This is a genomic window from Streptomyces sp. NPDC111516, from assembly GCF_055635345.1.
In genome coordinates this window covers 1-47,603 of record NZ_JBVKBV010000035.1, presented here as the reverse complement: position 1 = coordinate 47,603, position 47,603 = coordinate 1, and the positions used below count along the sequence as shown (strand labels likewise).

The 47,603-nt window shown below is 69.9% G+C and carries 45 protein-coding genes and 3 pseudogenes; 24 read left to right on the top strand and 24 right to left on the bottom strand.

The genetic code is table 11. The features are described from left to right. The first annotated feature begins 263 nt into the window (after window positions 1-263). Window positions 264-1,562 (top strand): DUF6986 family protein, encoded by a 1,299-nt coding sequence (locus ACZ7L9_RS35500; protein WP_471421655.1) that lies wholly within the window; start codon window positions 264-266, stop codon window positions 1,560-1,562. A gap of 11 nt (window positions 1,563-1,573) precedes the next feature. Here ACZ7L9_RS35500 and ACZ7L9_RS35495 read toward each other — a convergent pair whose 3' ends face one another. Beyond that, entirely contained in the window at window positions 1,574-2,602 is a 1,029-nt protein-coding gene (locus ACZ7L9_RS35495; protein WP_471421654.1) for a LacI family DNA-binding transcriptional regulator, read from the bottom strand. Between the two features lie 181 nt (window positions 2,603-2,783). Between ACZ7L9_RS35495 and ACZ7L9_RS35490 the strand changes: the two genes are divergently transcribed. Further along, complete coding sequence (locus ACZ7L9_RS35490) at window positions 2,784-3,740, top strand: ROK family protein (protein WP_471421653.1); 957 nt, start codon at window positions 2,784-2,786, stop codon at window positions 3,738-3,740. Between the two features lie 126 nt (window positions 3,741-3,866). On the opposite strand, the gene ACZ7L9_RS35485 is transcribed toward ACZ7L9_RS35490, so the two are convergent. Further along, window positions 3,867-5,903 carry an NPCBM/NEW2 domain-containing protein gene (locus tag ACZ7L9_RS35485; RefSeq protein ID WP_471421652.1) on the bottom strand — a complete coding sequence of 679 codons (2,037 nt, stop codon included), beginning with the start codon at window positions 5,901-5,903 and terminating at the stop codon, window positions 3,867-3,869. A gap of 267 nt (window positions 5,904-6,170) precedes the next feature. Between ACZ7L9_RS35485 and ACZ7L9_RS35480 the strand changes: the two genes are divergently transcribed. From ACZ7L9_RS35480 to ACZ7L9_RS35465, 4 genes are all read left to right on the top strand, one after another. After that, window positions 6,171-7,460: an ABC transporter substrate-binding protein gene (locus ACZ7L9_RS35480; RefSeq protein WP_471421660.1), complete on the top strand. Its 1,290-nt coding sequence runs from the start codon at window positions 6,171-6,173 to the stop codon at window positions 7,458-7,460. A 46-nt stretch (window positions 7,461-7,506) separates the two neighbouring features. Further along, the gene (locus ACZ7L9_RS35475; RefSeq protein WP_471421651.1) at window positions 7,507-8,421 is read left to right on the top strand and encodes a carbohydrate ABC transporter permease; all 915 of its coding nucleotides are present in this window, start codon (window positions 7,507-7,509) and stop codon (window positions 8,419-8,421) included. Window positions 8,422-8,495: 74 nt separating this feature from the next. After that, entirely contained in the window at window positions 8,496-9,347 is an 852-nt protein-coding gene (locus tag ACZ7L9_RS35470) for a carbohydrate ABC transporter permease (RefSeq protein WP_471421659.1), read from the top strand. A 423-nt stretch (window positions 9,348-9,770) separates the two neighbouring features. Further along, window positions 9,771-10,373, top strand: coding sequence for a fasciclin domain-containing protein (locus ACZ7L9_RS35465; RefSeq protein WP_471421650.1), 603 nt, complete (start codon window positions 9,771-9,773; stop codon window positions 10,371-10,373). 56 nt (window positions 10,374-10,429) lie between these two features. Here ACZ7L9_RS35465 and ACZ7L9_RS35460 read toward each other — a convergent pair whose 3' ends face one another. Continuing rightward, window positions 10,430-10,501, bottom strand: coding sequence for an excalibur calcium-binding domain-containing protein (locus tag ACZ7L9_RS35460; RefSeq protein WP_471421658.1), 72 nt, complete (start codon window positions 10,499-10,501; stop codon window positions 10,430-10,432). Between the two features lie 354 nt (window positions 10,502-10,855). On the opposite strand from ACZ7L9_RS35460, the gene ACZ7L9_RS35455 reads away from it, so the two are divergent. Continuing rightward, entirely contained in the window at window positions 10,856-11,893 is a 1,038-nt protein-coding gene (locus ACZ7L9_RS35455) for an NUDIX hydrolase (RefSeq protein WP_471421649.1), read from the top strand. Here the strand turns inward: ACZ7L9_RS35455 and ACZ7L9_RS35450 are convergent. Next, on the bottom strand, window positions 11,852-12,562 hold the full coding sequence (locus tag ACZ7L9_RS35450) for an MBL fold metallo-hydrolase (protein WP_471421648.1): 711 nt from the start codon (window positions 12,560-12,562) through the stop codon (window positions 11,852-11,854). The genes ACZ7L9_RS35455 and ACZ7L9_RS35450 overlap by 42 nt on opposite strands. Before the next feature lie 209 nt (window positions 12,563-12,771). Further along, the gene (locus tag ACZ7L9_RS35445; protein WP_471421647.1) at window positions 12,772-14,130 is read right to left on the bottom strand and encodes a M20/M25/M40 family metallo-hydrolase; all 1,359 of its coding nucleotides are present in this window, start codon (window positions 14,128-14,130) and stop codon (window positions 12,772-12,774) included. Between the two features lie 147 nt (window positions 14,131-14,277). On the opposite strand from ACZ7L9_RS35445, the gene ACZ7L9_RS35440 reads away from it, so the two are divergent. Next, window positions 14,278-15,528, top strand: a complete 1,251-nt coding sequence (locus tag ACZ7L9_RS35440) for a geranylgeranyl reductase family protein (protein WP_471421657.1) — start codon at window positions 14,278-14,280, stop codon at window positions 15,526-15,528. A 59-nt stretch (window positions 15,529-15,587) separates the two neighbouring features. On the opposite strand, the gene ACZ7L9_RS35435 is transcribed toward ACZ7L9_RS35440, so the two are convergent. Then, entirely contained in the window at window positions 15,588-16,040 is a 453-nt protein-coding gene (locus ACZ7L9_RS35435; protein ID WP_471421646.1) for a nitroreductase family deazaflavin-dependent oxidoreductase, read from the bottom strand. Between the two features lie 128 nt (window positions 16,041-16,168). Here ACZ7L9_RS35435 and ACZ7L9_RS35430 point away from each other — a divergent pair, with 128 nt between their 5' ends. The 3 genes from ACZ7L9_RS35430 to ACZ7L9_RS35420 all read left to right on the top strand — a co-directional run bounded on the left by ACZ7L9_RS35430 (window position 16,169) and on the right by ACZ7L9_RS35420 (window position 18,972). Further along, entirely contained in the window at window positions 16,169-16,876 is a 708-nt protein-coding gene (locus tag ACZ7L9_RS35430; RefSeq protein ID WP_471421645.1) for a TetR/AcrR family transcriptional regulator, read from the top strand. Window positions 16,877-17,068: 192 nt separating this feature from the next. Then, a complete protein-coding gene (locus tag ACZ7L9_RS35425; protein ID WP_471421644.1) occupies window positions 17,069-18,310 on the top strand; it encodes a sensor histidine kinase in 1,242 nt (413 codons plus the stop codon). Continuing rightward, the gene (locus ACZ7L9_RS35420) at window positions 18,307-18,972 is read left to right on the top strand and encodes a response regulator (RefSeq protein ID WP_471421643.1); all 666 of its coding nucleotides are present in this window, start codon (window positions 18,307-18,309) and stop codon (window positions 18,970-18,972) included. Before ACZ7L9_RS35425 ends, ACZ7L9_RS35420 begins: the two co-directional genes overlap by 4 nt. Before the next feature lie 159 nt (window positions 18,973-19,131). Here ACZ7L9_RS35420 and ACZ7L9_RS35415 read toward each other — a convergent pair whose 3' ends face one another. Next, window positions 19,132-20,346, bottom strand: a complete 1,215-nt coding sequence (locus ACZ7L9_RS35415) for an MFS transporter (protein ID WP_471421642.1) — start codon at window positions 20,344-20,346, stop codon at window positions 19,132-19,134. 121 nt (window positions 20,347-20,467) lie between these two features. On the opposite strand from ACZ7L9_RS35415, the gene ACZ7L9_RS35410 reads away from it, so the two are divergent. Continuing rightward, a complete protein-coding gene (locus tag ACZ7L9_RS35410) occupies window positions 20,468-21,682 on the top strand; it encodes an ROK family protein (RefSeq protein ID WP_471421641.1) in 1,215 nt (404 codons plus the stop codon). Window positions 21,683-21,884: 202 nt separating this feature from the next. Here the strand turns inward: ACZ7L9_RS35410 and ACZ7L9_RS35405 are convergent, their stop codons facing one another. Beyond that, window positions 21,885-22,337 (bottom strand): TetR/AcrR family transcriptional regulator, encoded by a 453-nt coding sequence (locus ACZ7L9_RS35405; protein ID WP_471421640.1) that lies wholly within the window; start codon window positions 22,335-22,337, stop codon window positions 21,885-21,887. A gap of 201 nt (window positions 22,338-22,538) precedes the next feature. Between ACZ7L9_RS35405 and ACZ7L9_RS35400 the strand changes: the two genes are divergently transcribed. From ACZ7L9_RS35400 to ACZ7L9_RS35390, 3 genes are read left to right on the top strand one after another with little or no spacing between them, the layout of a single operon-like run. Then, window positions 22,539-22,829, top strand: coding sequence for an SHOCT domain-containing protein (locus ACZ7L9_RS35400; RefSeq protein WP_471421639.1), 291 nt, complete (start codon window positions 22,539-22,541; stop codon window positions 22,827-22,829). Beyond that, window positions 22,826-23,614 (top strand): ABC transporter ATP-binding protein, encoded by a 789-nt coding sequence (locus ACZ7L9_RS35395; protein ID WP_471421638.1) that lies wholly within the window; start codon window positions 22,826-22,828, stop codon window positions 23,612-23,614. Before ACZ7L9_RS35400 ends, ACZ7L9_RS35395 begins: the two co-directional genes overlap by 4 nt. Before the next feature lie 4 nt (window positions 23,615-23,618). Then, window positions 23,619-26,183: an ABC transporter permease gene (locus ACZ7L9_RS35390; RefSeq protein WP_471421637.1), complete on the top strand. Its 2,565-nt coding sequence runs from the start codon at window positions 23,619-23,621 to the stop codon at window positions 26,181-26,183. A gap of 54 nt (window positions 26,184-26,237) precedes the next feature. Here ACZ7L9_RS35390 and ACZ7L9_RS35385 read toward each other — a convergent pair whose 3' ends face one another. Next, the gene (locus tag ACZ7L9_RS35385) at window positions 26,238-26,762 is read right to left on the bottom strand and encodes an ATP-binding protein (protein ID WP_471421636.1); all 525 of its coding nucleotides are present in this window, start codon (window positions 26,760-26,762) and stop codon (window positions 26,238-26,240) included. A gap of 189 nt (window positions 26,763-26,951) precedes the next feature. Continuing rightward, window positions 26,952-27,269 (bottom strand): hypothetical protein, encoded by a 318-nt coding sequence (locus ACZ7L9_RS35380; RefSeq protein WP_471421635.1) that lies wholly within the window; start codon window positions 27,267-27,269, stop codon window positions 26,952-26,954. 204 nt (window positions 27,270-27,473) lie between these two features. Between ACZ7L9_RS35380 and ACZ7L9_RS35375 the strand changes: the two genes are divergently transcribed. Beyond that, the gene (locus tag ACZ7L9_RS35375) at window positions 27,474-28,610 is read left to right on the top strand and encodes a PLP-dependent cysteine synthase family protein (RefSeq protein WP_471421634.1); all 1,137 of its coding nucleotides are present in this window, start codon (window positions 27,474-27,476) and stop codon (window positions 28,608-28,610) included. A 38-nt stretch (window positions 28,611-28,648) separates the two neighbouring features. Here ACZ7L9_RS35375 and ACZ7L9_RS35370 read toward each other — a convergent pair whose 3' ends face one another. The 3 genes from ACZ7L9_RS35370 to ACZ7L9_RS35360 form a co-directional block, all read right to left on the bottom strand. Next, window positions 28,649-29,125: an SRPBCC family protein gene (locus ACZ7L9_RS35370; protein WP_471421633.1), complete on the bottom strand. Its 477-nt coding sequence runs from the start codon at window positions 29,123-29,125 to the stop codon at window positions 28,649-28,651. Between the two features lie 230 nt (window positions 29,126-29,355). Continuing rightward, complete coding sequence (locus ACZ7L9_RS35365) at window positions 29,356-29,808, bottom strand: SRPBCC family protein (RefSeq protein ID WP_471421632.1); 453 nt, start codon at window positions 29,806-29,808, stop codon at window positions 29,356-29,358. 66 nt (window positions 29,809-29,874) lie between these two features. Next, window positions 29,875-30,711: a DeoR/GlpR family DNA-binding transcription regulator gene (locus tag ACZ7L9_RS35360; protein ID WP_471421631.1), complete on the bottom strand. Its 837-nt coding sequence runs from the start codon at window positions 30,709-30,711 to the stop codon at window positions 29,875-29,877. 187 nt (window positions 30,712-30,898) lie between these two features. Between ACZ7L9_RS35360 and ACZ7L9_RS35355 the strand changes: the two genes are divergently transcribed. Then, entirely contained in the window at window positions 30,899-33,295 is a 2,397-nt protein-coding gene (locus tag ACZ7L9_RS35355; RefSeq protein WP_471421630.1) for a hypothetical protein, read from the top strand. Here ACZ7L9_RS35355 and ACZ7L9_RS35350 read toward each other — a convergent pair. The 3 genes from ACZ7L9_RS35350 to ACZ7L9_RS35340 all read right to left on the bottom strand — a co-directional run bounded on the left by ACZ7L9_RS35350 (window position 33,265) and on the right by ACZ7L9_RS35340 (window position 37,242). Beyond that, window positions 33,265-35,700, bottom strand: a complete 2,436-nt coding sequence (locus tag ACZ7L9_RS35350; RefSeq protein ID WP_471421629.1) for a right-handed parallel beta-helix repeat-containing protein — start codon at window positions 35,698-35,700, stop codon at window positions 33,265-33,267. The genes ACZ7L9_RS35355 and ACZ7L9_RS35350 overlap by 31 nt on opposite strands. A gap of 153 nt (window positions 35,701-35,853) precedes the next feature. Further along, window positions 35,854-36,462 carry an Rv1733c family protein gene (locus ACZ7L9_RS35345; RefSeq protein WP_471421628.1) on the bottom strand — a complete coding sequence of 203 codons (609 nt, stop codon included), beginning with the start codon at window positions 36,460-36,462 and terminating at the stop codon, window positions 35,854-35,856. Between the two features lie 303 nt (window positions 36,463-36,765). Next, window positions 36,766-37,242 (bottom strand): DUF6643 family protein, encoded by a 477-nt coding sequence (locus ACZ7L9_RS35340; protein ID WP_471421627.1) that lies wholly within the window; start codon window positions 37,240-37,242, stop codon window positions 36,766-36,768. Between the two features lie 95 nt (window positions 37,243-37,337). On the opposite strand from ACZ7L9_RS35340, the pseudogene ACZ7L9_RS35335 reads away from it, so the two are divergent. The 3 genes and pseudogenes from ACZ7L9_RS35335 to ACZ7L9_RS35325 all read left to right on the top strand — a co-directional run. Continuing rightward, window positions 37,338-37,478 (top strand): annotated as a pseudogene (locus tag ACZ7L9_RS35335) (ISAzo13-like element transposase-related protein); the annotation flags it as partial. A gap of 126 nt (window positions 37,479-37,604) precedes the next feature. Next, window positions 37,605-38,243 (top strand): LysE family translocator, encoded by a 639-nt coding sequence (locus tag ACZ7L9_RS35330; protein ID WP_471421626.1) that lies wholly within the window; start codon window positions 37,605-37,607, stop codon window positions 38,241-38,243. Window positions 38,244-38,330: 87 nt separating this feature from the next. Beyond that, a pseudogene (locus ACZ7L9_RS35325) lies at window positions 38,331-38,503 on the top strand (IS630 family transposase); the annotation flags it as partial. Between the two features lie 214 nt (window positions 38,504-38,717). On the opposite strand, the gene ACZ7L9_RS35320 reads toward ACZ7L9_RS35325, so the two are convergent. Continuing rightward, complete coding sequence (locus ACZ7L9_RS35320) at window positions 38,718-39,431, bottom strand: ArsR/SmtB family transcription factor (protein WP_471421625.1); 714 nt, start codon at window positions 39,429-39,431, stop codon at window positions 38,718-38,720. Window positions 39,432-39,598: 167 nt separating this feature from the next. Beyond that, complete coding sequence (locus ACZ7L9_RS35315) at window positions 39,599-40,354, bottom strand: TetR/AcrR family transcriptional regulator (RefSeq protein WP_471421624.1); 756 nt, start codon at window positions 40,352-40,354, stop codon at window positions 39,599-39,601. 102 nt (window positions 40,355-40,456) lie between these two features. Between ACZ7L9_RS35315 and ACZ7L9_RS35310 the strand changes: the two genes are divergently transcribed. The 3 genes from ACZ7L9_RS35310 (at window position 40,457) to ACZ7L9_RS35300 (ending at window position 43,357) form a co-directional block, all read left to right on the top strand. After that, window positions 40,457-41,926: an MFS transporter gene (locus ACZ7L9_RS35310; protein WP_471421623.1), complete on the top strand. Its 1,470-nt coding sequence runs from the start codon at window positions 40,457-40,459 to the stop codon at window positions 41,924-41,926. A gap of 163 nt (window positions 41,927-42,089) precedes the next feature. Next, window positions 42,090-42,467 carry a DUF6204 family protein gene (locus ACZ7L9_RS35305; protein ID WP_471421622.1) on the top strand — a complete coding sequence of 126 codons (378 nt, stop codon included), beginning with the start codon at window positions 42,090-42,092 and terminating at the stop codon, window positions 42,465-42,467. Between the two features lie 2 nt (window positions 42,468-42,469). Continuing rightward, window positions 42,470-43,357: an alpha/beta fold hydrolase gene (locus ACZ7L9_RS35300; RefSeq protein ID WP_471421621.1), complete on the top strand. Its 888-nt coding sequence runs from the start codon at window positions 42,470-42,472 to the stop codon at window positions 43,355-43,357. A gap of 61 nt (window positions 43,358-43,418) precedes the next feature. Here the strand turns inward: ACZ7L9_RS35300 and ACZ7L9_RS35295 are convergent, their stop codons facing one another. The 4 genes from ACZ7L9_RS35295 to ACZ7L9_RS35280 form a co-directional block, all read right to left on the bottom strand. Beyond that, entirely contained in the window at window positions 43,419-43,601 is a 183-nt protein-coding gene (locus tag ACZ7L9_RS35295) for a hypothetical protein (protein ID WP_471421620.1), read from the bottom strand. A gap of 106 nt (window positions 43,602-43,707) precedes the next feature. Beyond that, window positions 43,708-44,070: a DUF4190 domain-containing protein gene (locus tag ACZ7L9_RS35290; protein ID WP_471421619.1), complete on the bottom strand. Its 363-nt coding sequence runs from the start codon at window positions 44,068-44,070 to the stop codon at window positions 43,708-43,710. 266 nt (window positions 44,071-44,336) lie between these two features. After that, window positions 44,337-45,596, bottom strand: coding sequence for an arginine deiminase (locus ACZ7L9_RS35285; protein ID WP_471421618.1), 1,260 nt, complete (start codon window positions 45,594-45,596; stop codon window positions 44,337-44,339). 54 nt (window positions 45,597-45,650) lie between these two features. Further along, window positions 45,651-46,196 (bottom strand): amino acid permease, encoded by a 546-nt coding sequence (locus ACZ7L9_RS35280; RefSeq protein WP_471421617.1) that lies wholly within the window; start codon window positions 46,194-46,196, stop codon window positions 45,651-45,653. 132 nt (window positions 46,197-46,328) lie between these two features. Between ACZ7L9_RS35280 and ACZ7L9_RS35275 the strand changes: the two are divergent. Further along, window positions 46,329-46,763 (top strand): annotated as a pseudogene (locus tag ACZ7L9_RS35275) (helix-turn-helix domain-containing protein); the annotation flags it as partial. On the opposite strand, the gene ACZ7L9_RS35270 reads toward ACZ7L9_RS35275, so the two are convergent. Together ACZ7L9_RS35270 and ACZ7L9_RS35265 are read right to left on the bottom strand one after the other, a co-directional pair. Further along, entirely contained in the window at window positions 46,740-46,922 is a 183-nt protein-coding gene (locus ACZ7L9_RS35270; RefSeq protein WP_471421656.1) for an IS110 family transposase, read from the bottom strand. The pseudogene ACZ7L9_RS35275 and the gene ACZ7L9_RS35270 overlap by 24 nt on opposite strands. 127 nt (window positions 46,923-47,049) lie before the next feature. Then, window positions 47,050-47,427, bottom strand: coding sequence for a nuclear transport factor 2 family protein (locus ACZ7L9_RS35265; RefSeq protein WP_471421616.1), 378 nt, complete (start codon window positions 47,425-47,427; stop codon window positions 47,050-47,052). Window positions 47,428-47,603: the final 176 nt, after the last annotated feature.

Here is a 47,603-nt window from a genome sequence, read left to right as displayed (position 1 = left end):
CGACCTCGCCGACTACGGCGTCGTCGGCGACCTCTTCCAGGTGGTGCCCCAGCTCACCGAAGAGGTCAAGACCCGCAAGGGCTGACCCGCCCCCCTTGAAACAGTGTCCCGACGGTCCGGGGCCGCGCGGTGCGCACTCACTCACCGCACGGCCCCGGACCGTTTTGGATCACCATTGACGCAGGTCCGACGGCCTTATAACTTCACTATACGGATTGTTGCTTCCGGGAAGCGGAAACAGTGTGACTGTGGAGGGTGTGGAAATGGGACAGCAGGAGAAGGTGGCAACGAGTCTCGCCGGTGCGGTCAGCGAGGAGATCAGTGCTTCCCTCACCGCGGTCGACGCCGAGCTCGCCCGCCGCTACCCGGGAGACCCGGGCACGCGCCAGCCGGTCCACACGGTCTACGTACCCGGCGACACGTTCACCTCCGGCACCATCCGGTCCTGGGGCGACCGGGCGCTGAAGGCCCTCGACGAACACGCCCCCGACGCGACCGCGTTCGCCACCGCACTCGGTATCCCGGACGAGCTCGCCGCCCCCATCCATGAGCGAGTACGCGCCAAGCTGGAGCGCGAGCCCGTCGAAGACCTGCGTATCGATTTCGAGGATGGTTACGGTCCCCGCCCCGACGCCGAGGAGGACGAGGCCGCGGCCCGCGCCGCGCGGCTCGTCTCGGAGGCGTACGAGAACGGAACGGCCGCCCCGTACATGGGCATCCGGATGAAATGCATGGAGGCCGCCGTGCGCGACCGCGGCATCCGTACCACGGACATCTTCCTCACCGGCCTGATGCAGGCGGGCGGCCTCCCCGACGGACTGGTCCTCACCCTCCCCAAGGTGACGTATCCCGAGCAGGTCACCGCCTTCGTCCGGCTCCTCGAAGCGTTCGAGCAGGCGCACGGGCTGCCGGCCGGCCGGCTCGGCTTCGAGATCCAGATCGAGACCAGCCAGTCCATCCTCGCCGCCGACGGCACCGCCGCCGTCGCCCGCATGATCGACGCCGCGCAGGGCCGCGCCACCGGTCTGCACTACGGAACCTTCGACTACAGCGCCTGCGTCGGCGTCAGCCCCGCCTACCAGGCCAGCGACCACCCGGCCGCCGACCACGCCAAGGCCGTCATGCAGGTCGCCGCCGCGGGCACCGGCGTACGGGTCTCCGACGGCTCCACCAATGTCCTTCCGGTCGGCCCCACCCACCAGGTCCACGATGCCTGGCGACTCCACTACGGCCTCACGCGCCGCGCGCTGGCCCGTGCCTACTACCAGGGCTGGGACATGCACCCGGGCCACCTGCCGACCCGTTACGCGGCCGTGTACACCTTCTACCGCGAGGGCCTGGAGCAGGCCGCTGGGCGGCTCGCCGCGTACGTCGCGAAGGCGGGCGGCGACGTCATGGACGAACCCGCCACCGCCAAGGCGCTCAGCGGATATCTCCTGCGCGGCATCGACTGCGGCGCCCTGGACACCGCCGAGGTCGCCCTGCTGACCGGGCTGACGCGCGCGGACCTGGACGCCTTCGCGTCGCCGCGGCGGGGCGGGCTCACGGTGACCGCGCCGTAATCGACAGGCTCTCAGGCGGGCGGCAGCTCGCCCGAGCCACGCGGGATGAGCGTCGTGGGGAGCTCTACGCGGGCCGGGGGGTGGTCCGCGCCGTCCAGGCGGCGGAAGAGGTGCTCCGCGGCGGTGCGGCCGACGGCTGAGGCGTCCTGGGAGATGACGGTGATGCCGAGCAGGTCGGCCAGTTCGATGTCGTCGAAGCCGACCAGGGCGACTCGCCGTTCCTGCTCCGCGAGGACACGTACCGCCGTCACCGTCACCCGGTTGTTGCCCGCGAACAGTGCGGTGACGGGCTCGGGGCCGGACAGCATCTCCTCGGCTGCGGCCCGGACCCGGTCCGGGGCGGTCGAGCCGAGGGAGACCCAGGAGTCCTTCACCGCCGTCCCGGCGTCCGCCATGGCCGCGTGGTAGCCGCGCAGCCGCTCGGTGGCGGTGTGGATGCGCGGCTGGTCGCCGATGAAGCCGATCCGGCGGTGGCCGTGCGCGATCAGATGCGCGACGCCCTCGCGGGCGCCGCCGAAGCTGTCGGAGAGAACCATGTCGGCGTCGATACGTCCTGCCGGGCGGTCCACGAAGACGGTGGCGACGCCCGCCTTTATCTCCGGTTCCAGATAGCGGTGGTCGTCGCCGGCCGGGATCACGATGAGACCGTCCACCCGGCGCGCGCACAGGGCCAGGACCAGCTCCTGCTCGCGCTCCGGGTCCTCGGCGCTCGACCCGTTGATGAGCAGGGCGCCGTGCGCCCGGGCGACCTCCTCCACCGCGCGGCTCAGGGGCCCGTAGAACGGGTCGGCGAGATCCTCCAGGACGAGCCCGATGGAGGCGGTGCGGCCCTTGCGCAGGACGCGGGCGCTGTCGTTGCGGCGGAAGCCGAGCGCCTCGATGGCCTCCTGGACCCGACGTTCGGTGTCCGGCGTGACTCCCGGCTCACTGTTGACCACACGGGAGACCGTCTTGAGGCCCACTCCGGCACGAGCGGCCACATCCTTCATGGTCGGCCGGTTGCCGTAGCGGGTCTCGGAGTGACGGGCGGTCTCGGCCACGGTGCGCTGTCCTGTCGTCGGGTGCGGGTGGTCCGGCGGGCCCGGAGACGGTGCTGCGGAGAGGCCGGAGGCTGTGCGGTCGAGCATAGGCCCTGGACAACGTTGTCAGCTGAATGGAGACTGGGCAGACTGATTACCGAAGCCGCAGGTCCCGCACCCGACTCATCACGGAGCCACACCGATGCATACCGACCTCGTCGCCGCGCTGGACGTCGGCGGAACCAAGATCGCTGCCGCGCTGGTGGACGGCAGCGGCGCGCTTCTCGTACGGGCGCAGCGGCCGACGCCCGCCCGGGAGAGCGCCGAGACGGTGATGGGGGCCGTGACGGAGGTCCTGGCCGAGCTGTCCGGCTCACCGCTGTGGGGACGGGCGACCGCCGTCGGTATCGGCAGCGCGGGCCCGGTGGATGCCTCGGCCGGCACGGTGAGTCCCGTCAACGTCCCTGCCTGGCGCGACTTCCCGCTGGTGGAGCGCGTCGGCAAGGCGGTCGGCGGACTGCCCGTCGAACTGGTCGGCGACGGGGTCGCGATGACCGCGGCCGAACACTGGCTGGGCGCGGCCCGCGGCTACGACAACGCGCTGTGCATGGTCGTGTCGACCGGTGTGGGCGGCGGACTCGTCCTCGGCGGAAAGCTGCACCCCGGCCCCACGGGCAACGCCGGCCACATCGGCCATGTCAGCGTGGATCTGGACGGCGACCCGTGTCCGTGCGGTTCGCGCGGCTGTGTCGAGCGCATCGCCAGCGGACCGAACATCGCCCGCCGGGCGCTGGAGACCGGCTGGCAGCCCGGACCGGACGGCGATGCCTCGGCGGTCGCCGTGGCCGCCGCCGCGCGGGCCGGGGATCCCATCGCCATTGCCTCGTTCGAGCGTGCCGCGCAGGCGCTGGCCGCCGGGATCGCCGCCACCGCCACGCTCGTCGAGATCGACATCGCGGTGATCGGCGGGGGAGTCGCCGGTGCGGGCGACATCCTCTTCGCTCCGCTGCGCCGTGCCCTGCGCCGGTACGCCACGCTCTCCTTCGTCCAGCAGCTCACGGTGGCCCCGGCGGTGATGGGTACCGACGCGGGGCTCGTGGGCGCGGCGGCCGCGGCGGCGCGGGTGGGTTCGCGCGGGACGGTGGCCGTTCAGGCCTGACTGCCGACGGCGCGGTGAGAAGCGCCGGACGGGCCCCGGGACCGATGTCCGGGGCCCGTCCGGCGTCCGAAGGCGCGATGTGGCCGCGACCGCGATTCCGTGGGGGCTGTCCCGCTGCCGCTTCCGTCAGCAGGTGATCCTCAGGTCCCCCCAGTCCGCGTGGTCGGAATCGACGCCGTCCCCGCCGTCGGTGACCACCAGACGTACCACCTGCGCGCCGCTCACATCCGCCGAGAGCGGCTGCGCGGGCATCGCATTGGTCAGTACGCCGGTCGCCGCCGCCTTCGTACCGTCGGCCCAGACCTCGAAGACGACCGTGCCCTTGGTCCCCTTCTCGTCGTCGACCCCGACCTGGGCCGTCACGGCGCTGCATGCCCCGCCGGTGTAGAACTCGACGGCGCTGTCGGCATGCACACCGAGCCCCTTGGCGAAGACCGTGCCGCCGATGGTGAGCGGATTGCCGTCTCCCGCCTTGCTCTCACCATTGCTGGTGTCCTGTTCGACCGGGCCCCAGCCGTTGGTGGCGGAGAGCCGGGGCAGATCGCTCAGGTAGCTGGTGCCCGCCGGTGGCGCGACCACCACATGGGCCCGGAACGGGACCGTGGACCTCACCTGTGTACCGCTCGGTGAGCGGTACCGGGCGGTGAGGGTCAGGTCGTACGTGCCGGTGGCCGTGCCCGCAGGGGCCGTCACCTGCCAGCGGGTGGTCAGGGCCCGGCCGGTCGGCAGGGCCGGTGATCCGGTCGGCGATGCCGCCTTCACCTGCCAGCCCGAAGGGCCGGTGAGAGCCGCGGACACCGTTGTGGCGGCGGTACGGCCGAGATCGGTCACCGCCGTCGTCAGCGTCGCGGTGCGACCCGCCTCGACCAACGGGCTTCCCTCCAGCCCGAGTTCCACGGCGGGCGGGTGCGCGGCCCACTTGCCGCCGGCGGCGATGCGCAACAGTACGGTCCCGTGTGCCGGGACGGTCGCCGAGACGCTGCCCGCCGTGTTGTACGTCGTGTGCTCCCACAGGTCACGCATCGTGTACGCGGTGGCCTTCGGCAGCCCCGCCGCCTCGGCCGTCGTCGAGATGCGCTGTGCGCTGCCCGTCTCGTTGAAGAGGGCCACGACGCGGCTGCCGTCCTGCATCTCCTTGGTGACGACCCAGCGGCCGTCGGCGGAGGAGAGCACGGTGCCCTGCTTGCCCAGCGGATCCTGATCGACCGCGATGACCTCGTGGTTGGAGAGGATCTCGAAGGTTTCCGGGCTCGCCCGGCGCAGATCGGAACCGATGAGCAGCGGCGCCGCCATCACGGACCACATGGAGAAGTGGGTGCGGTACTCCGTGTCCGTCATGCCGCCGTTGCCGACCTCCAGCATGTCGGGGTCGTTCCAGTGCCCGGGGCCCGCGGCGGCCGCGAGGGGAAGATTCTGCTTCATGATCGACAGCATGCTTCCCCAGCTGTCGTTGATGTCGCCCGTCGTGCGCCAGAGGTTGCCGAGCTCGCCGGCCCATTCCCAGGGCTTGTTCTGGCCCCATTCGCAGATGCTGTAGACGATGGGGCGGCCGGTCGCCGCGAGCGCGTCCCGCATCGTCGTATAGCGCTGTTTCGCGTCGACGCCCTGGTTGTTGCAGTTGTCGTACTTGAGGTAGTCGATTCCCCAGTCGGCGAACTGCCGCGCATCGCTGTACTCATGGCCGAGCGCGCCCGGCAGTCCCACGCTGTCGCAGGTCTTGGTGCCGGCGCTGGTGTAGATGCCGATTTTCAGACCCTTGGAGTGGACGTAGTCAGCGACGGCCTTGATGCCGTTCGGGAAGCGTTGTGGATCGGCCTCCAGCTTTCCGTCCGCATTGCGCTGCGGCTTTGCCCAGCAGTCGTCGAGATTGACGTACTGATAGCCGGCGTCCTTGAGGCCCTTCTCGACGAAGATGTCGGCGATTCCCTTGACCATCGACTCGTTGAACTCGGCACGGCAGTGGGTCGAGTTCCAATTGTTGAACCCCATCGGAGGGGTGAGCGCAAGGCCGCTACCGGCCCGTGGCGCCGGAGCCGGGGCCGGAGCGCGTGAATCCGCCACGGCGGGAGTGGTGGACCCCGCGGCGCAGAGCAGTCCGGTCAGCAGCGCTCCGATGAGTCTGCGATGGCCGGTTCGGGTTGTACGGGTTGGAAGACGACGCATCGTTACGTTCCTCCACACTCGTCCATGATCGGATGACGGCATGTGCACGCCAAGGCGTGCGATTACGTTAGACCGTGTTGAAGTCTGTTGGAAGACGCAGGCTGTGGTTTCTCTGATATCTCGTCAAAAGTATTGACCGCACCACTCCTTGGGGGTGAGATCCAAGCGTACGTTCGGTTGTGTTGGGTTGCATCTCCGGAGGAGTTGGGCATGACGCAGTCTGATTGCGGCAGGTCAGGTGTGCCGGGCAGCGTCGCGGGACATCGGATGTCCCGGCGAAGTCTCTTGCGTGGTGCGGCAGTTGGCGCGGGAGCCGTGACCCTGCCGTCGTTGCTCACCGCCTGTGGGGGCGGCCCCGGTGGCGACGGAAAAACGATCACCATGGGCTCGAATTCGTCCGACCCCATTCCGAAGAAGGCATTCGCGGAAGCTTTCGCGGCGTACGAGGCGCAGTCGGGCGGGCGGAAGGTGAAGGTCAACACCGTCGACCACAACACCTTTCAGGAGAACATCAACCGGTATCTGCAGGGCAAGCCGGACGACGTCTTCATGTGGTTCGCGGGCAACCGCATGCAGTTCTTCGCCAATAAGGGCCTGTTGTACGACATCAGCGACAACTGGCAGGATTACAAGGGCTTCTCAGCCGCCCTGAAAGCCCAGTCGACCGGAGCGGACGGCAAACAGTACCTCACGCCTTACTACTACTATCCATGGGCCGTCTTCCACCGGAAGAGCCTGTTCGCCGACCGTGGCTATCAGGCTCCGAAAACCCTCGACGAGTACGTGGCTCTCGCCAAGCAGATGAAGAAGGACAAGCTCGACCCCATCGCCTTCTGCGACAAGGACGGCTGGCCCGCAATGGGCACCTTCGACTACATCGACATGCGGACCAATGGCTACGAGTTCCACAAGAGCCTGATGGCGGGGGAAGTCGCCTGGACCGACAAGCGGGTCAGGGAAGTCTTCGACACCTGGCGCCGGCTGCTCCCGTACTGCCAGCAGGGCGCCAACGGCCGTACCTGGCAGGAGGCCGCGAACAGCCTCCAGAAGAGGGAGGCCGGCATGGCCGTGTTCGGCCTGCCGCACCCCGGAGCCCAGTTCCCCAAGGGCGAGCAGAGCGACATCGACTTCTTCTCTTTCCCCGTCATCAACCCGGAGCACGGACAGGACGCGGTCGAGGCACCCATCGACGGATTCCTGCTGGCGAAGAAGTCGAAGAACCTCAAGAACAAGAAGACCCTGGAGAGCGCCAAGGACCTGCTCAAGTGGCTGGCCACCGGGAAGGCCGAGGACATCTACCTGAAGAGCGACCCGAACAACATCGCGGTCAGCGACCAGGCGGACATCTCCGCGTACTCGCCGCTCCAGAAGAAGGCCGTGGACCTGGTCTCCGGGGCGAAGCAGATCTCCCAGTTCCTGGACCGCGACACCCGGCCGGACTTCTCCTCCACGGTCATGATCCCGGCAATCCAGAAGTTCATCAGCAACCCGAACGACGTGGACGGACTGGTCAACGACATCGAACGGCAGAAGAAGACCGTCTTCGCCGCCGACTGACCCCGGACGCCCCAGACGCAATCCGACTGAACCTGGAGTACCGACCGTGTCGTTCATCTCGGCGCGGCGCACCGGACGGCGGGTCTCGCGGCGGTTCACCCACCGCGACCTCGCCGTACTGGGTGTGCTGCTCGGCATACCCGTCCTGCTCGACATCGCCATCGTATGGGGACCGACCCTCGCCTCCGTCGTGCTCTCCTTCACCAGCTGGGACGGCATCGGTGACATCAAATGGGTCGGTACGCAGAACTACGCGAACCTCTTCACCAACTACCCGCAGTTCTGGCCCGCCGCCCGGCACAACCTGCTCTGGCTCGCCTTCCTCGGCCTCGTCGCCGCGCCGTTCGGGCTGCTGCTCGCCGTACTCATCGACAGGGGCGTGCGATTCAGCCGCTTCTACCAGTCGACGCTCTACATGCCCGTCGTGCTGTCGCTCGCCGTGGTCGGCTTCATCGCCCAGCTGATCTTCTCCCGCGATCAGGGAGCCCTCAACGCGGTCATCGGGGACACGAGTTCGCCGACCGACTGGCTCGGCGATCCGGACCTCAACATCTGGATGGTCCTGCTGGCCGCGGCCTGGCGGCACACCGGCTATGTGATGATCCTCTACCTCGCCGGGCTCAAGGCCGTCGACCCCTCGCTCAAGGAGGCCGCGGCGATCGACGGGGCGGGCGAGGCGCAGACCTTCTTCCGCATCGTCTTCCCCACGCTCCGGCCGGTCAACGTCATCGTCGGCGTCATCACCGTCATCGAGTCCCTGCGCGCCTTCGACATCGTGTACGCCGTCAACCACGGCCGCAACGGACTCGAACTGCTCTCGGTGCTCGTCACCGACAACATCATCGGTGAGGCCAGCCGCATCGGCTTCGGCTCCGCCATCGCCGTCGTCCTGCTGGCCGTCTCCCTGGGATTCGTCGTGACGTACCTCGTCCAGGAGCTCCGAGGGGAGAAGAACTGTTGACCGTCCATGCCGCCCCCGCCTCCGCCCGCCCCAACGCACCACAAGCGCATCCGGCCCCGGCCGCCCGACGCGGGATGCGCCCCGGCAGGATCGGTGTCCACGCCTTCCTGATGGCGGTCTCCCTCGCCTTCCTCGCCCCGTTGCTGCTCGCGGTGTACGCCTCGCTGCGACCGTACGACGAGACCTCCGCACACGGCTACTTCTCGCTGCCGCGCCACCTCTCCCTGGACTATTATCGCCAGGCGTTTTCCGACTCCGGCATGACGAAGTACTTCGTCAACACCATGATCATCGCGGTTCCGGGGGTGATCATCACCCTCTTCCTCGCCTCGTTCGTGGCCTTCGCGCTGGCCCGGCTGAAGATACGCGGCGGGCTCGTCCTGCTGATGTTCTTCACCGCCGGGAACCTGCTGCCGCAACAGGTGATCGTCACGCCGCTGTACGTCGTGTTCAACCGCATCCCGCTGCCCTACTGGATGTCCGACTCGATGACGATGTTCGACTCGTACTGGGCCGTCATCGTCGTCCAGATCGGCTTCCAGCTCGGCTTCTGCGTCTTCGTCCTGGCCAATTTCATGCGCACCCTGCCGCAGGAGATCCTGGAAGCCGCCATCGTCGACGGCGCGGGCGTCTGGACCCAGTACCGGCGGATCACCCTGCCGCTCTGCCGCCCCGCCCTGGCCGCACTCGGCACGCTCCAGTTCACCTGGATGTACAACGACTTCCTCTGGGCACTGGTCTTCATCTCCGACGGCGACAAGCTCCCGGTCACCTCGGCGCTGAACAACCTCAGGGGACAGTTCTTCACGGACTACAACCTGCTCGCCGCAGGCTCCGTGATCGTCGCGCTGCCGACGCTCGTGGTCTTCCTGCTGCTCCAGCGTCACTTCATCGCGGGCCTCACCCTGGGCTCCGGCAAGGGGTAGGGGATGACCGGCGAAAACCCGCAATAGCGGAGGATCGCCGGAAAACGGGTGGTTTCGTATGTGGTGGGCAAGTGGCGCAACCAGGTCCTGTCCTGTCGATCTTCGTGGATCAGCCCGGGGCGTCTGGTGCGGTGCATCGCTAGGTGGAGGATCGTCCTCGTACTGGACGTACTTGGGCGACTCCGACAACGCGGCGAGGTGCCGTGCCAGGCGTTCCGGGCCCGCGAAGATCGACAGGACAGGGCCTAGCGGAATGCCCTCGGGGTGCGGTTCTCGCCGGGTGATGCCTAGGCTTGACCCAGTGGTTCATGAGGCATGTCGGAGCGGTGGATACGGCACCCCGGCGGTCGGACACACTCTTCGTCATATGAGGGTCGTCATCGACGCCTCACGGACCTCCTCCCAGAGGGAAGAGGAATCGACATGAGTTCACATCGCATCCGCACGAGCGCCGCAGCGGTCACTGCTGCGGTGGCCCTCCCGCTCTCGCTCGGCGCGTTCACCCCGCAGGCGTTCGCTGGTACCGCGGCGTCCAGCCCCTCCAGCACACCGAGCCCGTTCGGCCCGGAATGCTCCGCGCTGCCGCACAAGGGCAAGGGCAGTGCCGCCGGCATGGCCAAGGAACGTGTGGCCACCGCAGTGGCCAACAACCCCAAACTGACCAAGCTGGCATCCGCGTTGAAGGACGCCGGGCTCACCACCAAGCTCAATGACGCGAAGCACATCACGCTCTTCGCCCCCACGAACGCGGCCTTCGACAAGATTTCCAAGATGAAGCTTGCCGGCCTGCTCAAGGACAAGGCAGAGCTGAAGAAGGTCCTGACCTACCACGTCGTGGACAAGACCATCACCCCCAGTGAGCTTCCCAACGGCAGCTTCAAGACGCTGGAGGGCTCGATGCTCAAGACCACCGGGTCGGGCACGTCGTTCAAGGTCAACGACACCGCGAAGATCGTCTGTGGGGACATCAAGACGGCCAACGCCACCGTCTACCTCGTCGATAAGGTCCTCATGCCTCCGTCCTAGTGTCCCGCACCGGGACGACGATCGGTCATTGCCGTGAAGAGGGCATCGGCAGGTGTCTATTCACAGCCGAGGCCGTCGCCGTCCCGGTCGAGGTGCCGCCCGTAGCCGGGCTCGACGACGGCTTCTATGCCTCGCGGCTTTTATGCCTCACGGCGCGAAGAGGTGCGGGCCGTCGTCGGGCCTCGAACAGGGACTGCTGGTTCACCGAATGGGGAGCCAACCGCATTGGTCAGCGGGCACGGCGAACACCGCGCACAAGCGTGAAGACGTCGACGGGCATCGTGCTCGGCCGACGTGATCGTCCCCGGATTCCTCACGAACTCCGGCCGCTCCGTCAGGTCCGCATGGACGGCGGACTGGTGCATCGGGGCGTCGCACGCGGGCATCCGGCGGTTCCTTTCGGGTAACAGCATCGCCACAGGCGGGTTTTCGCGGCAGGGTGTTGCGGGCAAGCCACAGGGGGCTACGGAAGAGGGGGAACCGTGATCGTCTGGATCAACGGTGCGTTCGGCGCGGGGAAGACGAGCGCCGCGCGCGAGCTGGTCGATCTGATCCCGAACAGCACGTTCTACGACCCCGAGTTGATCGGCGCGGGGCTGCGGTATCTGCTGCCCCAGAAGAGACTTGCCGAGGTGACGGACTTCCAGCACCTGCCGATCTGGCGGCGCCTGGTGGTGGACACCGCCGCGGCTCTGCTCACCGAGGTTTCCGGGGTGCTGGTGGTGCCGATGACGCTGCTGCGACAGGAGTATCGCGACGAGATCTTCGGAGGGCTCGCCTCCCGGCGCATTCCGGTGCGCCACGTCCTGCTCTCAGCTGAGGAAACGATCCTGCGTAAACGGATCGCCGACCGGGTCGAGTTCGCCGACGACCCGGAGCACAGCGCACGGATCCGGCAATGGGCCTACGAGCACATCGAGCCCTACCGGGCGGCGCTCGGCTGGCTGACCCGGGACGCCCACACCATCGACACCAGCGCGCTCACCCCGTACGAGACGGCCGAGCGCATGGCCGAGGCGGTCCGCACCGGAGTGGCCACCGCGTGCGAGATCGTGCAGACGCCCGAGCCGACCGCGGAGACCGTCGCGGCCGGCGTACTGCTCTTCGACGAACACGGCCGGGTGCTGCTCGTCGACCCGACGTACAAGCCCGGCTGGGAGTTTCCCGGCGGAGTGGTCGAGGCCGGCGAGGCACCGGCCCGGGCCGGAATCCGTGAAGTGGCCGAGGAGATAGGCATCCACCTCGACCGGGTGCCGAGACTCCTCGTCGTCGACTGGGAGGCGCCCGAACCACCCGGCTACGGAGGCCTGCGGATGCTCTTCGACGGCGGTCTGCTGCCCCGCGCGGACGCCGAACGGCTGCTGCTGCCCGGCTCGGAACTGCGTGGCTGGCGGTTCGTCACCGAGGAGGAGGCGGCCACCATGCTGCCCCCCACCCGGTACGAACGGCTGCGCTGGGCACTGCGCGCCCGGGAGCGGTCAACCGTGCTCAACCTGGAGGCCGGAGTCCCGGTCGGCTGAGGCGCGCAGCACCGCCGCGGCGTCGACGGTGAGCGGATCGCCGTGCCCGAAGCAGACCGTGGCCGGATCCAGCGCGGCCAGCCGCCGGAACGAGGCAGCGGCGCGCCTCCGGTCGATGTTGAAGACCCCCGACATCACCTGGCCGACCCCGGCCACGCAGTCGCCGGTGAACAGCACGCCGTGGCGCGGCAGATGAACAGCGATGGAGCCGGGGGTGTGACCGGGGGAGTGGATCACCTCGGCCCCCGAGCCGAACCCGATCTCGTCGCCGTCGGCCAGCTCGCGGTCGACGCGGGTCGGCGGGGCCGGGGGAACGGTCAGCGCATGCTCGTACAACGGCCGTTCCCAGTCCAGCAGGACGGGGTCCGCGACCTCCTCCTCGCCACGGATCACCGGGGCGTCCAGCCGGTGGGCCAGGATCTCGGCGCCATGCCGGTCGGCGAGTTCCTGGGCGCTGCCGTAGTGGTCGCGATGCCCGTGGGTGACGACGATCCGGCCGATGCGGTCCGGGTCCCGGCCGAGGCCGCGCACCGCGTCCTCGATCGCGGGCGCCGCGTCGATGTCGCCCGCGTCGATCAAGGTCAGGTCCGCGCTGTCGCACCACAGGTATGCCTGTCCGACGCGGAAGCGGAACATGTACAGCCGGGGAAGCACTTCGACGAGATCCATGCGGCGAACGTACGCGGACCAGTCCGCCCGCCACCCGGATCTACGCTCTCGGCGAGCTTCACTCAGCGCGTAGCCCGTCCACCGGGCCGCGCGCTTCGGTGGCCGGCGAGTCCGGTGCGGCGTCTTAGCGACGGGGCCTCCGGTCCGCCGCGGGCAGGGCGACGGACCGGATCGGCAGGAACGCGCGGATCGGTGACGCTATGTCAGATCTACTTGGATTCCGCGTAGTTGCGCAGGAACAGTGCCTCGGCGAGCGACAGACGCTCCAGTTCCTCCGGCGACACGCTCTCGTTCACCGCGTGGATCTGTGCCTCCGGCTCGCTCAGGCCGATCAAGAGGATCTCGGCCTCCGGGTAGAGAGCGGCGAGGGTGTTGCAGAGCGGGATCGAGCCGCCCATGCCGGACGTCTGCATCTTCTCGCCGGGGTAAGCGGCCTCCATGGCCTGCGCCATGGACGTGTACGCCGGGCTGGAGGTGTTCGCGCGGAACGGCTGGCCCTGGCCGACCTGTTCCACCGACACTCTGGACCCCCAGGGGGCGTGCGCCTTGAGGTGGGCGGTCAGGAGCTCGGTCGCCGCGGCGGCGTCCTGGCCCGGCGGAACGCGCAGGCTGATCTGCGCCCGTGCGCTCGCCTGGAGCGAGGGGGTCGCGCCGACCACCGGCGGGCAGTCGATGCCGATGACGGTGACGGCGGGCCGGGCCCAGATCCGGTCGGCGACCGTGCCCGTGCCGATCAGTCCGACGCCGTCGAGGACCTTCGCATCCTTGCGGAACTCGGCCTCCGGGTACTGCAGTCCGTCCCATTCGGTATCCGTGGCGAGACCGTCGACGGTCGTGGTGCCGTCCTCGGCGCGCAGCGACGCCAGCAGCTGGATCATCGCGGCCAGCGCGTCCGGGGCGGCGCCACCGAACTGTCCGGAGTGCAGGTTCCCTTCGAGGGTGTCGAGCGTGACGCGCAGCATCGTCATGCCGCGCAGCGTCGCCGTGACCGTCGGCAGACCGACCCGGAAGTTGCCGGTGTCGCCGATGACGATGGTGTCGGCGGTCAGCAGCTCGGGGTGCGCCTCCGCGTAGCGTTCCAGACCGCCGGTGCCCTGCTCCTCGGACCCCTCGGCGATCACCTTGACGGAGACCGGAACGCCGCCGTTCGCCTTGAGGGCGCGCAGGGCGAGGAGGTGCATGATGAAGCCGCCCTTGCAGTCCGCCGAGCCGCGGCCGAACCAGCGGCCGTCCCGCTCCGTCAGCTCGAACGGCGGGGAGAGCCAGGCGGACTCGTCGAGCGGCGGCTGCACGTCGTAGTGCGCGTAGAGCAGTACGGTCGGGGCGCCGGCCGGGCCGGGCAGGAAGCCGTACACCGATTGGGTGCCGTCGGGGGTGTCGAGCAGGGCGACATCCTGGAAGTCCTCTGCGCGCAGCGCGTCGGCGACCCAGTTCGCGGCCGCCTCGCACTCGCTCTTCGGGAACTGCGCGGGATCCGCCACCGACTGGAAGGCCACCAGCTCGGCCAGCTCCGTCTTGGCGCGGGGCATCAGCGAGGCAATGGTCTCGGAGATCGGACGGGCGGTCATGGGCACGCTCCTCGTGGGTGCGACGTTATGTGTACGAATCCGGCTACATGCGCACCGAGTGTGCGGCGTCGCATGAAGGACGAACGTACGGTCGATCCTCCCACAGCGGGGGCCGGGCCGGGCGCGCCGTAGGATGCCGTGAGCAGCATGGGCCACTGGTGGGATCGGGAGCAGAAGCACATCGTGAGCAGCGAGAACGCAGACGCCGGGCATGAGCACGAAGAGTCGTCCGTGTGGGACGTCGTCGTAGTCGGTGGCGGACCGGCCGGAGCCTCCGCGGCATACGCGGCGGCGGTCGCGGGCCGACGGGTACTGCTCCTCGAAAAGGCGGAGCTGCCCCGCTACAAGACGTGTGGCGGCGGCATCATCGGGTATTCGCGTGATTCGCTGCCCCCCGGATTCGAACTGCCGCTGCGGGACCGGATCCACGCGGTCACGTTCTCGCTCAACGGCAGGCTGGCGCGCACCCGTCGCTCCAAGCGGATGCTGTTCGGTCTCATCAACCGCCCCGAGTTCGATGCGGGATTGGTCGAGGAGGCACAGAAGGCGGGCGCCGAACTCCGTACCGGGGCGACGGTGACAAGGGTCGAGCAGCACGGCGCCGCGGTGCCGGACCGGCGCACGGTCGCCTTGGTGCTGTCCGGCGGTGAGACGGTGCTTGCCCGCGCGGTCGTCGGCGCGGACGGCAGCGCGGGGCGGATAGGTGCTCATGTCGGGGTGAAGCTCGACCAGGTGGACCTCGGCCTGGAGGCGGAGATCCCGGTTCCGGAGACGGTCGCGGAGGACTGGGCGGGGCGGGTGCTCATCGACTGGGGCCCCATGCCCGGCAGTTACGGCTGGGTGTTCCCCAAGGGTGATGTGCTCACCGTCGGCGTGATCTCGGCGCGGGGCGACGGCGCGGGCACCAAGCGGTACCTGGAGGACTTCATCGCCCGGCTCGGTCTCGCCGGCTTCGAGCCGAAGATCTCCTCCGGGCATCTGACGCGCTGCCGCAGCGACGATTCGCCGCTGTCACGCGGGCGGGTGCTGGTGTGCGGCGACGCGGCGGGACTGCTGGAGCCGTGGACGCGCGAGGGCATCTCCTTCGCCCTCCGGTCGGGGCGGCTCGCCGGTGAGTGGGCGGTGCGCATCGCGGAGTCGCACGATGCGGTGGACGCCCGGCGCCAGGCGCTGAATTACGCCTTCGCCATCAAGGCCGGACTCGGTGTCGAGATGGGCGTCGGACGGCGCATGCTGAAGCTCTTCGAGCGCCGCCCCGGGGTGTTGCACGCAGTGCTGACGGGTTTCCGCCCGGCCTGGAACGCGTTCGCCGGGGTCACCCGGGGAACGACCTCGCTGGCCGAGCTGGTCCGTACGCATCCGCTGGCGCAGCGGGCGTTGTCGGCAATGGACCGTTAGGGCTTGACACCCGGGGCGCTCGGCGTGCCGGGTGCGCGGGATGGCCTGGCCGCTACGGGTCAGCCCGCCACGGTGATCCGGAAGACGGGGTGGTCCGGGCATGCTGCCAGGAGTTCGGCGTCCGTGGACTTCGCGGTGACGCCCTGGAAGTACTGGTTGACCTGCCATCCCCACCGCTCCAGGTAGGCGCGGACGATGAGCGCCTTCTGCTCGTCGTCCGCGATCTCCACGGCTGTGAAGGTGCGGACCTTCCGGCCCACCCGCAGTTCGCCGCCGCCGGCCACCCGCATGTTGCGCACCCACTGGGAGTGGCCCCGGGCGGAGACCAGGTACTGCGCGCCCTTGTGGGTGTGGGGGTTCACAGGGATGCGCTGCAACTGCCCGCTCTTGCGGCCACGTACCGACAGTTCGGCCGAGCCCTGAAGGCTGACGCCGTGTCGGGCCAGCCAGCCGATGACGCCGTTCATCCGGACATTGAAGGCGTTGCCCTGAAGGTAGTACGGCTGAGACATGGTGACTCCTTCACGTTTTGAGAGCGGTGCTCTCGCTTGAGATCAGTGTGCACGGGGATGGTGCTCAAAATCAAGAGCACCGCTCTCGTTGTTGGTCGGTGCTCTCTGTCCGTGGCAGACTGAAGCCCATGAGCACTGTCCGAGGAGCCAGGGAACGGGCCCGTATCGAGGTCACCGCCGCCATCAAGAGCGAGGCGAAGAAGCAGCTGGCGGCCGAGGGCGCCGCGAAACTCTCACTGCGCGCCGTCGCACGGGAGCTCGGTATGGCGTCCTCCGCGCTCTACCGTTACTTCCCCAGCCGGGACGAGTTGCTCACGGCCCTGATCGTCGACGCGTACGACGCCGTGGGTGAGACCGCCGAGGCCGCTCACCGCGCCGCCGTCACCGACGCCGCCCCGCACCTCGCACGCTGGACCGCGGTCGCCCGCGCCGTACGCGACTGGGCCCTGGCCCACCCTCATGAGTACGCCCTGATCTACGGCTCGCCCGTGCCCGGCTACACCGCACCGCAGGCCACGATCGGACCCGCCTCCCGCGTCGGCCGCGTCCTGATCACCGTCGTCGGCGACGCCTACCGCACGGACGGTCTCGCCGTGCCGCCACTCGCCGCCGAGCTGCGCGCCGAGGCCGGGCGGATGGTCGCCGAATTCGCGCCCGGCCTCCCTCCGGGCGTCGCAGCGCCGCTGATCGCCGCCTGGTCACAGCTGTTCGGGCTGATCTCCTTCGAGATCTTCGGCCAGTTCAACCGGGTCGTGGAGGCCCGGGAGGTCTTCTTCCGGGAGGCCGTCACCGAACTGGCCCGCACGGTCGGGCTGCTCGGCCCTCGCGGCAGCTAAGGGCTGTCCCGTTCGGATCGGGCCGGATCGCGGCGGTGCCGGGGCGCGCGAAACGGGCCTGATCGCCGAACGGCAGACCCGGGATCGGGCGTCGTCCTCCACCGGTCCGTACGTCGTACTCCACAGGGAGTACGGGTGATCACCACGCCCGGCTGACGCCTGTGCCGCGGTTCGCCGTCTAGCGTGGCCGCCATGGAAGAGCAACGCTCACACCGGGGCCACGGCGGGCCGCCGCGGTGGCTGACGGGGGAACCGGGATCCTCTGCCTCCCGGCTGCCCTGGCCGTCGACGATCCTGCTCGGTGCCGTCGTCATGATCGGTTCGACCATCGCGGCCCGGGGGCAGATGGACGAGCGGGCGCCGCTGGACCTCTTCGCGCGGCTGCTGCTCTTCGTGGCCGTCGCCGTGCTTCTGCTGCGCCACCGTCACCCGGTGGTGGCCGTCTTCGGGACGTCGGCCGCGGCGATGGTCTATCTGGCCGCCGGATATCCGTACGGGCCGGTCTTCCTGGCCGTCGCCGTGGGCTGCTTCAGCGCCGTTGTCGCCGGGCACCGGCGGGCCGCCTGGTCGGCTGTCGGCATGGTGTGGCTGGGGCACGTCCTGGTGGCCCACTGGCTCTACCGCTGGCTGCCGCCCTCCGGCGGCCACGCCGCTCCCTGGGGGCAGGAACTGGGTATCGCCGCTTGGGTGGTGGCCATCGTCGCCGCAGCCGAGTTCGTACGCGTACGCCGTGAGCAGTGGGCGGACCAGCGCGCGGAACGGGAGGCCGCCCAGCAGCGCCGGGCCGACGAGGAGCGGCTGCGGATGGCGCGGGAGCTCCACGACGTCCTGGCCCACAGCATCTCCGTCATCAACGTCCAGTCGAGCGTCGGGCTCGCGTTGCTGGACTCCGACCCCGAGCAGGCCCGTACCGCTCTCACCACCATCAAGGCCGCCAGCAAGGAGGCGCTGGGCGAGGTCCGTCAGGTCCTTGACACGCTGCGCACCCCCGGAGACGCGCCCAGGGCCCCGGCTCCCGGACTCGACCGGCTCCCCGAGCTCGTCGAACAGGCGGCGAGCACCGGACTGACCGTCACCGTCGAGACCGACGGGGTACGGCGCGCCGTACCGCCCGGCGCGGATCTCGCCGCCTTCCGGATCGTTCAGGAGGCGCTCACGAACGTGGTCCGGCACTCCGGATCGCGCACCGCGCAGGTCCGGATCGGCTACGAGCTCGGCCGCATCCGGCTCCGTATCGACGACGAGGGACCCGCCACCGGCAACGACGCGGGCGGCAGCGGCAACGGGCTGGCGGGCATGCGGGAGCGCGCCGCCGCACTGGGTGGCACGATCGAGGCGGGTCCCCGGTCCGGCGGCGGCTTCCGGGTGCGGGCCGACCTTCCGCTGCTGTCCGACTCGTCCGGCGCGGCAGCGCCCAAGGAGGAGACACCATGATCCGCGTACTGCTCGCCGACGACCAGTTGCTGGTCCGGGCCGGTTTCCGGGCCTTGCTGGACGCGCAGCCCGACATCGAGGTGGCGGGCGAGGCCGCCGACGGTGAGGAGGCCGTACACATGGTGCGCGAACTGCGGCCGGACACCGTGCTGATGGACATCCGGATGCCGCGTCTCGACGGCCTCGCCGCCACCCGCGCCATCACCGGGGACCCCGGACTGGGCGACGTGAAGGTGGTCATGCTCACCACCTTCGAGCTCGACGAGTACGTCTTCGAGGCGATCCGCTCCGGCGCCTCCGGCTTTCTCGTCAAGGACACCGAACCGGAGGAACTGCTGCGGGCGGTACGCGCGGTGGTGGTCGGCGACGCCCTGCTCTCGCCGGGGGTCACCCGCCGGCTGATCGCCGAGTTCGCGGCCCGGTCCAAGGAACCCGCGGCGGTCACCGGGCTGAGCGAACTCACCGAACGGGAAAGGGAGGTGATGGCTCTCGTCGGCATAGGGCTCTCCAACGAGGAGATCGCCCGACGGCTGGTCGTCAGCCCGCTCACCGCCAAGACCCATGTCAGCCGCACCATGGTGAAGCTCGGCGCCCGCGACCGGGCCCAACTCGTCGTGTTCGCCTACGAGTCGGGGCTCGTACGACCGGGCTGGCTCGGCTGACCCGGCGCACCCCGGGATGCTCGGCCGACCCGGCCACGGCCTCGCGGCCACGATTCCGTCCACCGCGTGGGCGGCCGTCACCGGTGACAGCCGCACACTTCGCGCCGACTCCGCTGTGTCAGTGGCCCGACGGGGCGTCTGCGCGGCACGGCCGGCCTCTCAGGCGTGCGCCGCGTTCCGTGCCCCGTACCCCAGGGCCGCGGCCGCGGCGGCCAGCAGCGCCACCGTTGTGAGGGCCAGAGGGAGGGAGAACCAGTCGGCCAGGAAGCCGATCACGGGCGGTCCGAGCAGCATCCCGCCGTAGCCGAGCGTCGACGCGGCGGCCACTCCACCGGGTCCGGCCAGCTCACCGGCCCGGCCGACCGCGACGGGGAAGATATTGGCCAGGCCGAGACCGGTGACAGCGAAACCGAGGAGCGCCGGCCAGGTGGTCGGGGCGAGCGAGCCGAGCAGCATCCCGGCGGCGGCCGTCGCACCGCCCGCGATGAGGGTCCGGGTCTGGCCGAGCCGTTCGAGCAGTGCCGTACCGCTGAGCCGACCGGCTGTCATGGTCAGTGCGAACAGGGAGTATCCGGACGCGGCGACGCCCGGGTGGGCGTGCAGATCCTGTTCCAGATGGAGGGCGCCCCAGTCGGCCAGCGCGCCTTCGCCGTACGCAGTGCAGAGCGCGATCACGCCGAACAGGAGCACCACGCGGCGGGCCTGCCCGCCCGGTCGCCGCGTCTTCTCGGCGTCGTCGGCCGTGGATGCGGGCTTCGGCGCCGGTTGGCGCAGCAGCACCGGTCCGGCCGCCGCGGTGACCAGGAGTCCGATCCCGGTGAGGACGAATAGGTGTGTGGCGGGGGAGAGGCCGCCCGCGACCAGGCCGCCGAGCCCGGCGCCGACCATTCCGCCGAGGCTGAACGCCGCGTGGAAGCTGGGCATCACGGGGCGCCGCAGGGCGGCGACCAGGTCGACGGCCGCACTGTTCATCGCCACGTTCATCCCGCCGTACGCGGCGCCGAAGACCAGCAGTACCAGGCCGAGCGCGAGCGCCGAATGCGTCCGCGCGGGCAGGGCGATGCTCAGGGACAGGAGAACGCCGCAGACCACGGTCACCGGATGACTGCCGAAGCGCCGACACGGCCGGCCCGTGAGCATCATGGTCACCACGGCCCCGGCGGATACGCCGAGCAGAGCGAGGCCCAGGGTGGAGGCCGAGGCGCCGGTCTGGTGCTTGATGGCCGGGATGCGGACCACCCAGCCGGCGAAGAGGAAGCCGTCGAGGGCGAAGAACACGGTCAGCGCGGTACGGAGACGGGCCGACGAAGGTGGAGCGGTGTTTCCGCCCGGTCCCCCCGGCAGGGCCGTCCGCAATTTGTTTAGTTGCGGCACAAACTCAGCATAGGGGCGTGCGGACAACGGGCGCAAGACGGCCGCCCGCCGCGGACGGCCGAGGCGAACGTGCGCCACCGGGGCGTCGGCAGCACTCGCGGATCATGGGAGACTCGCCCCCATGAACGGCAAGGTGACCACCACCCGGACAAAGTTGGAGAGGGGCCGCAGCGCGCTCGGACCCGCGCTGGAACTGGTCCACACAGGACGCGCGCCCACCCGCGCCGTCCTCACCTCCGAGCTCGGCGTCACCCGGGCGACAGCCGGTGCGGTCGCTGCGGAACTGGAGGCGCTCGGCCTGATCCGGGTCGACTCCCGGCCGGGCTCCGCCGCCGGCTCGCAGGGCCGCCCCTCGCACCGGCTGGCCATCCGGGAGTCAGGCCCGGTCGCCATCGCCGCCCAGGTGCACGCAGACGGGTTCCGGGCCGCGCTCGTCGGGCTCGGCGGACGGCTCGTCGCCACCAGCCCGAGCTGTGCCACCGTCACCGCGGACCCCGCCCAGGTCATCGGCGACGTCGTCGACGACTGCGCCCGCCTGTTGCGGGAGAGCGGACTGCGCTGCGTCGGCGCGGGCCTCGCGGTGCCGTCCGCGGTCGCCGAACCGGAGGGCACCGCACTGAACCCGTTGCACATCGCCTGGCCCGCAGGTGCCCCGGTGCGCGAGATCTTCGCCGACCGCGTACGGGAAGCGGGCATCCCCGGACCCGCGTTCACCGGGAACGACGTCAACCTCGCCGCACTCGCCGAGCACCGGCACGGTGCGGGGCGCGGCGCCCAGCATCTGCTGTGTGTGGCCACCGGTCACCGCGGCGTGGGCGGTGCGCTGGTCCTCGACGGCCGTTTGCACACCGGGAGTTCGGGACTCGCGCTGGAGGTCGGCCATCTCACGGTGAACCCCGAGGGGCGCCCGTGCTACTGCGGCGGTCGCGGCTGCCTGGACGTCGAGACCGACCCGCTGGCCTTCCTGATCGCCGCCCGTCGTGAACCCGGCCCGGAGGAGTCGCTGCTCAAGCAGGCCGGCGATCTGCTCCGTACGGAGTACGAGGACGCGGCGGTGCGGGGCGCGGCCGAGGCGCTGATCGACCGGCTCGGCCTCGGGCTCGCCGGGCTGGTCAACCTCCTCAACCCCGACCGCATCATCCTCGGCGGACTGCACCGCGCCCTGCTCGACGCGGATCCGGAGCGGCTGCGCGCGGTGGTGGCCGACCGCAGCCTGTGGGGGCGCAGCGGCAGCGTGCCGATCCTGCCGTGCACGCTCGATCACAACAGCCTGGTGGGCGCGGCGGAACTGGCCTGGCAGCCGGTGCTGGACGATCCGCTGGCCGCGCTCGCGTGACGGCCCCCGGGACGGCCGCTCGGTGCTCGGCCGTCGGACAGGCTCGACGATCACAGCCACGCGAACGCCCGTGCCGGGTCGCCCCGGTTGGGTCGCGTCCAACGCCTCCTTCGCAGGGCCTGTTCGAGGCGCGGACGCAACCGTTGCGGCAATACGGCCTGTCCGGGGACCCGGGGACCCGGGGACGGTCGTGTCGCCCGGTTCACCGGCGAGTCCCCACCCTGCCGGCGGATGATCCCCATGTCGTATTCGGCGGGGAGAGGCGATGAGGAGGCACTACGTCATGGGCCCGGCTCGCCGTCGGCAGCGGGAGGCGCGGGCTTGGTGCCGACGCCGCCCCTGTGACCGGCGGACCCGGTTCGCGAGGTCGTGGACCGGGCGGACCGCCACCGTATTCCGCGTGATGTGCATACGCCGAGATCCGCTCCGACGCCGTCCCCGGGCCGTCGGGCGGCCGCCCCGCCGTCTCACGCATCTGCGCGGCCGTACGGCGGATGGCCGCGAGCGCCAGATCGAGTTTGCCCGCGAAGTGGTGGTACGTGCTGCCCCGGCCCGCGCCCGCATGCTGCTGGATGGCCTTGGGGACGGTGCCGACGCAGCCGCGCTCCCACAGGAGCTCCCGGGCGGCTTCGATCAGGCGGTCCGGAGTGCTCATTACTCGGCTGTACGTAACAGTGGGTACGGAATCCGGTGATGTCGGCCCGACAACGGGAGCAGCGGCGGATCCGCCGCGTACTCCCGAGGGGGTACGCGTACGGCCGCTGGCCGTACGACGACTCGGGACCCCTCCCGGGGCCAGGCTCGGAGTCGTCAGGAAAACCTGACCGCGAACCCTGAACCGAGGGAGCTGACCGAGATGAACACCCTGGCGCACAGCGGTGGACCCGGACCCTGGATCCTCCTCTTCCCGCTCTTCTGGGCGGCCGTCGTCATCGGCGGCGTCACTCTCCTGCGCCGCACGGTCCGGCGTGGCCGACGAGGCCCCTGGCAGGCCCGTGCCACTCAGGAGAGCCTCGCCGAACCGTCACCGATCACGCTGCTCGGCCGCCGCTTCGCGGCCGGGGAGATCGAGGAGGACGAGTACTGGCGCCGGATCTCCGTCCTCGACGAACAGTTCGGCCGCGGCAGCAAGGGGGGAGTGGCATGACGACCACCGTTCCCACCTCCGAGCCCACCCCCACGTCCGCCACCGCCGTCGCAGCCCGGGTCGTCGACGCCGTGAAGCTCTACGGCACGGGAGACACCCGGGTCAGGGCCCTGGACCGGGTGAGCGTCGACTTCCCGGCCGGCCGCTTCACCGCGATCATGGGGCCCTCCGGCTCCGGCAAATCCACCCTCATGCACTGCGCGGCCGGACTCGACACCCTCACCTCCGGATCCGCCTTCATCGGCGACACCGACCTGAGCGCCCTCGACGACCGCAGGCTCACCCTGCTGCGCCGGCAGCGCATCGGCTTCGTCTTCCAGTCCTTCAACCTCCTGCCGACGCTCACTGTCGCGGAGAACATCACCCTTCCCCTGGATCTCGCGGGCGAGCGCCCCGATCCGGAGTGGCTCGACGCGCTGATCGACACTGTCGGACTGCGGGACCGGCTGCACCACCGGCCCGGCGAACTGTCCGGCGGACAGCAGCAGCGGGTGGCGGTGGCGCGGGCCTTCGCGGGCAGCCCCGGTGTCGTATTCGCCGACGAACCGACCGGCAACCTCGACTCCCGCTCCGGCCAGGAGGTGCTCCGGCTGCTCGGACGCACCGTCCGGCAGACCGCCCGTACGGTCGTCATGGTCACCCACGACCCGGTCGCCGCCGCCCACGCCGACGAGGTCGTCTTCCTCGCCGACGGTCGGCTCGTCGACCGGATGTTCGACCCCACGGCGGAGCGCGTACTCGACCGCTTCAAGTCCTTCGCTCCCGACCCCGCACGAAGGCGGTGACGCCATGACCAGCCCCCGGGTCTCCGTGCGTCTGGGCGTCTCCTCGCTCCGTGCCCACAAGCGCCGCTTCGTCGGCACCTTCGTCGCCGTCCTGCTCGGCGTCGCGTTCCTCACCGGGACGCTCGTCATGGGCGACACGCTGCGTGCGAGCTTCGACACCATGTTCGGCAACGCCACCGCCGGTACGGACGCGGTCGTGCGCAACTCCAATGTGGTCACGGTCGCCGGTGAGTCCCGGGGCACCCGGCAGCCGGTGAGCACCGCACTCGTGAAGAGGATCGAGCTGACCCCCGGGGTCGCCGCTGCGGCCCCCGACATCCAGGGCGCCGGCCAGCTCGTCGGCTCCGACGGCAAACCCATCGGCGGCCAGGGGCCACCCACCCTCGCCGGCAACTGGATCGACGACCCGAAGCTCAACCCGTACCGGCTCGCCGCCGGACGCGCCCCCGCCGCACCCGGTGAGGTCGTCATCAACCGCGGCACCGCAGACCGGGGCGGGCTCGGGATCGGCGACACCACGGTGCTGCGCACCCCCGACCCCCTACGCGTCACGATCGTGGGACTGGCCACCTTCGGCGGCCAGGACGGCATGGGGCAGGTCACCTACACCGCGATGACGCAGGCCGACGCCGAGAAGCACCTCACGCCGAAGCCCGGCGAGGCCTCGACCATCCAGGTGCGCGCGGACCCCGGCACCAGCCAGCAGGAACTCGTCGACGCACTGCGCCCGGTACTGCCCAAGGGTGTCGAGGCCATCACCGGACAGGCCTCGGCCGCCGAGAACCGGGACACGATCTCCGGCGCCTTCCTCAACCTGTTCACCACGCTGCTGCTGGTGTTCTCCGGGATCGTGTTGCTCGTCGCGACCTTCTCCATCCACAACACCTTCGCGATCGTCGTCGCCCAGCGGACCCGTGAGAACGCCCTGCTGCGCGCGCTCGGTGCCTCCCGCGGTCAGGTCGTCGGAGCGAGCCTCGTCGAGGCGAGCGCGGTCGGTGTGATCGCCTCCGCCGCCGGACTGGCCGGTGGCGTCGGGATCGCCGCCGGACTGCGGGCGCTCTTCTCCGCCGTCGGATTCCCGTTCCCCGAGGGCCCGCTGGTGATCGGCGCCGGGTCCCTGCTGCTGCCGCTCGCCGTCGGTGTCCTCGTCTGCCTCGGCTCCGCCCTCCTGCCCGCCGTCCGGGCCGGCCGCACCGCTCCGCTCGCCGCCCTGCGCGAGAGCGCCGTGGACGACTCCGCGGCATCCCGGACGCGTACCCTGGCCGGGTTCGTGCTGCTGGCCGCCTCCGTCGGCACCATCCTGACCGGCGTGTCGGCCGGCCCGTCCGGCCTGCTGTCGGCCGTGGGTGCGGTACTCGCACTCGCCGCGTTCGTGGTGCTCGGACCGGTCGCCTCCTCGTACGCCGTACAGTTCCTCGGCGCTCCGCTCGACCGGCTGCACGGCGTCACGGGCCGACTGGCCCGGCGCAACGCCCTGCGCAGCCCCCGACGGACCGCGTCCACCGCGACCGCGCTGATGATCGGTGTTGCCGTGGTCTCCCTGTTCACCGTCTTCGGGGCCTCGCTGAAGGCCACCATGAACCAGACGGTGGACCGCTCCTTCGCGGGCGACGTCGCCATCAGCGCCCCCGCCTTCGGGGCGGGCGGCAGCGGCCTCAGCCCCCGGCTCGCCCCGGCCGTCGACCGGCTGCCGGAGGTCGCGACCGCCGTCGGCCTGGGCAAAGGGGTCGCCGAGGTCGACGGCGCCGGACGCGCCCTGACCGTCACCGACCCAGCCGCGCTCGGCAGGGTCTTCGACCTCGGCCGGGTCGACGGATCACTGAACGGGCTGGGCGCGAACGGGATCGCGGTGTCCGGCACCGAGGCCGGCAAACGCGGGCTGCACACCGGCTCCACCGCACGGCTCACCTTCTCCGACGGCACCCGGCAGAACTTCACGGTCCGCGCCGTCTACGACCGGCCGGAACTGGCGGGCGACTACGTCATCACCCGCCAGGCCTGGGCCCCGCACCGCGCCCAGGACTCGGACTCGCTGATCGCCGTCTCCTTCAAGCCCGGCGTGTCCACCGCCGACGGCAGGGCGGCGGTCGCGAAGACCGCGGCGGCGTACGGCAACCCGGACGTACAGACCCGCAGCGAGTACGCGCAGTCCTCGGCCGGCGGCATCGACATGATGCTGACCCTGGTCTACGCCCTGCTGGCACTCGCCGTACTGATCGCCCTGCTGGGCATCGCCAACACGCTCACGCTGGCCGTCCACGAACGCACGAGGGAACTGGGCCTGTTGCGGGCCGTCGGGCAGACCAGGAGCCAGCTGCGGTCCATGGTCCGCTGGGAATCCGTCCTGGTCGCCGCGTTCGGCACGGTGGGTGGTCTGGTGCTCGGCGGCTTCCTCGGCTGGGTGCTGGTCAAGGCATCAGCGGGCGGCACCGCCTTCTCCTTCGCGCTGCCGCCGCTGCGGCTCCTGGTGATCGCTCTCGTGGGGATCACCGCCGGGGCGCTGGCGGGCCGGCGGCCGGCTCGCCGAGCGGCACGGTTGGACGTGCTCCGCGCGATCGCCGCCGAATAGCGCACGGAGCAGGAGGAGCGGGGCGCCGGACGGCGCCCCGCTCCTCCTGCTCCGCTACCCGACCACCGCCGACCGGGCGACGGAGGGCGTACGGCTCTCCAGATACGTGACGGCGTCCGGCTCGAACGGCCCGTCCGTGGTCGCCCCGTACACCGAGTGCGGTGGCCGCCCGGTGAACAGGGGAGGAGGTGCCGGAAGGGTGAACCAGACGACCTTCCCGGCCCCGCCGCTCGGGCGGACGCCCCAGCTCTCGCTCACCGCGGCGATCAGTGCGAGCCCGCGCCCCGACGTGCTGGAGGTACTGGGGTCGCACACGGTCGGCAGCCGTGGGTCGTGGTCGTGGACGGACACCGTCAGCCGTTCGAGCAGCAACTCGATCTCGACGGTGCATGACTTGTCCGGCTGGGCATGCCGGTGGACATTGGTCAGCAGTTCGGTGACGCCGAGCGCCGCATGGTCGATCAACGGATCGAGATGCCAGTAGCGCAGCTGCGCCGAAACGATTCTGCGGACCTGACCGATCCGCGACGGCAGGGCCTGGAGCTCCACCGTGCAGTGCCTGCTTGGCTCGCTGATCACGGCTGCGACTCCCCGAAATAGGTCCGGAAGAAGACGAGAGGGGCGGATCCAGCAGATGACGGACTGCTGAATCCGGACCGGCGGTGACGGATCTCAGTGTCACCGCTGGTAAACCATGAGTGACGCGTGACCAATGTCGCTCAGGGGCCACGGCTCCGCAACTCGCGCTGTTCCGGCGCGGTTGCTCCGTCAGATCATCCGGCCGCCCGCGCTCCGCAGCGTCTCGAGGAAACGGTGGGCCGGTCCGGCCTTGTCCGGACCGTGGTTGCGCTGCCCCATGGTCAGCCGGTACCGCGTCCCGTTGAGGCGTGCCACGGCCGCCCCGGCTCCGGCGAACCACGGCCTGCCCGCGCTCACGGCCGCCACCGGAGCGCTGTCGATCTCCCGTCCGTAACTGGTCAGCAGGGCCAGCCTGCCGTCCTTGACGATCACCTGCCCGGCCCTCGTGAGCGAGCGGGCCCACCGCTCGATCCGTACCCCCGTCGCGCTGAACTCCGTTTCCGGCATGACCGCTTCGCCCCCTTCGTAACGCCTCTGTCGGGCAGTTTGCACGCATCCGGGACCGGCGCGCCAGGCCGCGTCCCGGAGCAATGCGGCAACCGTCCCGTCCGGCCGGGCCAAGGCAGGGCTATGGAGCATCAAAGTGAACGTTTCTGCAGGTAGGGGGAATATCGTTGAGGGCGAGAGTCCGGTGACACGAGGAGGAACGCGTTGAAGGGCACCGCAAACCACACAGACGACGGCCGGGTCGCCGCGACCAACGACATCGACCGCTCCGACCCCGAGTACCGGGCCTGGCTCAAGGAGGCCGTCCGCAAGGTCCAGGCCGACGCCAACCGTTCCGCCGACACCCATCTGCTGCGCTTCCCGCTGCCCGAGACCTGGGGCATCGACCTCTACCTCAAGGACGAATCCACGCACCCAACCGGCAGTCTCAAGCACCGGTTGGCCCGCTCGCTCTTCCTCTACGGGCTCTGCAACGGCTGGATCCGGCCGGGCAGGCCGGTGATCGAGGCGTCCAGCGGTTCGACGGCCGTCTCGGAGGCGTACTTCGCCAAGCTGATCGGTGTGCCGTTCATCGCCGTGATGCCCCGCACCACCAGTCCCGAGAAGTGCCGGCTGATCGAATTCCACGGCGGTCGCTGCCACTTCGTCGACGATTCGCGGAAACTGTACGAGGAGTCCGCCATGCTCGCCGCCGACACCGGCGGTCATTACATGGACCAGTTCACCTACGCCGAACGGGCCACCGACTGGCGCGGCAACAACAACATCGCCGAGTCGATCTACCAGCAGCTGAGGCTGGAGCGTTACCCGGAGCCGACGTGGATCGTCGCCACGGCCGGAACCGGTGGCACCTCGGCGACCATCGCCCGCTATGTGCACTACATGCAGTTCGACACCCGGATCTGCGTGCCCGACCCGGAGAACTCGTGTTTCTTCGACGGCTGGACCCACCACGACCTCCTGGCCACCAGCGACTGCGGCTCCCGGATCGAGGGCATCGGCAGGCCCCGGATGGAGCCGAGCTTCGTGCCCGGGGCCATCGACCGGATGATGAAGGTGCCGGACGCGGCCAGTGTCGCGGCCGTGCGCGCCCTGGAGAGTGCCATCGGCCGGAAGGCGGGCGGCTCCACCGGTACCGGGCTGTGGAGCGCGTTCAAACTGGTCGCGGAGATGGTCGAACAGGGCAGCACCGGCAGCATCGTCACCCTGTTCTGCGACCCGGGCGACCGCTACCTCGACAAGTACTACTCCGACAGCTGGCTCGCCGAACAGGGCCTGGACATCGCCCCGTACACGCGGACCATCGACTCCTTCCTGAGTAGCGGCAACTGGCCCGGATAGCACGGACGGGGCGCGGTGCGCCCGGTCCGCGGCCGCACTCAGGGGAGCCCGGCCAGCCGCCTGTCGAGATTGCGTACGGCGTCCCGGAACGCCCGGCCCATCCCGGGCCGGGCCACCCGCAGGGCGAACCGGACGGGCGCGGAACCGTCGGCGGCGAACGTCCACCGCACCCGCGTCCCGGTCCCGGCCGGGGTGAGCCGCCACTCCTCCACCAGGGCTTTCGGACCAGGGGCGTTGGACGCATCGACCCGGTAGGCGTACCGCTCGCCGGGCTCCGCCGCGAGGATCGACTCGCGCAGTACCGCACCGCCCCGGAGCCGGACCTCGCGGCCCGCACCCTCCTCGGTGGGCCGGGCCGCCGTCACCGAGGTGAACCAGCTCGGCCAGCCCGCCACATCGTCGGCGAGTGCACGGTACACCGCCTCGGGAGGCGCGGACACCTCGGCGGCGAAGACCAGTCGCAGGGCAGCGGACTCGACGAAATCGAGGCCCACGGAACGGAGTCGGCGTGGCATGGATCGCACCTCCCGTGCGGTCGATCGGCAGCGTACGGGTCGTACGGGGCGCGCACACCATAGCTGTCATACCGTCAGATGTCCCTGCTCCTAAGGACGTTATGCGGAGAAGCGCTGCGGGGTCACTCGTGCGGCCGCTGCGCGTCACGCCGCCCGCGCCTGCTCACCGAAGGTCCGGGCCGGTCACCCGGGCTCCCCGCACCGCCACCGCCCCGCCGGACCGCGCCGCCCTACGGACACGGACCGACCGGACGGTCCAGCATGCCGTCGAGCACCCGACCGAAGACCCGGCGGCCCGCCGCGGCGATCAACGGATCGACCCACCGCGGCAGCCGCCGGACACTCAGCTCCTCCACCCACACCACATGGGATCCGGAATCCGTCGGATACACATCGAGCGACGCCCGGCCCAGCACCAGCGAACCGCGCTTCTCCAGCCGGCACCGCCCCGCGCGCCCGGCGGCGGGCGGGGTCCAGCGCACCACTTCCATCGGATCGTCGAAACCCAGCGGCCCGACGCCCGTACGCGCCACGAAGACGGTCCCCATCCCGGTCGGCAGCCCCGTGAGGACGTTGATCGTCGTCAGCGGTACCGTCGCCGCGTGCCGTTCCCAGTCCGTCACCCGGCACCAGGACTCGGCTGTGGACAGATGGGTGAAACGCTCGATCCGGAAGACGGCCACAGCACGATCCTAGGCCGTGCACCGCCCGGTCCGAGCTGAGCGGAAGCGACACAGCGCCCGGTCCGCTCAGGAATCGTCGTCCGCGATCCGGCCCGCCACCAGCAGGCCCGGCAGATGCTCCTCGATCTCCTCACGGGCGCCGGCCGACAGACCCGCGTCCGTCACGAACGTGTCCACCTGCTCCAGGGGCGCGAACGAACTCAGTCCCACCGTTCCCCACTTGGTGTGGTCGGCTACCACCACGACACGCCGCGCCGACTGGATGAAACGGCGGTTCGTCTCGGCCTCCGCCAGATTCGGCGTCGAGAGGCCGGCCTCCACCGAGATCCCGTGCACCCCGAGGAACAGCACATCGAAGTGGAGCGAGGCGATCGCCTGATCCGCGACCGGGCCGACCAGGGAGTCCGACGGAGTCCGTACCCCACCGGTGAGCACCACCGTGGCGGCCCCGGCACGCGCCCCGCCCGCGGACCCCGACCGCTGCGCGCAGTGGAACACATCGGCGACCCGCACCGAATTGGTCACCACCGTCAGATCCGGTACGTCCAGCAACTGCTGGGCGAGTGCGTACGTCGTCGTACCACCGGAGAGCGCGATGGCGGTGCCGGGCACCGCCATGGCCGCGGCCGCCCGCGCGATGTCCTCCTTGGCGGTCAGCTCCAGCGCCGACTTGGCCTCGAAACCGGGCTCGTGCGTACTGGCCTCGACCACCGGAACGGCCCCGCCGTGCACCTTCTCGATCACACCCTGGCGGGCCAGCGCGTCCAGATCCCGGCGGACGGTCATGTCCGAGACGTTCAGCCTGCGGGTCAGCTCATTGACCCGGACCCCACCACGCCTGCGCACCTCGTCGAGGATCAGGGCGCGCCGCTGCTCCGCGAGCAGGTTCTGATTCTCGCTCAACGCCGGTCCGGTCCTTCCCTCAGGCCGTGCAGCAGTCTCTTCGGACGGGGTCATCCTGCCACGCGGTGTCGTCGGCCGTCGCACTGGGGAGATTCCGTGAGAGCGGTGCGTACACCGGCCCTCGTCCGTGATCCTGGTGACCGCGCATCAGCGCCTTCCCCCACGACCGAGAGAGCGAGTCACTCCAGTGCCACCTGCCACCCAGGCCCCGCAGAGTCCGGGGCCCGCGCTGGAACTGCTGGTCCACGGCGTGGGCGGAGCCACCCCGCAGGAGATGCTCGACGATCCGCGGCCGGTCCGGGTCACCGGCGACGCGACCGCCGCCATGTATCGGCGGGCCGGGGACATGGACGCCGAACAGCACCCCGAGCGGTACCGCGACCGGCCCATCGCCGAGGCCTACTGCTGGTCCAACCTCACCTCCGGCAACGGCTCCCGCGCTCTGTGGCTGCTGCTGCTCCCGTTCATGGTGGTCAACCTCGCCCACTGGATGCGCCCCACCGCCCGGAGCCGCACCCGCGCGGTGCGCCTGTACGGGGTCCTCGTCCGGCTCGTCGCACTGAGCCTCACGGTCCTGCTGACCGCGGCGGCCTGCGAGGTCGCGCTCGATCTGACGGCCTGGCAGTGCGCGGGTGTGCCGCACTGTTCGGACCAGCGGTCCTGGCTCGGCTTCCTGTCGACGGCACACGGCGGCTGGTGGTCCCAGCCGGGCCGACGGCTCGCCCTCGCCGCGCTCGTGCCGACCGCGCTGGTCGGGCTGCTCTGGTTCCTGTCCAACCGGACCTGGAGCGCGTACGAATCGCAACGCCCGCTCACCGCCTCCGGACCGGACGACGCCGACCCGGAGACCGCACCCGATCCGAACACCTCCGGCACCCCGGCCGGTGGCCGTCCGGCCCTCGCCCGGCCCGGGTTCTGGTACGGCCGCCGACTGGTCGCCCGGCTGCGTGCCGCCCACACCGCCGCCGGATTCCTCACCGTCGCCGCGTCGGTCGCGGGCGCCGCGGCCCGCCACGACCGCGCCGTCACCGGCCCCGTGCCCGGCGTTCTCGGATCGCTGATCGAAGCGGCGCTGGTCCTGGGCGCGCTCGTCGTGCTGTGGGTCGTCTGCCGCCGCGGCCGCAGCGAACGGAGTCTCGACAACCGGCTCGACCGTGCCCTCATCACCTGGCTGCCCGGCACCGCCCTGGCCCTGCTCGTCCTGGCCGCGGTGTACGCGGTCTGGTCGCGTCCAGCCTGGGTCTCGGCGGGCGCCCTGCCCGGCGACGTCACCTTCAGCATCGTCACACTCGGCCAGGGAGCGCTCGTCGTCGTCCTCGCTGTGGTGTCACTCGGTCTGTACCGCAAGACCCCCGAACCCCGCACCGTCATGTACGGACTCGGTGGACCGGTGGTCGCCATGCTCGCCTGCGCTCTCGGCGGCGTCATGACCGGCGGGGTCGCCCAGCGCGTCGCCGACTGGCTCGACGGCTCCGGCACCCCGGGCATGGGCCGCAGCGCCCTCATCGTGGGGCCCCCGGTGCTGCTCAGCTGGCAGGCCTCGGTCATCCCTGTGCTCCTGGTGCTGCTGGCGGTCCCCGGCGCCGTGCTGCTCGTACGCACCTGGCTCACCGCCCGCGCCCTGGAGCCCGAGATCGACCGGGAGTACGGGCAGGAGCGGCCGGACCCCGCCCGGACCCGGCAGATCGCCCGGATCCGGGCCACAGCGGCCCTCACCGACTCCGCGCCCTGGATCCTCGGCCCGATCTCCGGCGCCACGCTGCTGCTCGGTGTGGCGGCGGTCTGCGGAGCCTGGGCGAGCGGTGAGGTGCCCGGCCTGGCGATGAAGGGCAGCGGGCCGTTCATCGAGTCCGTCGCCGAAGCGGCCCAGTCGACGGGCTCCTGGATGATCGGGCTCGGCTTCATACTCTTCGTCACCTGGGGACGGCGCGCCTACCGCGACGCCTCCGCCCGGCGCACCATCGGCATTCTCTGGGACGTCGGTACGTTCTGGCCGCGCGCCGCCCACCCCTTCGCACCACCCTGCTACGCCGAGCGTGCCGTCCCCGACCTGGCGTCACGGATGTCCGGCTGGACCCGGCTCACCCACGGCAGACTCGTCATCTCGGGCCACTCGCAGGGCAGCGTCCTCGCGGCGTCCGCGGTCTGGCAGCTGCCTCCGGAGACCCGGAGCCGGGTCGCCCTGCTCACCTACGGATCGCCGATCGAACGGCTGTACGCGCGTTGGTTCCCGGCCTACTTCGGCCCCGGACCGCTGCACGGGCTGCACCGGTCCGTGCACTGCTGGCGCAACCTCTGGCGGCCCACCGACCCGATCGGCGGCCGGGTCCGGCTCGACGAGGGACCGGGGCCCGAGGTGGACCGGGGGCCGCTGAAGGACCCCCTGGTCTACGGACGGACCCCCGAACATCCGCTGCCCGAACCGGTTCTGGGGCACTCGGACTACCAGGCCGACCCGGTCTTCGCCCAGGAACGGGCCGCGCTGCTGGACCGGCTCGAACCGGTCCTGCCACGCCAGGGGGACGGGGAGCAAGCCCGGAAAGCGCTGCGGGATCAGGGGAGTTCGGGCAGATCCTCGGGGTAGAGCAGGCTGAGGTCGTCCGTGCTCGCATCGGCGAGCTGGGCGACCCGGCCCGCATGCCGCTCCACCATCGACTCGAACGTCTGCCGCGCGGTACGGCCGTTGCCGAACGCCGGGCCCTTGGGAAGCTCCGTGAAATACTTCAGCAGCGCTTCCCCGGTCCCGGAGGCCAGGCTGTACTCGTGCTCCTCGGCCTGCTGCTCGGTGATCCGCAGCAGTTCGGCAGGCTCGTAGTCGCTGAAGGTGATGGTCCGTGAGAACCGCGACGCCACACCGGGGTTGATGGTGAGGAACCGCTCCATCTCGTGGGTGTAGCCGGCGACGATGACGACCACCGCGTCCCGGTGGTCCTCCATCAGCTTCACGAGCGTGTCGATCGCCTCGCGGCCGAAATCCCGGCCGGAGTCCTCCGGCGACAGGGCGTAGGCCTCGTCGACGAACAGCACCCCGCCGCGCGCCCGGTCGAAGGCCTCCTGGGTGCGGATGGCCGTCGAGCCGATGTGCTCGCCGACCAGATCGACTCGGGACACCTCGACCAGGTGGCCCCGCTCCAGCACCCCGAGCGAGGCAAGGATCTCGCCGTACAGCCGGGCCACGGTGGTCTTGCCGGTGCCGGGGGAGCCGGTGAAGACGAGATGCCGCCGGACCGACGCGGCCTTGAGCCCGGCCTCCCGGCGCCGACGGCCGACCTCGATCATGTCGGTGAGGGCGCGTACCTCCCGCTTCACGCTGTCCAGGCCCACCAGCGCGTCCAGCTCCGCGAGAACGGCGTCCGACTCACGCACCGGCTCGGGGCTCGGCGTCTCGGCGGGGCCGGGCTCCGCGGCCCGCTGCCCCGGGACCGCGCCGAGCAGTCCGGGGGCCGACTGGGTCGCCGTCAGCACGGCCGGGGCCGGGGGAGCGGGGGAGCGCAGCGCGCTCTCGTCGCTCGTGCAGTCCTCCACGACGGGCCCCGCTCCCTGCCCGTCGCCGTGGGCACCGCCTTCGGCGAACTCGTAGCCACCGCGGGCGCACCGCTCGGTACGGCAACGGGTCAGCGTCGTACGGCAGCCGTCCATCACATGGAAGCCATAGCCGTCGCTGCCGGTGACCCGGCAGCTGTGGAAGGTGCCGCGGCCCTCGGCGGAGACGTAGAAACCGGCCTCGGTGGGCGAGGTGACCGTGCAGCGCTCGATCGTCGGGTCGGCGCCCTTGGTGACGATCACTCCGGTCTGCGCGGTGTCGATGGTGCAGTTGTTCAGTGTGCCGCCGCTGCCGTGGTCGCGGAACCAGGCGCCGGTGGACGCCTCGCGGATGCGGCAGTCGTCGAGCTGGGCGGTCGCCCCGTCGCTCACCGACACCGCGGTGTTGCGGACCTGGGAGAGATCGCTGTCCACCACGTCGGCGCGTGAGCCCCGGTCGAGCACGAAGATGGCGTCCGGCACGTCGTGGACCCGGCAGGAGTCCAGTATCACCGTCGCGCCGTCGCTCACCCAGACGGCCGGGTAGTCGCCCGTACTGTCATGTATCTCGCACTGGTTGGCGTCGACGCGGGTGCCGGGATCCCAGACCGAAAGACCGTTGCGGCCGAACCGGCGCACGGTGGAGCGGGTCAGGGTGAGGACCGAACGGGAACGCAGATCCACCGCGTTCTCCGGGATGTCGTGTATGTCGCAGTCGGCCAGCGTCAGCACGGCGTCGGTGTCCAGCGTGACGCCGTCCGCCGAAGTGCGGTGCACCGTGCACTCGGTGAGGTGGGCGGCCGCGCGAGTGGTGACCTGGACTCCGCTGCCCTTGATCTCGTACACCTCGCAGCCGACGGCCTCCAGACCGCTGCCCTCCCCGGTGACGCTCAGCCCCGCGCCCGACGCGTGGTGGATCCGGCAGCGTTCCAGCCGCGGATGCGCACCGTCGCGCACCGAGACGCCGGACTGGCCGGCCGAGACGACCTCGCACTGCTCGAACACGCCGCCCGCACCGTCGAGTACGGCGATGCCGACTCCGGCCGGGTTGTCGACCGTGCAACGGCGCACGGTGGGCCGGGCCGCACCGCGCACTTCGATCCCCGCGGCGGAACGGGTCACGATCCGCAGATCCGCGAGTTCCGGTGCGCCGTCCTCGACGAGCAGCGCCGGGGCAGTCGAGTCCTGGCCCTCCACATGCAGGTCCGAGACGACGGCGGAGGCGCGGACCGTCAGCGGCACGCCGTCGACCGGCGCGATCCGTACGGAGCCCGCCGAGCCCTCGGGGCCGCGCAGGGTCACCGCGCGGTGCAGGACCAGATTCTCCCGGTAGGTGCCGGGCCCGATGGTGAGGACATCACCGTCGGCCGCGGCCTCCAGGGCTGCGGTGAGGGAGGCGTATTCGCCTGTGCGGCGCCGCCACCGCGATGTGCCGGTGTGCGTCACCTGGACCGTGCCCTGTGCCATGGCGCTGTTGTGCCCCCACCTCGTGCGTGTGTGATGCCCGGGTCAACCGGCCTTCCGGCAACGACGAAACCCGGGTCCGCCCGCCGAGGAAGCGGGCGGGCCGGTCCACCGTAGCGCGCGCGGCGGGCGGGAGTTGACCCGATCACCAGCTGATCAGCTGCCGGTCCCGGTCCTGCCCCAGTCAGGACCGGCCTCGGCCCAGTCCCGGTCGATCCGGGTGTACCGCCCCCGCATCATGCGCCAGACGATCAGTCGGCGGCCGCCCTCGATCAGTGCGACGGCGAGCAGAGTCGCCCCGAACCCCGCCAGCGCCGCGTGGGTATGGGCCGTCGACGCGTCCATGGGCCGCGGCGCGGGGTGGCCGTCGAGATCCGTCCAGATCTTCACTTCGGCCCCCGGTCCGGTCCTCCGGGAGAGGGTGGTCACCGTACCGTGGCGGTCGGTGCCGTCCGGAGCCTTCCAGCGCGCCACCACCACGGTCTGCTGGGTGCGCTCCGAGGACACCTCGGGATCGGTGACGAAATGTGGCGCTTCCGGCGCCCGACGCAGCACGACCGCGGTCGTGGCATGGCGCTGGGCCCGCTGGGCTCGCACCGATTTCTGCAGGGCCTCGTCGGTGAACGATCCGCACCGCCAGCCCAGCGCCGGCGCCGCCAGCACCATGAGAATCAGCGCGACCAATGCCACCCATGCCTCGCGCCGGTCAGTGGCGCGGCGCAGGGGATTGTGCCGCCAACGCCACACGCCCGTAACCGCTCGCACAGCCCCGCACCCCCTTCCGTATCCGTCTTAACCCGATACGGCGCGTTTCGCGCGCTGAAGCGGCGAAGAGAGAGGAACCTCACCCCGGGACAACGCACGGACCGACCCTGTGAGTTCCCCGCCCACCGAAGGAAGCTGACGGCCCGTCCGGGACGCGCGAGCGACCGGAGAGGCCGTACGGGCCGAGGAGGGCGGCACGGTGCAGGGCGGGCGGTACCCGGCCCGGTGCGGGAACGTCGAGGTCGCCGGCGAGTCCCCATGGCTCGACGACGACCTCGGTACGACCGTGTGCGACTCTCCGGTTCAGTACCCCCGGCCCTGGTGCGGGCGGTTGTACGGGTCCTCGTACGGAGAGGGCGCGGGGGCGGGGCGCGGCGACGCCGGACGCATCGCCTCGTACCCGGTGCCCGGCGCGGGCCGTTGCTGCTGCGGCGTGTAGGGCGCCGCCTGGTACCCGCCGCGGGTCGCGGTCGGCTGCTGCGGGATGTACGGTGCCGGGGCCTGCTGCAACTGCGGGGGCTGCACCGGCGCGTAACCCTGCTGGGCCGGCTGCTGGTGGCCGTACGACGGGCCGGGCTGGGAGGGCGCCGCGGGAAGAGCCGGCAGGGCCGCCGGGAGAGCCGGCAGATAGCTGTTGCCGGTGTCATAGGCAGCAGGCACTCGGATCGGGGCGATCTGAGGGGTGCCCCGCTCCGCGACCAGCGAGTCGTAGATCGGAGTGTCGGGGAACGACGGTGCGGCGTAGTAGCCGCCGCCGTAGGTGGAGCGGGGGGAGGTCATGACACCTAAGTTAAGCCCACGATGTGCCGGTTGGGGAGTCCTAATCTTGGGGTCATCCGTTTTACGCTGGTTCTGTCCGCTTGACCTGCTGAAACATCGTCAGCGTGGACACGAAGAAGAGGGAACTCGTCGGCGACTACAAGAACGCGGGCCACCAGTGGCGACCCGCCGCTGAACCGGTATTGGTCAAGACCCACGACGTCCTGGACCGACAAGGACCGGGCAAGTCGATCCCGTCTGATCCAGGAGACAGCCCCTGAGTCAGGGCTTGGGTCGCTATGCACAGAGAACTCAGGCACGCGCAGACGGCCACGAAGGGGTCGTGCGCAGGTCAGGGGATCGGTGTCGTACGCTGGCATCCCATGGCAATAAGCACCGCGCTGTGGTCCTTCGCCCTGGTGGTAGGGCTCCTCACTCTGACTCCTGGTCTCGACACCGCTCTGATCTTGCGCACCTCAGCCCTTGGCCGGCACAGGAGAGCCTGGGGCGTCGTCCTCGGAATCCAGACCGGCACGCTCCTGTGGGGTGCGCTCACTTCCCTGGGAGTGACCGCGCTCCTGACGGCGTCCCATGTCGCCTACGTGACGTTGCGCTGGGTCGGCGCCGCTTACCTGATCTGGATGGGCGCCCGCATGTTCCAGAACACCTTCCAGAGCATGCCCGCCCCAGGCAGCAGCGACTCCGCTCTGCTCACCGGCAATGACTCGGTCGGGGACGGCTGGCGGCAAGGGACACTCACCAACCTTCTCAACCCGAAGATGGGCGCGTTCTATGTCGCCGTCCTGCCTCAGTTCGTCCCCGACGGCGTGAATCACTTTGCCATGGGACTCCTGCTTACCGCAGTGCACATCCTTCTCGGTCTGATGTGGTCGGCCGTCCTCATCGGCTTCGCCCGCGTGCTGCACGGCTGGCTGCGCAAGCCGCAAGCCCGCCGCCTGCTCGACCGGATCACCGGGACCGTCATCGCCGCCTTCGGTGTCCGGCTCGCTCTCAGCAACTGAATACCCGACCCAGCGCGTCAGCAGGGCGGGCATCCCCACAGGCGGCGATCTTCGTGAGTGGGGCGATTGGCAGGTCCGCGACGTGCCCTCATGCCCCATTCCGCTCAGCAGTGGGCCGAGCACGGCGGCAAGCACAGGAACCCGAGTGTGAGCCGCGTCGTCGACGCCGGGCCACGTACCACCGTTACGGCGGCGTGCGTCATCACTTCGCCGCCCTGGACCTGGGCGAGGACAAGCTCTACGGCCACATCAAACCGGTCGGGGCATGGGGTTGAGGGGCTCGAACTCGTCCGTCGTCGGCTTGGACTTCGCGATCTTCTTGATCTCGCGTCGCTCGGGCAGGACGAGCGCCTACGCGAATGTTGCAGCAAGGCCTCTCAGCCCCGGGAGAACATGACGGGCACGCGCGATCGGGAAGCGGACCTGGGCGTCGTACCTCCATCAGCGTCTGCGTTGCCGACGGCTGCCCAGCGGTCAGAGACCAGCCGGCGGCAGGCCCAGGTGGTCGTGGAACGCCCGGCGACCGGCAGCGGTCACGGCGAGCGCGCGGGTCGTGTCGATCCGGGTGACCCAGCCGGCGGAGAGTGCGTGGCCGCACAGGGCGGCGCCCATGGCGCCGGCCAGGTGGGGGCGGCGCTCGGTCCAGTCCAGGCACGCACGCACCAGCGGCCGGCGCGAGCCACTCGGCACGGTGATACCGACCTCGGCCAGCCAGGCCGTGCCCCCATCGGTCAGACCCGGCTCGGGCCCCCATGCCAGCAGCCCGCGCTCGACCATCGCGTCGGTGATCGCCAGCGCGACGGATCCTGCCAGGTGGTCGTAGCACAGCCGAGCACGTGCGAGTGCCTGGTGGCGGCCGGAAGCCGACAACGATCGTGGTCGGGCGGCCTGCTGCGGGGCCAGCTCGGCGAGGCTCTCAATCAGCTCGATCACGCGGCGGTCGGCCACCCGAAGGTAGCGGTGGCGTCCGTGCCGCTCCTCGACGAGGAGTCCGCCGCTGACGAGCAGGTTCAGATGCGATGTCGCGGTAGAGGGCGCGACCCCGGCATGACGTGCGAGCTCGCTCGCCGTCCACGCCCGGCCGTCAAGCAGCGCCAGACAGAAGGCGGCCCGGGTCCCGTCGGCCAGCAGCCTGGCCACGGCCGTCAGGTCCACGCCCACGTCCTGACCTGCGCGCTCAATGTCCATCCCCCAATTGTCGCCGTCCTCGGTTCGGCGTCCATCGAAGCGTCCACGCCTTAGCGTCGCCGAATGCACAGGGCACGCCAGTACGCCCTGCAGCTGCACCGGGGGCGCGCCGCCTCACCCCCCACCGCTAGGCCGTTGACCAGTACAAATCCCAAAGTCCGGCTGGATTACTCAAGTGAATCTCCGGGAACCGGTTTACCCGCTTGCGCGGCGAGGCCGACGATGAGGGCATCGATACCGAAGGCGAAACGGTCGTCCTGGGTTCCGGCCATGAGAGCGTCGGCATGTTTGATCAGGTAAGGAAAACGCGTAGGTGATGTGGAGGCGAAGGCCCGGCCGACTCCGGCGAGGAACTGGGCTGCGCGGAGTTCCTCGGGGTTGCGGCCGCTGTCGTCACTGAAGCGTGTGCGTTTGAGATACGCATCGTAGACGGTGCTTGCGACGTAGACGGAGATGGTGTCGAGAGCCCACGCGGCGGAGTGGGGCGGGACTCCCGACTCGATCATGCTGCTGAGCAGTGCCTCGGCGGCGTCGAACATCCTCAGGCTGCTGGGAATGTGCGCGAACGTCAGCCGAGCCAGGTCGTTGTGGCCGGCGAGGAGGGTGCGGCTCGTGTGGGCGTGGTTGCGCACCATGCTCTTCCAGTCCTCGCCGTCAGGTATCGGCATCTGGTCGAGGACCCGGTCGAGAGCGGCGTGCAGCAGCGCGTCCTTGTTGTCGAAGTAGGCGTAAAGGCTCGCGGGGCCGGTGTCGAACTCTGCCGCGACGCGCCGCATCGAGACTTCGTCGACGCCTTCGGCATCGATGATCTGGAGCGCTACCTGGACGATCGCATCCCGGCTGAGGACGCGGTGGCGTCGCCGGGCTGAGGCGCGAGAGTCGACAGAGCGTGCCGTACGGCCGGATGGTTTTTGGGGGGCCATGACCGCAGCATAGTTGACACGAACACTGTTCGCTTATAGAACGGTGTTCGTTAATTTCACGATCGGTGATCGTGAGCTTGTCTTCGAGATCTGAGGAAGTGCATGACTACCGTCTCTGCCGAAGGGCAGGCTTCGGCGTCCGTGCCGGGTAGCGTCTACCCGCTGCGCTGGCGCGCGCTGTGGGTGATCCTGGCCGCGCAGGTAATGGACATGCTCGACTCGCTGGTCACGTCGGTTGCAGGCCCGAGCATTGTGCGTGACCTCGGCGGGGGGGAGACCCTGATCCAATGGCTGGGTGCCGGGTACACGATTGCGATGGCCAGCGGTTTGTTGATCGGTGGACGCCTTGGTGACGTGTTCGGCCGTCGCCGGGTGTTCCTGATCGGCATGGCGGGGTTCACCGCGATGTCGTTGGCGTGCGCGCTGTCGTCGAATTCCGAGATGCTGCAGACGTCCCGGGTCCTACAGGGCTTGTTCGGGGCGGTGATGATTCCGCAGGGGCTGGGGATGATCAAGGAGATCTTCCCGCCGAGGGAAGCCGGGACCGCATTCGGCACGCTGGGGCCGGTGATGGGGCTGTCGGCGGTAGCGGGGCCGATCCTGGCGGGCTGGCTCATCGATCTGGACCTGTTCGGCTGGTCGTGGCGGACCATCTTCGCGATCAACGTGCCGGTCGGCGTGCTCGCCGGTCTTGTCGGCCTCGTACTTCTCCCGGCGTCCCAGCCTGATCGCGGGTTCCGGGTCGATCTCGTTGGCGGCACGATTGCCTCGGTGGCCATGGTTCTGCTGATCTATCCGCTCATCCAGGGACGCGAACTCGGCTGGCCGTGGTGGACCTACCTGTTGATGGTGGGCGGCCTCGGGCTGTTCGGTGTGTTCGGACTCGTCGAGCGTTTCCGGGAGCGGCGGAAGAAGAGCACGCTGATCGCGCCGTCGCTGTTCTCCAAGCCGGCGTTCACTGCGGGTTTGGCGACCGGACTGATGCTCTTCGGTGCGCTGATGGGCTGTTCGGTGGTGTTCGCGCTGCTGGTCCAGCTTGGTCTCGGCTATTCCCCGTTCAAAGCGGGTCTGGCGACGCTGGCGCAGGCGCTCGGAATGATCGTCGGCTTCGTCGTGTCCCGGCCGCTGAACGTCCGGCTCGGCCGTCGGCTGATGTTCCTCGGCGAGGCGATGACCGCGGCGGGATTCGGTGGCTTCGCGCTCACGCTTCACTTCGCCGGCGACACGATCGGCATCGTCTCGATGGCACCTGCTCTGGGTCTGCTGGGCGTGGGGATGGGGCTGACGATGGCTCCGTTCTTCAACATCGTGCTCGCGGGTGTGGATGCCCGCGAAGCCGGTTCCGCCTCCGGCGCGTTGACCTCGGTGCAGCAGTTGGGCGGAGCGTTCGGCGTCGCCGTGCTCGGCACGACGTTCTTCCACTTTCTGAGCGCGTCCACGGCAGCCACGCGCATCGGGACGTTCCGCGAGGCCGCCTCGACGGCGATGTACCTGAGCGCCGGATTCATCCTGGCCGCGTTCATCCTCACCTTCCTGCTGCCACGCCACGCCCAGAACGCCCCTGATCAGTGAGAGATGCGATCCATCGGGGAGACGCGACCGGGTGGCCACGCTGAAAGACCCAGGCCGGACGCGTATATCCGGAGGTCTACGCGGCAGTGAAGAAGCCTACGCGCCCGTTTTGGGGCGCGGTGGAACGTACAACGCCCCTACCGTTCCCAAAAGGAGGGACGGCATGACTGTGAGGACATACAGAACTCAGGTGGCCGGGCAGTTCGACCGGCCCGGCCCGCCAGCCCGTACACGGCTAATCGATGAGCAGCCCGAGCACGACCTACGATCTGCGGCCTTCACCGAAGAAGGAACGTTCACGTACAGCCCCACCCTGACCAGATTCACGTTCCGCTACCTCATTGGAATCGACGCGGACAGCGCTGCCGAGGCCGACGACCTTGCCGCAGTGGAAGCCGAGGTCAGAGCAATCGACTACCTGACATCCGCAACGATCCCGTTCAAGAACCTGACGACCACCACGACCTGCCTGGACGACGTGAAGATCAAACGCCCACAGGTAAAAAAGCGACGCGACTCACGTCAAGATCGAGAAGAGTAACAATGCCCATCATCGACGTCCCCTCCGGGGCTTCCATCGCATATGACACCTTCGGTGACGCCGCCGATCCGCCCATCCTGCTGGTCATGGGCTTCGGAGCACAAATGATCTCCTGGCACGAAGATTTCTGCCGCATGCTCGCCGCCCGAGGGCGATACGTGATCCGCTACGACAACCGCGACTGCGGCCTGTCCACGAAGTTCGACGCCTGCCCAGTTGACATGGATCAGTTCATCGCAGCCGTGAGTACCGGCGACATCTCCACTGCTCAGGAGATGATCCCCTACACGCTGCAGGACATGGCCGACGACGGTCTGGGCCTACTTACCGCACTGGGCATCACCCGCGCCCACATCTTCGGCTCATCGATGGGTGGAATGATCGCCCAGACCATAGCGATTACCCGCCCCGAGCGGTGCCTCACCCTGACATCGATGATGTCCTCCACCGGCGAGCCCGAATACGGACAACCCAGCCCCGAAGCCCAGCAGGTGCTGTTCAGCCCCAAGCCTGCAGACCGTGACGGGTACATCCGCGCATCTGAAAAAGAAGCCATCTGGGCCTCCCGGCGTTACACCGATATCGAGAGCATCCGAGAACTCGCCGCCAGCAGCTACGACCGCGCGTACTACCCAACGGGTATCGGCCGCCAGCTCGGAGCGATGATCCTCGCAGGATCACGCGCCGAGGCGCTCACCCACCTCACCGTGCCGACCTTGGTGGTCCACGGCCTCGACGACACCCTGATAGACCCTAGTGGAGGGAAGCGAACAGCCGAACTCGTGCCCGGCGCACAGCTGATGCTGCTCGCCGACATGGGCCACGACAGGCCGCGAGAACTCTGGCCCGCAATCGTTGACGCCGTAGCCGTTCACACCGCGCGCGGGTGAGTCAGCAGTACCTCGGCCAGGAGTGGAACCGGCTTCCGGCCTGCTGGCCCTCGCGCAGCACTCAGGTCGCGAACGCGACCAGGGCGCCGCGCGACCCCTCGGTCTCCGGCAGGCCGGTCGCCGTACAGAACCGGGTCCACACCCGCCACGACTTTGCGTACGTGTCGATGGTGTTGTCCGGGGCGATCTCGGCGGCGACCGCGTGGGCGAGGTCCTCGGCGTGAGGCCAGGTGGCCCGGGGCATGACCGGGAGCCCGGCCTCACGCACGTCCGGTGCGCGGCCAAAGACCACGCACCAGCATTTCTTCCCGTAGGAACAGCCGGCCGTGGGGCCGGGAACTGCCGCGCCCTCAGCGTGCCGCGTCGGTCAGGAGAGCGAGCCCGGCGATCAATCCGACGTACGCCAGCACCAGGAGCAGGGCGCACAGGAGGAGCAGCCAGCCGGTCACGATGCCGAGCAGAGCCAGCCCGCGGTCCCTGCCGCCCAGGCGTCTACCCCGGCGACGCCCCAGGTGCCCGGCCGGGATGGCGACGAGCCCGAACAAGCCCATGAAGAAGGTGTAGTACGACGCGTACAGCACCCAGAGCATCGGCGTTGCGAAAGCGGCCACGATGAGGCCGGCACCCAACGCGGCCGACCAGATGCTGATCCGGGCGGGCGTATTGCGCCCCTTGGTCTCCGGCGCGGCTGTTCGTTCAATGCTGCTGGTCACGATGGATCCCCCGTCAGTTCGGCTGGCCACTCTACGAGAAGCTCCGGCCACACCGGCAAGCCGCGTCGAGCGGCTGAGTGAACGGCCTGCTGGAACTGCGCGTTCGCACCCCGCGCTCCGGGCCCAACGGCCCTGCGTGCCCCGGATATCCGGGGCAGTCCGGTACGGCCGGAGGCGGGCCATTGTCGTAGGTCGGCGGACGCGACAGTGTCTTCGCGCGGCGGCGGGCACGTTCGCCGCGGGCTGCGGTGATTCAGGCGATGATGTCAGAAGGCCACTGCGTCCCGGGCCAGCGGGCAGGTCATGCAGTGGCCGCCGCCTCGGCCGCGGCCGAGTTCGGCGCCGACGATGGTGATCACCTCGACGCCGGCCTCGCGCAGGAGGGTGTTGGTCTGGGTGTTGCGGTCGTACGTGAAGACGACGCCGGGTTCGAGGGCGACGGCGTTGTTGCCGCTGTCCCATTGCTGGCGCTCCGAGGCGTACACATCGCCGCCGGTCTCGATCACCCTGAGCTCGGGCAGGCCGAGCCCCTTGGCGACCACCTCGACGAACGGGGTCGTGCCCTCATCGGTGATCTCGACCCCGGGGGCTTTGTCGCTGGGCCTCAGGGAGAAAGTGTGGACCTCGTCCATGATCTTCGGGTAGAGGGTGACGAGGTCGCGGTCGGCGAAGGTGAAGACAGTGTCGAGGTGCATGGCGGCGCGCAGTCTGGGCATGCCCGCCACGATCACGTGCTCGGCGGCGCCGTTCTTGAACAGGGCGTCCGCGACCTGGGTGATGGCCTGGCGTGAGGTGCGTTCACTCATGCCCATGAGCACCACGCCCTTGCCGACGGGCATGGTGTCGCCGCCCTCGAAGGTGGCCCGGCCCCAGTCCCGTTCTGGATCGCCCCACCACACCGTGGAGCCCTTGAAGTCGGGGTGGAAGGTGTAGACCGCCTTCATCAGCAGGGTCTCGTCGTGGCGGGCGGGCCAGTACAGGGGGTTCATCGTCAGTCCGCCGTAGAGCCAGCAGGTGGTGTCGCGGGTGTAGAGGGTGTTGGGCAGCGGAGGCATCAGATACTCGCGGGCGCCGGTGGACTCGCGGGCCAGGGCCACGTAGGGGGAGCGGAAGTCGTCGGGCAGGTCGGTGGTGGCCAGGCCACCGATGAGGAACTCGGCGAGCCGGCGGGGCCGGAGTGTTTCAAGGAAGGCTCTGGTGTCGTCCTGGAGCCCGATGCCGACCTCGTTCGCGGTGATCTTGCGGTCGAGGAGCCATGTCCTGGCTTCCGCGATGGCCATCGTCTCGGCGAGCAGGTCGTGCAGTTCGACGACCTCGACACCGCGCCGGTGGAGTTTGTCGACGAAGTCGGCGTGGTCGCGCTGGGCGTTCTCCACCCACATCACGTCGTCGAAGAGCAGGTCGTCGGAGTTGGTGGGGGTGAGCCGGCGATGTGCGAGGCCGGGTGCGCAGACCAGCACCTTGCGCAGCCTCCCGACCTCGGAGTGGACGCCGAGGGCCGGCTCGGTGGTGTCGGTGCTCGTCACGGTGTGCCTTTCGGTCGGACGGGTCGGTGATCAGGTCATGTGAGTGGGTGGTCGTCAGAGCTCGATCCAGCCGGTCGCCAGGGCGATCACGCCCACGACGGCCCCCACGGCCGAGACGGCACAGATGATGGCCTCCGCCGGGGAGAACAGCCGGCGGTTCTGCTCGCGTCGGGCCCTGATGAACAGGAGCGTCGCGGGGGCGTAGAGGATGAAGGAGATCAGGACCTCGGCGGCCATGAGGGTCCAGGCCAGATAGGCACCGAGGACGGAGATGATGAGTCCGACGCTGACGAAGACCTTGCCCCAGGTGCCGACCGCGTGCTCCAGGACTCCGGCCATCGAGGACTGGCGCAGCTCGGCGATCTCGCTCATCGGCATCAGCCCGTACGACACGATGGTGACGGAGGCGAAGATGGCGAAGACGCGCAGGAACCCGAGGATCGTGGCGGGGTCGACGTCCTCGCGGCGCTTGGCGTGCCGGGACACTCCGGCGCCCACCATCGAGCCGACGACCCTCGCCGTCAGGGTCAGCAGGGTGAGCTTGACCGCCGCCCGCGGTTCGGCGGCTGCCGTCTCGGCGCTGCTGCCGGTGTCAGTCATGTCATTCCTCGTCGATGCGCCCCGGTGTCGTGGCCCCGGGGGTCGCTAGTGCTGTGACCGTATAGGTTCGCCGGGTTGGCGGTCGTGGCGGTTGGATGTGCGGCGAGCTCCGATCCGATCGCTGGAGGTGCAGTGGCCGAGCCTGTCCGTGTGTGCAGACTGACCGACCAGGAAGGGCAGAAACTGCAGCAGATCGTGCGCCGCGGCAGCACCAGCTCGGTGCGCTACCGGCGCGCGATGATGCTTTTGGCGTCGGCTGGCGGGAACCGGGTGCCGGTGATCGCCCAGCTGGTGCAGGCCGATGAGGACACCGTCCGGGATGTGATCCACCGCTTCAACGAGATCGGCCTGGCCTGTCTGGACCCTCGGTGGGCGGGAGGCCGTCCCCGCCTACTCAGTCGTGACGACGAGGACTTCTTCGTTCAGACGGCCACCACCCGCCCGACCAAGCTCGGCCAGCCCTTCACCCGCTGGTCACTGCGCAAACTCGTCGCCTACCTGCGCAAAGTCCACGGGCGGGTCATCCGGATCGGCCGCGAGGCGTTACGCTGCCTGCTCGCCCGGAGGCGCTGGCACAGGGACTGTCTGCCGCCGGAGACAGCGAGCGAACTCGGCGATGACGTAGGAGTCCTTCAAGTCGGACTTGCCCTGGCCGCTGAAGCTCTTCTTGAACGCTGCGAACTTTGAACCGGTGACGTACCGGGGACTCTGACCGTGGTTGGCCAGGGCCCCACCGCCAAATCCGCTGGGGCGGACGCCCCCTCAACACCGCAGCCTGATCAACCGCGAACCGCAGCCCCGGAGCGCCGAACGGGGCAAGTTTAGGAGAAAGACGGCGCCGGAGAAGGATGACTCAGGAGGTGGACGGCTCGATCTCCCCCGCGAAGACGATGACCTGGTCGATGAGGCTCCGCCGCAGATGGACGACGTCCGTTCCCGCCAGGCGGGGGCCTCCATCCGGCGTGGTGAAGACCCACTGGTACCGGGCCCACTCGTTAGGCATGTCCACCGCTGAGCAGCGCACCATCGTACCGGTCCCTGCCGGGTGGCGCCTGATGTCCAGCACAAACCGCTCGACCGCCTCGATCCCTTCGCTGCGACCCAATGGCCCCCAGAAGACCACGTCTGAGGTCAGGGCCCGGGAGAGCAGGACAGTCACATAGCTGTCGTCCGAGGCGTTGAACGCGGAGATGAACGTGTCGATTGCGGAGCGCGCGGTCTCTTCCTGCATGCCCCAGTAATACCAGACCGTTTCGCGTGCGCTCGTCCCGTGAGCCGCCTTCCGATCACGGTGAACCATCCCGGTCACAGCGCTAGTAGTGCTTGGTCAGGTCGGCTGTGGTGGTGCGTTTCTTTCGGGTTCGGTGTGTCGTTGAGGGAGTGTGACTCCGGACGAGATTGCGGTGG

What these genes read in the sequence shown, in the direction of transcription:
- ACZ7L9_RS35500 (WP_471421655.1), top strand. Translation starts at nt 264, where the DNA reads ATGGGACAGCAGGAGAAGGTGGCAACGAGTCTCGCCGGTGCGGTCAGC.
- ACZ7L9_RS35490 (WP_471421653.1), top strand. Translation starts at nt 2,784, where the DNA reads ATGCATACCGACCTCGTCGCCGCGCTGGACGTCGGCGGAACCAAGATC.
- ACZ7L9_RS35485 (WP_471421652.1), bottom strand. Translation starts at nt 5,903, where the DNA reads ATGCGTCGTCTTCCAACCCGTACAACCCGAACCGGCCATCGCAGACTC.
- ACZ7L9_RS35480 (WP_471421660.1), top strand. Translation starts at nt 6,171, where the DNA reads ATGTCCCGGCGAAGTCTCTTGCGTGGTGCGGCAGTTGGCGCGGGAGCC.
- ACZ7L9_RS35470 (WP_471421659.1), top strand. Translation starts at nt 8,496, where the DNA reads ATGCGCCCCGGCAGGATCGGTGTCCACGCCTTCCTGATGGCGGTCTCC.
- ACZ7L9_RS35465 (WP_471421650.1), top strand. Translation starts at nt 9,771, where the DNA reads ATGAGTTCACATCGCATCCGCACGAGCGCCGCAGCGGTCACTGCTGCG.
- ACZ7L9_RS35450 (WP_471421648.1), bottom strand. Translation starts at nt 12,562, where the DNA reads ATGGATCTCGTCGAAGTGCTTCCCCGGCTGTACATGTTCCGCTTCCGC.
- ACZ7L9_RS35445 (WP_471421647.1), bottom strand. Translation starts at nt 14,130, where the DNA reads ATGACCGCCCGTCCGATCTCCGAGACCATTGCCTCGCTGATGCCCCGC.
- ACZ7L9_RS35440 (WP_471421657.1), top strand. Translation starts at nt 14,278, where the DNA reads ATGGGCCACTGGTGGGATCGGGAGCAGAAGCACATCGTGAGCAGCGAG.
- ACZ7L9_RS35435 (WP_471421646.1), bottom strand. Translation starts at nt 16,040, where the DNA reads ATGTCTCAGCCGTACTACCTTCAGGGCAACGCCTTCAATGTCCGGATG.
- ACZ7L9_RS35430 (WP_471421645.1), top strand. Translation starts at nt 16,169, where the DNA reads ATGAGCACTGTCCGAGGAGCCAGGGAACGGGCCCGTATCGAGGTCACC.
- ACZ7L9_RS35425 (WP_471421644.1), top strand. Translation starts at nt 17,069, where the DNA reads ATGGAAGAGCAACGCTCACACCGGGGCCACGGCGGGCCGCCGCGGTGG.
- ACZ7L9_RS35420 (WP_471421643.1), top strand. Translation starts at nt 18,307, where the DNA reads ATGATCCGCGTACTGCTCGCCGACGACCAGTTGCTGGTCCGGGCCGGT.
- ACZ7L9_RS35410 (WP_471421641.1), top strand. Translation starts at nt 20,468, where the DNA reads ATGAACGGCAAGGTGACCACCACCCGGACAAAGTTGGAGAGGGGCCGC.
- ACZ7L9_RS35405 (WP_471421640.1), bottom strand. Translation starts at nt 22,337, where the DNA reads ATGAGCACTCCGGACCGCCTGATCGAAGCCGCCCGGGAGCTCCTGTGG.
- ACZ7L9_RS35400 (WP_471421639.1), top strand. Translation starts at nt 22,539, where the DNA reads ATGAACACCCTGGCGCACAGCGGTGGACCCGGACCCTGGATCCTCCTC.
- ACZ7L9_RS35395 (WP_471421638.1), top strand. Translation starts at nt 22,826, where the DNA reads ATGACGACCACCGTTCCCACCTCCGAGCCCACCCCCACGTCCGCCACC.
- ACZ7L9_RS35390 (WP_471421637.1), top strand. Translation starts at nt 23,619, where the DNA reads ATGACCAGCCCCCGGGTCTCCGTGCGTCTGGGCGTCTCCTCGCTCCGT.
- ACZ7L9_RS35380 (WP_471421635.1), bottom strand. Translation starts at nt 27,269, where the DNA reads ATGCCGGAAACGGAGTTCAGCGCGACGGGGGTACGGATCGAGCGGTGG.
- ACZ7L9_RS35370 (WP_471421633.1), bottom strand. Translation starts at nt 29,125, where the DNA reads ATGCCACGCCGACTCCGTTCCGTGGGCCTCGATTTCGTCGAGTCCGCT.
- ACZ7L9_RS35350 (WP_471421629.1), bottom strand. Translation starts at nt 35,700, where the DNA reads ATGGCACAGGGCACGGTCCAGGTGACGCACACCGGCACATCGCGGTGG.
- ACZ7L9_RS35340 (WP_471421627.1), bottom strand. Translation starts at nt 37,242, where the DNA reads ATGACCTCCCCCCGCTCCACCTACGGCGGCGGCTACTACGCCGCACCG.
- ACZ7L9_RS35330 (WP_471421626.1), top strand. Translation starts at nt 37,605, where the DNA reads ATGGCAATAAGCACCGCGCTGTGGTCCTTCGCCCTGGTGGTAGGGCTC.
- ACZ7L9_RS35320 (WP_471421625.1), bottom strand. Translation starts at nt 39,431, where the DNA reads ATGGACATTGAGCGCGCAGGTCAGGACGTGGGCGTGGACCTGACGGCC.
- ACZ7L9_RS35315 (WP_471421624.1), bottom strand. Translation starts at nt 40,354, where the DNA reads ATGGCCCCCCAAAAACCATCCGGCCGTACGGCACGCTCTGTCGACTCT.
- ACZ7L9_RS35310 (WP_471421623.1), top strand. Translation starts at nt 40,457, where the DNA reads ATGACTACCGTCTCTGCCGAAGGGCAGGCTTCGGCGTCCGTGCCGGGT.
- ACZ7L9_RS35305 (WP_471421622.1), top strand. Translation starts at nt 42,090, where the DNA reads ATGACTGTGAGGACATACAGAACTCAGGTGGCCGGGCAGTTCGACCGG.
- ACZ7L9_RS35300 (WP_471421621.1), top strand. Translation starts at nt 42,470, where the DNA reads ATGCCCATCATCGACGTCCCCTCCGGGGCTTCCATCGCATATGACACC.
- ACZ7L9_RS35295 (WP_471421620.1), bottom strand. Translation starts at nt 43,601, where the DNA reads ATGCCCCGGGCCACCTGGCCTCACGCCGAGGACCTCGCCCACGCGGTC.
- ACZ7L9_RS35280 (WP_471421617.1), bottom strand. Translation starts at nt 46,196, where the DNA reads ATGACTGACACCGGCAGCAGCGCCGAGACGGCAGCCGCCGAACCGCGG.
- ACZ7L9_RS35265 (WP_471421616.1), bottom strand. Translation starts at nt 47,427, where the DNA reads ATGCAGGAAGAGACCGCGCGCTCCGCAATCGACACGTTCATCTCCGCG.